Source organism: Nocardiopsis sp. NPDC006938, from assembly GCF_042869555.1.
In the GTDB taxonomy this organism is placed as follows: domain Bacteria; phylum Actinomycetota; class Actinomycetes; order Streptosporangiales; family Streptosporangiaceae; genus Nocardiopsis.
This window is the reverse complement of sequence record NZ_JBIAGA010000010.1, coordinates 1-57671: the sequence shown is the minus strand read 5'-3', so window position 1 is coordinate 57671 and position 57671 is coordinate 1. Positions and strand designations below refer to the sequence as shown.

Genomic DNA, 57671 nt, shown 5'->3' with positions numbered 1-57671 from the left:
CGTTCGCGAGGCCGCCCTGGAGGTCGCCGACGGCAAGTGGAACGACGAGTTCCCGATCGACGTCTTCCAGACCGGTTCGGGCACTTCCAGCAACATGAACACGAACGAGGTCGTGGCGACCGTCGCCAAGGAGCGCACCGGCCTCGACGTCCACCCGAACGACCACGTGAACGCCTCGCAGTCGTCCAACGACGTGTTCCCGTCCTCCATCCACATCGCCGCCACCTCGGCCGTGCAGAACGAGCTCATCCCGGCGCTGCGCCACCTGGAGGGCGAGCTCACCCGCAAGTCGGTCGAGTTCGCCTCGATCGTCAAGAGCGGCCGCACCCACCTGATGGACGCCACCCCCGTCACCCTGGGCCAGGAGTTCGCCGGATTCGCCGCGCAGGTCCGGTACGGCGTGGAGCGCCTGGAGGCCGTCCTGCCGCGCGTGGCCGAGCTGCCCCTGGGCGGCACCGCCGTGGGCACCGGCATCAACACCCCGGAGGGCTTCTCCGCGCGGGTCATCGCCGAGATCGCCGCGAACACCGGACTGCCACTGACCGAGGCCCGCGACCACTTCGAGGCGCAGGGCGCCCGTGACGCCCTGGTCGAGCTCTCCGGCCAGCTGCGGACCATCGCGGTCGGCTACTGCAAGATCGCCAACGACATCCGTTGGATGGGCTCGGGCCCGACCACCGGCCTGGCCGAGATCTTCCTCCCCGACCTCCAGCCCGGTTCGTCGATCATGCCCGGCAAGGTCAACCCGGTCCTGTGCGAGGCCATGCTCCAGGTCTCCTCGCAGGTCGTCGGCAACGACGCGGCGGTGGCCTTCGGCGGCGCCTCCGGCAACTTCGAGCTCAACGTGCAGCTGCCCATGATGGCGCGCAACGTGCTGGAGTCGATCCGCCTGCTGGCCAACGTCTCCACCGTCTTCGCGGACCGCTGCGTGGCGGGGATCACCGCCAACGAGGAGCAGTGCCGCGTGTACGCGGAGTCCTCCCCGTCGATCGTCACCCCGCTCAACCGGTACATCGGCTACGAGGAGGCCGCCAAGGTCGCCAAGCAGTCGCTGGCCGAGAAGAAGACCATCCGCGAGGTCGTGCTGGAGCGCGGCTACGTCCAGGACGGCAAGCTCACCGAGGCGCAGCTCGACGCGGCCCTCGACGTGCTCAAGATGACCAACTCGCAGTAGTAGTCGTCGGCGCGGGTCGGCCGGACCCACGGGGCACCTCGCGGACGCGGGGTGCCCCCTTCGTGCGCCACCGGCCCCCGCGCCGTCGCCGACGCCACCGTTCCGGCGCGCTTCCCAGGGCCCGGCCACCGGAACCTTCCCCCCTCCGGGGGCGTCGGACCCACTGGAACTTCCCGTACAGAGCCCGCTCCGAGAGGGCGACAGATGTCGAGTAACAGCCAGCCGACCATCGCGAACCGCTACGTCCTGCGCCGGGAGCTCGGCCGAGGCGGCATGGGGATCGTCTGGGAGGCCCACGACACGGCCCTGGACCGGGTCGTGGCCATCAAACAGGTCCTGCTCCCCGGCCACTTCACCGACGCCGAACGCGCCGACGCGCACGCGCGGGTCCGCCGCGAGGCGCAGTCCGCCGCGCGGATCAACCACCCCACCGTCATCACCATCCACGACGTGTTCGAGTTCGAGGACGACCCGTGGGTGGTCATGGAACTGGTCGAGGGGGGTTCGCTCCAGGACCTGCTCGGCGAGGCGGGCGCCCTGCCGCCGGAGGAGGTCGCCGACATCGCGGAGTCGCTGCTCCAGGCCGTGCGCGCGGCGGACGCGGCGGGGGTCCTCCACCGGGACATCAAGCCGGGCAACATCATGATGTCGTCCGACGGGCGGGTCATCCTCACCGACTTCGGGATCGCCACCATGGAGGGCGGTCCGAGCATCACGCGGACCGGCGCGCTGATCGGTTCGCCCGAGTACATGCCGCCCGAGCGGCTGGAGGGCGGACCGGCCGAGCACCGGGGCGACCTGTGGAGCATCGGCGTGACCCTGTACGCGGCCGTGGAGGGCTCCTCGCCGTTTCGCCGCGACTCGATCACCGCCGCGATCGCCGCGGTGATCTCCGCCCCGCTCCCGCCGATGACGCGGGCGGCGTGGCTGGAGCCGGTGATCACGGGCCTGCTGGAGCGCGACCCGGACCGGCGGCTCACCGTGGAGCGGGCGCTGGACCTGCTCCGGCGGTGCCGCGGCGGTGACGTGCCGCCCTCCGGTGCGGCCGGAGCTGCCGGGGCTGTGGCTGGCGCGGCCGCGAGCGGCCCGCAGACCCCCTACCCCTCCGGCGAGGGCTACTACGGGAGCTCCCCCTCCGGGCACGACCAGGGGCACCAGACGCACGGTGCCGCGGCGTTCGGGTACGACGGCGGGTACGGACACGACCAGGGCGGCCACGGGCACGACGGCGGGTACCCACACGACAGCGGGTACGGGTACGACCAGGGCGGCCACGGATACGGCGGCCACGGCGGACCCCACGCGTCGGTGGCTCACGGGGGCGGCGCCCCGGCCCCGCGCCGCCGCGGCGGTCTGCGCGCGGCCCTGGCCGTGGGCACGTTCGGTCTGGCCCTGTTGCTGGTCGGCGGGCTCGTGGTGGCGTTGGTGGCGCGATCGGGGACGAGCACCGACCCCGGCGACTCCTCCGTGACCGAGGAACCCGGCCGGTCGGACGGTCGCGAGGAGCACCTGACCGGTCCGGGCGGCGGCGTGCGGGTCGACGGGACTCCCCCCGAGTACGACGAGGACGAGCTCCAGACCTTCGACTCCGAGTGGTTCACGGTGTCCTACCCCGGCGGCTGGTCCCCCGACGACAGCCAGATCGCCGACTCGATCGCCCTGTTCGTGGCCCCCGGTATGGAGCACGAACTCATGGTGGAGGGCTGGGAGGAGACCGAGTTCACCGGTACCGCCGCCGAGTTCCTGGAGCAGTCGGACGGTGGCACCGACATCGAGGACGCCACCAGCGGCTACGAGGTGCGCGACACCGAGGACTTCGACCGGGACGACTTCGAGGGCGGTCTGGCCGGTCTGGACGTCGCGATGGTCGAGGCGGACCTGGTCAACACCAACTGGGGCCAGTCGGAGCGGCGGCTCTGGGCGTACGCGGTGGTCATGGAGCAGGGCGACCACCGGGTCTTCTACCTGGTGAGTGTGAACGTGCCCCGGGAGGAGTCGGGCGACTTCGACAACATCCACGAGGACGTCATCGAGACCTTCACCCCCCACAAGTAGACCCGGAGGGTTCGGACCGGTCTGACGGAGGGTTTCGGACCACGAGAACGGCCCCGCGCGGGATGCGCGGGGCCGTCGTGTGGTTCCGGGGGACGAACCGGTGGTGGGTGCTAGTACCAGCCGACGGACTGGGAGTGGGCCCAGGCCTCACACGGGGTGCCGTAGCGCCCCTTGATGTAGCTGATGCCCCACGAGATCTGGGTGGCGGGGTTGGTCTGCCAGTCCGAGCCGTGGGAGGCCATCTTGTCGCCGGGGAGCGACTGGGGGATGCCGTAGGCGCCGGAACTCGGGTTCTGCGCCTGGTAGTTCCAGTTGCTCTCCTTCTCCCACAGGGGTTCCAGGCAACTGTCGAACTGGTCGGCGCTCCAGCCCTCGGCCGCGACCATCTGACGGGCGATGCCCTTGGGGTCGCCCGAGAACACGGGGGTGTCCTCGGTCTCCTCCTCTTCCTCCTCTTCCACCTCCTCCTCGATGTCACTGCCGCTGGCCTGGGTGGACTGCACCCCTTGGCCCTTGGCTGCGTCTCGTTCGGTCTGCGCCTGGGCGCGGAGCGCGAGGAGTTCGTCCTCGGTGAGTTGCTCCGAGGCCGCGAAGAACTCGTCGCCCTCGGTTCCGGTGTCGGCAGCGGGTTCCTCGGACCGGGGTACGGCGGCGCTGGCCGCGACGTCCGGGTCCACACCGTCGTCCGCGAACGCGGAGACGGCGAAGGTCGCACCGGCGACCAGGGTCGCCGCACCGACCGCCGCGGTACTCCGCAGCGACATTCGGTTGAGTAGCACGATCGCCTTCCCAAAAGGGGGTTAAGGGCAGGGAAAAACCTATTAATACCAGTTGTTGGCCTGGGAGTGGGACCAGGCGCCGCACGGATTGCCGTAACGGTCCTTGATGTAGCTCAGCCCCCACGAGATCTGGGTGGCGGGGTTGGTCTGCCAGTCGGAGCCGTGCGAGGCCATCTTGTTTCCGGGCAGGGACTGCGGGATGCCGTAGGCGCCCGAACTCGGGTTCTGGGCCGTGTGGTTCCAGCCGCTCTCCTTCTGCCACAGCGGTTCGAGGCAGTTGTGGAACTGGTCGGCCTCCCAACCCTGGTCGAGCACCATCTGGAGGGCGATCTCCTTGGCGGAACCCGCCGGGACCGGGGCCGTGGGAGCCGAGCCCCCCGTGGAACCGGAGCCGCCGGAGGAACCGGAGTCGGGGGTCTCCTCCTCGGGCTCCGGCTCGGGCTCGGCGATCTCCGCTCCGGTGCCGCTGGTGGACTGGACGGCCTGGTCGGCCGCGGCCCGCACGTCCTCACGGACGCGTTCCCGCTGGTTCTCCAGCTCGGCGTCGTCCACGGGGGGCGGGCTCGCGAAGAACTCCTCCTGGGGCGCCTGGGGCTGCTTCACGGGGGTCGCCGCCGAGGCGGCCGCGCCGGGGTCGAGGTCGCCGGTCCGCGCGAAGGCCGAGACGGTGAACATGCCGCCCGCCACCAGCGCCGCGGCTCCGACCGCGCTCATCTGGCGCAGTGAGATCCGGTTGACTATCAAGATCGCCCTTTCACGTTGACGCACGCGTGCCCGGGGGCGTCGCGTGGTGTGGGTCGCCGCCTGGGGACCGCGTGGCCCGTCGTCACCGCCGGGGTGGGGACGGACTCGCCGTTCGACCGACCACGGGGCGGGGCTCCCACACGGGAGGGGGGATTCTCTGTGCAGCGCAACTCAGCCTGCACCATCGTCACGATGAAGTAACGCCAGTTTTACTGTGCCCTGACTCACATGACGGAATGTGCCTGCTTCGCGCGCCTGTGACCTGCAAGGGAACACCAAGAGTCAGGGTCGGACACAACGTTCGGGCCTGTGGCCCTCGTCTCCGCACCACCGGGGAGAGACCGGAGTCACCGGAGGAACGGCCCCGGCACGGCACGACTGAGTACGCGTACCGATGTGCGCCGCCGGACCGGCGGACAGCATGGGGGACATGCACGCCCACGGATTCCCCCACCCCTCGCCGGGAGCACCGCGCCGCTGCCCCGACTGCGCGGCACCGCTCGGCGCCTCCGGCCCGGAGTGTCCGAACTGCGGTCTCGGCCTGGTCGGCCCCACGGCGCAGCGCCTGTGGTGGATCGACGCCGAACTGTCGACGCTGCACGGCCGCGAGCGCGTGCTCGTCCAGGAGCGTTCCCAGGTGCTGGGCCGGCTGCGGTGGGAGTCCGACGAGCGCGTCCGCCGGTTGGCCGCCGCTCCCGCCCCTCCCCCGCCGATCCCCGAACGGGCCAGGGCCCAGGCGCCGGTCGTGGTCGAGGTCCCGTCCGCACCGCGTTCCGGCCCTTCTCCGTCCGCGCCGCGCCCCGCCGCAGGGACACCGTCCGGTCCCGCGCCGGGGCCCCGGTCGGCCCCGGAAGCGGAGCGCGGCGCCGAGGTCAGCCGACGTTCGGCCCAGAACGTCATCCTCGGCCTGGGCGGCCTCCTCATCGGTGTCGCCGCCCTGGTCTTCGCCATCTGGACGTGGAGCGACATGGGCACCGGCGCCCGCGCCGCCGTGCTCGGGGCGACCACCCTGTCCTTCGCCGGGCTGGCCCTGCCGCTGCACCGGCGCGGCCTGCGCGCGACCGCCGAGACCTTCGGGTCGGTGGCCGCCGCCCTGCTCTGCGTCGACGCGCTCGCCCTGTGGCTGCTGAGCGACCGGACCGCCAACGGTCCGGGGTACACGGCCGCCGCCCTCGCGGTCATGAGCGCGCTCCTGGTGCTGTACCCGGCCCTGGTGCCGCTGCGCACGCCCCGAGTCCTGGCCGTGCTGTTCGCTCAGCCCGTACCGGTACTGCTGGTCGTCTCACTGCCCGGCGACGGCAACCCCGGCTGGCTGCTGCCGGTCGTCGCCGCCACCGCCCTCGCCGACCTCGTGGCCGCGCGGTTCCTCGGTGCGCCCCGTCCCGGCGTCCCGGTGCGGACACTGCGCGCGGCCGCCGTGGTGCTGTGGGTCCTCGTCCTGGTCGTGACGGTGGTGTCCGTGCTCGTCGTCGCCCCTTCCTCCCCCGGGCGGGACCCCCTGGGCTGGTGGTCGCTGGCGACCACTCTCCTCCTGGCGGGGGTCGCGGGGCTGCTGCTGCACCGGTGGCACCCCGCCGGGTCCACGCGGGCCCGGGACGCGCACTCCGCGTCCTCGGTCGTCGGACTGGCGGCGCTGGCGCTGGCGCCGCTCGTGGCCGGGCCCGCGCACCTGCCGGTCCTGCCCCGTCCCACGACGGCGCCGTGGGGCCTGGAGCCGTCCGCGATGACCCACCCGGCCGTGGAGCTGCTCGGGCTGGAGCGGGCGAGCACCCTGCCGCCGCTCTCCTTCGTGTACCTGGCCGGTGTCCTGGCCGCCTCGGCGCTCGCCCTGGGCGTGGTCCGGCTGCTGCTCCGCAGTTCCCTGCCCGTTCTGCTCTCCCTGGTCGCCCCCGCGGCCCTGCTGGCGCCTCCGCTGCTCCTCGGCCTTCCCCTGGTCGTGACGGTCGTGTGGGCGCTCGTCCTCGGCGGCGCGCTGGTTCTGGGCTCGGCCCTGCACGGCCGGTGGGCCGGCGCGGTCCCCGTGGTCACCGGGACGCTCACCCTGGTCACCGGCCTGATCTGGGCTCTGCCCGAGCGGTACACGACCCTCGCGGCCGTGCTCATGCTGGCCGCCACCGCGCTCGTGTGCACGGTCGGCGCACGTGTGTTCTCGGCCGCCGAGGGCCGCCCCGCCCCGGGCGGCCGGGCCGCGACCCTGTACCTGGGCGGCGCGCTGCTGTGGGCCCTGGCGCTGATCGCGGGCACCGCCTTCCTGCTCTGGAACCGGGGCGCGGAGGGCACGGCGCAGGCCCAGTGGTGGATGCTGACCGCCGCCGCGCTGCTGTGCGCGGCCACCGCCCTGACCCTGGGCCGGGTCCCGGCCCCGGCACCGAGCGCGCACGTGCGCGGTGACGACCGCTCCCCCTCGGACCCGCGCTGGCTGTTCACCCTGGCGGGGCTGGCCCTGCTCCCGGCCGCGCCGCTGCTGGCGCTCCCCGGCGACGGCCCGGGGCTGCCCCTGCTTCCCGGGACCGCACCGTGGTCGGCGCCGACCGGGTCGGTGTGGGGTCCGGCGCACACGCTGCTCGGCGCGCCCGCGCCCGCCGACCTCCTCACCGCGCTGGGCACGGCCCTGGGGGTCCTGTTCGCCGGGGCCCTGGTGCTGGGTCTGGTGGCCGTCGTCGACCGCCGCTGCCTGACGGCGGCGACGGCTCTGGTCGCGCCGACCGCCCTGGTCCCGCTGCCGGTGCTGCTGGGCGCGCCGTTCCTCGTTGCGGTGGTGTGGGCGGCCCTGATCGGCGCCGCCCTGTTCCTGTGGACCCCCCGGGTCGGCGCTGCCGTGGCGTGGCTCCCCGGGACCGCCGGTCCGGCCACCGTGGTGCTCGCACTGGTCTGGTCGCTGCCCGAACGGCACGCCACCCTGACCGTCCTGCTCGTGGCGTCCGTGGCCGTGGCGGTCTCGGCGTGGGGCCACCGGGGCCCGACCTCCACCGACCGGGGAGGCCGGGTGCCCGCCACGGCGCTCGTGCGCGGACTCACGGCCGGCGCCTGGTCCGCTCTCCTCGCGCTGGCGTCGACCGCCCTGGTCGCCGTGGCCGTCGGCGGGGCCTCCGGCACGGCCGCGTGGTGGCTGCTGGGCGCCGTCACGCTCGCCCTCGGCTCGACCGCGCTGGTCCTCGGCCGCGCGGACCGCCGCCCGGACGGCACGGCGTCGGCCCTCGGTGTGACGGGGCTCGTCCTGCTGGCCGCCGTCCCGCCGGTGGCGGGCGCACTGCGTCTGCCGACCCTGCCCGCGCTCGGCCCCGGGGGTGCGGTGTTCGGTGCGCCGTTCGCGGCGGTGGGCGCGCCCGCGAGCACGCTGGTGGGGCTGCCGGTCCCCTCGGACACCCTGACCGCCCTGCTCACGGCGGCCGGACTGCTCGGCTTCGGGGCCCTCTCCCTGGGCTCGGCGCTCCTGTTCGAGCGTCGTTTGGCCGGGCCCCTGACCGCCCTGGCCGCACCGCTCACGCTGGTCCCGCTGCCGGTCCTGCTGGGCGCCCCGTTCCTCGTGGCGGTGGTGTGGACGGTGCTGGTCGGCGCCGCCCTGTTCCTGTGGGCCGCGCGGCCGGGCACCTCCTCCGCACCTCTGGCGGGAGCCACCGGCCTGGCCACGCTCCTGCTCGCGCTGGGCTGGTCGCTCCCCCAGCAGCACACGGCGCTGGCGGTGCTCCTGGCACTCGCCGTCGTCACCCTGGTGTCCGTCCTGCCGCACCGACGCCGCGCGGCCGGGACCGACGGCTCCCCAGGAGCGTTCGCGTACGGGCTGACCACGGCCGCCTGGGCCCTGACCCTCGCCATGGGCCTCGGCCTGCTGGCCGCCTCGGTCTCCGGAGGGGACCCCGGGCCGGTGCCCCGGTGGTTGCTGGGGGCCACGGCCCTCGTCCTGGGGGCGAGCGCGCTGGCTCTGGGCCGCACGGGGCGCCCGCCCGTGCGGGGCGGGGATGGCTCCGTGCGAGGGACCGCCCTCGGCTGGGCGGGGGCGGCCCTGCTGGCGCTGGCCCCCGTGGTGGCGGTCTCCCGCGCGCTCCCGGTCCTGGCCCCGTTCTCCCGGTCTCACGCCCTCGGCGGGGCCCCGCTCTCCGCCCTGACGGAGCCCGCGCACGCGTTCCTGGGCGTGCCCGGCCCCACCGGCGCCGCGGACGCGCTCGCCAGCGCCCTGGGGCTGCTGGCGGCCGGGTCCCTGGCCCTGCTGGCCGCCCTTCTCGTGGACCGGTCACTCCTGGTACGCACCGCCGCCCTGGTGGTCCCGGTGGCGCTGGTCCCCGTCCCCGTGGTGCTGGGACTGCCCTTCCTCGTCGCCCTTCCGTTGACCCTCGCGGTCGGCGCACCGCTGCTGGTCGGAGCGGCCCTGCTCAGGGACGGCCGGGCCGCCCTGCTCCCGTGGTGGTCCGGGGCGGCCGTCCTCGCGCTCGCGTACGGCTGGGCCCTGTCCGAGCGACACGCCACGGTCGCGGTCCTGCTGGCCGCCGCCGCTGTCCTGTCCGTGGTCACCGCGCTGGCCCGGACCCGTTTCGTGGCGGTCGCGTCGACCTCGGTGTCCACGGCGGCCACCGGCGGGTTCGCCCTCACGGTCCCGCTGCTCCTGGGCGCCCCGCTGGAGTACGCGGCGCTGGGCCCGCTCGCCGTGGTCGCCGCCGTGGCCGCCGTCGCCCCCCGCCTGCGCGCACCCCTGGTGACGGCGGCGGAGGTCCCCGCGGCGGGCTGGGCCGCCGTCACGCTGCTGCTCAGCGTGTTCCACGGCGGACGTCTGGAGCTGGTGGCCGCCGCCCTGGCGGTGGTCGGGGTGATCAGCCTGGCCAGCGCGGTCCGGCCCGGCCGCCGGTGGTACGCGGGAGTCGGCGCCGGGCTGATGTTCGCCGCGCTGTGGACCGCGTTGGCGTCGTGGGAGGTCACCGTCCCCGAGGCGTACACCGCCGCGCCCGCGCTGGCGTTCCTGGCGATCGGTGGGGAGTGGTCGCGCCGGTCCGCCGAGCCTCCGTCGAGCTGGCTCGCGTACGCCGGAGGCCTGGCGCTCCTGCTCGGCCCGACCGTGTGGGAGGTACTCACGGAGGACGCCCTGGTCTGGCGGGTCCCGGCCGTGCTGGCGGTCGGTCTGGCGGTCGTGGTGTGGGGGTTGCGCCAGCGGCTCTCCGCCGCCCTGGCCCTCGGCGGCCTCGCCCTGCTGGTGACGTCGCTGCGCGCCTTCGGCCCGCCCCTGTGGGAGCTCGGCCAGATGACGCCCAACTGGCTGCCGTTCGCCGTGGTCGGCGCGCTACTGCTGTTCGTGGGCGCCCGCTACGAGGCCAGCCTGACCCGGCTGCGGCGGGTCCGTCAGTACCTGGCGCGCCTGCGCTAGGCCGACGTCACGAGACGGCCGTGCCCGGTGGACGGAACCGGGTACCGGCGGGCGCGCCCGCCCCACGTCGGTGTGGGGCGGGCGCGCGCACTCCTGCGGCCCCAAGTCCCGGTCCCTAGGCCTCCAGCATCTCGGTGACCAGGGCGGCGATGGGCGAGCGCTCCGAACGGGTCAGCGTGACGTGCGCGAACAGCGGGTGGCCCTTGAGCTTCTCGATCACCGCGACGACCCCGTCGTGACGGCCCACCCGCAGGTTGTCGCGCTGGGCGATGTCGTGGGTGAGCACCACCCGCGAGTTCTCGCCCAGCCTGGACAGCACGGTGAGCAGGACGTTGCGTTCCAGGGACTGCGCCTCGTCGACGATCACGAAGGCGTCGTGCAGGGAGCGACCCCGGATGTGCGTGAGCGGCAGGACCTCCAGCATCCCCCGGTCGACGATCTCCTCGATCACGTCCTCACTGGTCACGGCGGACAGGGTGTCGTGCACCGCCTGGCCCCAGGGCGTCATCTTGTCGTTCTCGGTCCCCGGCAGGTAGCCGAGCTCCTGGCCCCCCACCGCGTACAGCGGACGGAACACCATGACCTTGCGGTGCTGGGCGCGCTCCAGGACGGCCTCCAGGCCGGCGCACAGCGCCAGCGCCGACTTGCCCGTGCCCGCGCGCCCGCCTAGCGAGACGATGCCGACGTCCGGGTCGGTCAGCAGGTCGAGGGCGATCCGCTGTTCGGCACTGCGCCCCTTCAGACCGAACACGTCCCGGTCCCCGCGCACCACCTTCACGGACTTGTCCGCCTGCGTACGCCCCAGCGCCTTGCCCTGTTCGGAGACCAGGACCAGACCGGTGTGGCAGGGCAGGTCCCTGGCCTGCTCGATCTCGCTCTCCCCGGCGGAGAACAGCTCGTCGATGTTGTGGGCGGGCACGTCCAGCTCGGCCATCCCGGTCCACCCGTGCTCGATCGCGAGTTCGGCCCGGTACTCGTCGGCCGGCAGACCGATCGAGGACGCCTTGATCCGCATCGGCAGGTCCTTGCTCACCAGGACCACGGAACTCTCCTCCTCGCGTTCGGCCTGGAGGTTGCGGGCCACCGTGAGGATACGGGTGTCGTTGTCCCCGAGTCGGAAACCCGCGGGCAGGATCGACGGATCGCTGTGGTTGAGCTCCACCCGGAGCGTGCCGCCCTGGTCGTTCACCGGGACGGCCACGTCCAGACGGCCGTGGGCGACCCTGAGGTCGTCCAACCGCCGCAGGGCGTTGCGAGCGAAGTACCCGAGCTCCGGGTGGTGACGCTTGCTCTCCAGCTCGGTGATCACCACCACGGGGATCACGACCTCGTGTTCGGCGAACCGGGCCATGGCCATCGGGTCGGCGAGCAGGACACTGGTGTCGAGCACGTAGACGCGCGTGCCCTCTCCTACCTCCGCTTCGGGGGCGGTGGGGGGCTGGGTGTCGCGGTGATCGGTCGAGGAACTAGCCACTCGTTCTCCCCTTGGGCACCGCACGGGTGCCCTGCTGTCACGGGATCATGGAGGACCGGGACCAGGCCCACGAGGGCCGGGTCCGGCCCTCCTCTTCGATATCCCGCCGGGGCGGAGAAGATCAACGAGACGGGGCCTCCCGAACGGATGGGCGAACGCCATCCGCTGCTGTCGACGCTACGCGCCCTCGAGCCCGTTTTCCAGGTCCCGTGCCCACCATCCGGTGAACTCCGCGTTACGGGCCCGCCGTGGACAGGCACGGCGCGCCCCGCGGAGCGGAGGCGGCAGGGGTCGGAACGGGATTCAGGAGCCGAAGCGCCGGTTGCGCGCGCCGTAGGCACGCAGCGCGCGCAGGAAGTCCACTCTGCGGAACGCGGGCCAGAAGACCTCGCAGAAGTAGAACTCCGAGTGCACGCTCTGCCAGAGCATGAAACCCGACAGACGCTGTTCCCCTGAGGTGCGGATGAGCAGGTCGGGGTCGGGTTGTCCGCGCGTGTAGAGATGCCGGGCGATGTCCTCGATGTCCAGGCGCTCTGCCAGCTCCTGGATACCGGTGCCCTTCGCCGCCTCCTCCTGGAGGAGCGACCGAACCGCATCAGCGATCTCACGTCTACCCCCATACCCGACGGCGACGTTGACAACCAGCCCGGGGTTGCCGGATGTGGCTTCCTCGGCCTCCTTGAGGGCGCGGGCGGTGGAGTCGGGCAGGACGTCGAGGGCTCCGACCGGGCGGGTGTTCCAGCCCTCCCGGCGCAGCCGCGCGATGGTCTCCTCGATGATGCGAACGAGGGGGCCGAGCTCGGCCTCGTCACGGGTGAGGTTGTCGGTGGACAGCATCCACAACGTGACGACCTGCACACCGACCTCGTTGCACCATCCGAGGACGTCGAAGATCTTGTTCGCCCCGGCCTGGTGACCCTGCTCGGCGCCCGGAAGACCACTGCTCTTGGCCCAGCGCCGGTTGCCGTCCATGGCCACACCGACGTGCCTGGGAATCTCCTGGCTGGTCAGACCGCGTTCGAGACGCCGCTCGTACAGCCAGTACAGGGGGTCACGGAGCCCCATTGGCGAAACCTCTCAGAGCTGGATCATGGGACGGCGCACTCCTGTGAACGGATGTGCCGACGGGGATTCCTCCAGAGTAGTTCGCCCGTGGACGTCACGTCACGGCGAGCGATTTGCGCACGTGCTTGCGGCCCTGGTGGATACGGGACTTGACCGTTCCCAGGGCGAGGTTGAGCTCGGAGGCGATCTCGTTGTAGTCCATCTGGCACAGGTCGCGCAGGACCAGCGGGGCCACGAGGTTGGGCCGGTCCTTCTCCAGCTGGTCGAGCGCCTCCAACAGGTCGATGCGCGAACCGGCGATGACGCTCGTGGTGCGGGGGTCGCGCTGGTTCGGCATCCGCTCGGCCTCGGTGGGGAACTCGGCCGACCGGCGCTTCATGGAGCGGTAGGTCTGCCGGGCGGAGTTGGACACCACCGTGTAGAGCCACGTGGTGAAGAGGGAGTCGCCCTTGAAGCTGTCGATCTTGCGGGCGACCCGCAGGAGCGCGTCCTGGCAGGCCTCCTCGGCGTCCTGACGGTAGGGCAGGAACCGGGCGCAGCGGCGCAGTACCTCGGGCTGGATGCGGCGCAGGAGGTCGTCGAGGGCCACCGCGTCACCGTGCTTGGCGCGGCGCGCGAGCTCCTCCAGCTCCTCGTCGACGTTACTGGCCACCCGGCGGCGGGGGGTGGGGGTCTCCTCGTTCTCCGAGTTGTCACTACTGTGCATGGCTCATTCTCTTCCTGGCTTGCGGCAGACGTCCGGTGGTCCGTACGAACGCGTACGCGCCCACTCATGAGAGGGTCACACGTCAATGGGACGCCTATGAGCCCCGCTCGGCTCCCGCCTCGCGAATCCCATGGTCTGCGCCCCCCGGTGCACATGGCGCACGGAACTCGAAGGGAACCTCCAGTCTCCATGCCCCGGAGGCGTCGACGATACCCGGGGGTGGGGATCATATCCACGGAAGTCCACGTGAAGGCGCAGATGGTGTATTAGTGGGCAACGACCGCGTATTCACCCCCGACAGACCGAGGCAAAGATGAGCCAACCGGAGGCCTTCGGACGTTACCGCGTCATCAGGCGTTTGGGTTCCGGTTCCTTCGCCACCGTCTGGCTGGCGCAGGACGATCTGCTGAACTACCCCGTGGCCATCAAGGTACTCGCCGAGAACTGGGCGCACCAGATGGACATCCAGCACCGCTTCCTGGAGGAGGCGCGCATCCTGCGCCAGACCGACTCCACGTGGCTGGTGGCGGTCCACGACGTCGACGTGCTGCCCGACGGGCGCCCGTACATGGTGATGACCTACGCCGACCAGGGCAGCGTCGCCGACCTCGTCCACCGGGGCCAGCTGCCCCTGGACGAGGCGCTGCGGCTGCTCACGGAGATCGGCCAGGGCATCACGGTGCTGCACGGCCACGGCACGATCCACCGGGACATCAAGCCGTCGAACGTGCTGCTCCAGTCCTCCCCCGTGGGTCAGCGCGTGCTGGTGGCGGACCTGGGTTTCGCGAAGGCGATCGACGAGGCCTCGGGGTTCACCGCGGCGGCCGGGACTCCCGGCTACATGTCGCCCGAACAGAGCATCCCCGGTGGCGACCTGGACGTCCGCTCGGACGTGTACTCGTTGGGCGCGGTCGCCTACGAGCTCATTACCGGACGTCCGCCGTCCCGGCCTCCGGTCAGGGTGGCGCCTGGCCGGATTCGGCCAGGTTTGCCTCCTGCGCTGGACGAACTGATCCTCTCGGCGCTGTCGGTGGACCGGGAGAGCCGCCCGGCCGACGCGAAGACGTTCACCGACCGGGTGCGCGCCATCCGTATGGCTCCCAACCTGAGCGAGGACACCGCCTGGTGGCAGCGGTACCGCATGCCCCGGCAGCGGGCCGGGGCCCTGGTCCTGGCGTGCGGCCTCCTGCTCACGGGGGTCAGTTCGTCGATGGGGACACCGGGCATGGTGTTGACGACGGTGCGCAACTCAGCGATGGAGATCCGCGTGGACGTACCGGCGGTGTGGGCCCGCGAGTTCCACACCGACCAGGAGGCGCGCGACTCGGTCGCGGACTCCGGCGCCGGGCCGGGGCTGTTGGCCGCCACCGACGTGGCCGACTGGCACTCCACGGACGTCCCCTCGTACGGGGTGTACGCCACGGTGGTGCCGGGCGCGCCGAACCTGGACACGGTGGCCGACACCAAGCCGTGTCCGGGGCCGCCGGAGGAGCGGGCGATCAGCGAGGGCGACTGGCAGGGCACGGCCTGGGAGTGGCCGGAGTGCAACGGCAACGGCGCCTTCACCTCGGTCGCCGTGCACCCGCCGGACACCCCCAGAACGGTCTACCTGGAGATCCGCCAGCCCGATTACCGTCCCGACCTGGTGGACGAGATCGTGGAGGGAATCGAGTTGTCGTGACCACCCCGAACTCGCGTCGCGGACACATCCCGTAGTTCGGCCATTCACCGCCGACAGTTCGGGATTGTCGACGGGTCAATGCGCCTTCGGGAATGATGTTGATTTTTCAACCACATTCTCAGCCCGAGTTCGCCTCACCCGACAACTGGGCCCGCAGTTCCTCCGGAGTCGTGACGGGCAGTTTGCAGACGAAGCCCTCGCACACGTAGGCGGTGGGCCTGCCCCCGACCCGCACCCGCTGTTCGAGGAGCGCGACCCCGCCGTCGTCGGTCCCGTCCCCTCGCGTGAGGACCGTGCCCAGGGGCGCCCACCGGAGTACGGTGCGCACCAGCTCCTCGGCGGCCGGCTCCCCCGGCTCCCCCACCACCGCGACGGCGCGCGGCCCGCTGAGCCGTGCCTCCCCTGCGGCCAGACCCCACCCGGCGAAGCGCGGGGCCTTCTCGGCCAGGAGCGGCACCACGGACAGCGCGCCCTCGGCGGCCGTCCGGTAGCGCTCCTGACCGGTCAGCGCCGCGTACGTGAGCAGCGCCGAGGCCGCGGCGAACCGGCCCGAGGGGGTGGCGTTGTCCGTGGGGTCCTGGGGGCGGCTGAAGAGCTGTTCGGCGTCGTCGGCGGTGTCGTAGAACCCGCCCTCCCCGTCCCCGAAGCGCTCCAGGACGGTGTCGAGCAGGCCCCCGGCCTCCCGCGCGTAGCGGGCCTCCCCGGTCACGCCGTGCAGGGCCAGCAGGCCCTCCGCGAGGTCGGCGTAGTCCTCCAGGACGGCGGCGCTGGGCCCGGGCCTGCCGTCCCGCGAGGTGCGCACGAGCCGCCCGTAGAGGAGATGGGTCCCGAGGACGAGGTCGGCCGCCTCCCGGGCCGCCCGGACCCAGTCGGGGCGCTCCAGCAGGGCGCCCGCCTCGGCCAGCGCCGCGATCGCCAGCCCGTTCCAGGCGGCCACCACCTTGTCGTCGCGGGCGGGCGGGACCCGCTCGGCGCGGGCGGCGAGCAGGGCGGCGCGGACCCGGTCGAAGCGCTCGGGGTCGTCGGGGTCCCCGCGTAGCTGGAGCACGGAGGAGCCGTGTTCGAAGGTGCCCCGCTCGGTCACGGCGAACAGGTCGGCGGCCCAGGCGCCGTCCTCCTCGCCGAGAACCTCGGTGAGCTGCGCGGGCGTCCACACGTAGTAGGTGCCCTCCTCGCCCTCGCTGTCGGCGTCCAGGGCGGACGCGAACCCGCCCTCCGGGGTGCGCAGGTCGCGCAGCATCCAGTCGGCGGTCTCCTGGGCCACCCTGAGCATGAGGGCCCGGCCCGCGATCGCGGCGGGGTCGTCGCCCGCCGGGCGCCGGGACAGCCGGGTGTAGGCGCGCAGCAGCAGGGCGTTGTCGTAGAGCATCTTCTCGAAGTGCGGCACGACCCACGCGCCGTCCACCGCGTAGCGGGCGAACCCGCCGCCGAGCTGGTCGTAGATGCCGCCCCGGGCCATCGCCACGGCGGTGCCGCCCGCCATGAGGGCGGCGGGAGTGGGCTCGTCGGCGCTCTGGAAGGGGAAGGTGCGCTCGTGCTGCGCGGTCAGGAAGGACAGCAGCATGGACGGCGGGAACTTGGGTTCGTCCCCGTACCCGCCCTCGGCGACGTCGTAGTCGTGGATGAGGGCCTGCACGGCCAGGTCGAGGTCGGCGGCGGTGGGCGGCGGGGAGGCGGCCAGCCGACGCGGGGCCCCGAGGGCCTCCACCACACGGCGCCCCTGGTCGAGGAGGTCCTCGCGCCGGTTACGCCAGGCGTCGGCCACCCCGTTGAGGAGGTTGCGGAAGTGGTCCCGGGGGAAGTAGGTCCCGCAGTAGAACGGGGCGCCGTCAGGCGTGGCGAACACGGTCATGGGCCAACCGCCCTGGCCGGTCATGGCCTGGGTGGCCTCCATGTACACGGCGTCGACGTCGGGGCGCTCCTCGCGGTCGACCTTGACGTTCACGTACAGCTCGTTCATCCGGGAGGCGGTCTCGGGGTCCTCGAAGGACTCGTGCGCCATGACGTGGCACCAGTGGCAGGCCGCGTAGCCCACGGAGATGAGGAGGGGGACGTCGCGGCGGCGTGCCTCGGCGAAGGCCTCCTCCCCCCAGGGCCACCACTCCACGGGGTTGTCGGCGTGCTGCAACAGGTAGGGGCTGGTCGCGTCGCTCAGGCGGTTGGGCATGCCTCCACTGTGCCACCCGACCGCCGCGCCGCGCGGGTCCGGGTCAGGCGGACAGGGTGATCTCGGCGCCCAGGCCACGAGCGCGGGCGGCGTCGAGCAGGAGACGGCCGACGGCGGCGTCCTCCAGGCCGATGCCCACCGAGTTGAACACGGTGATCTGCCGGTCGCAGGTGCGGCCGGGGTGTCGGCCGCCGACCACGGCGGCCAGTTCGAGGGAGCAGTCCTCGGCGGTGATGGCGCCCTCTGCGAGGGCGTGCGCGATGTCACCGGACTCGTGCAGCGCGGCCGGGGTGGAGTCCACCACGAGGAGGCCGGAGTCGCGGGCGGCGGCGAGGACGGCCGCGTCCACCTCCCGGTGGTCGGTCCTGGGGGGCGAGCCCACCGCGTTGAGGTGCTGCCCGGGGCGCAGCCAGGCGCCCTCGACCAGGGGTTCGCGGGAGGGGGTCACGGTGCAGACGACCTCGGACGCCTCGACGACGGCGCGGGGCGAGGCGGCGGCGACCACCTCCAGGCCGGGGACCTCCTCGGCCAGCGTCGCACGGAGCCGCTCGACGGTGGCCGAGGAGCGGGACCACACGAGGACCCGTTCCAGGCCCCGTTCGTCGGCGAGCGCGACCGCGTGCGCGGCGGCCAGGGGCCCGGCTCCGATGACGCCGAGGGTGTCCCAGCCGGGGCGGGCGAGGTGGCGGGTGGCCACACGGGTCGCGGCGGCGGTACGCAGCCGGGTGGGGACGGCTCCGTCGAGGATGGCCAGGGGGGCGCCGTCGTCCGCGTCCGCCAGGACCAGCACGGACTGTTGGGAGGGGAGCCCCCGCTCGCGGTTGCCGGGGATGTCGCTGAGGAGTTTGCCCGCCACCAGGCCACCGCTGCCGAGGAGCCCGACCATCGGAACGAACTGGGCGTCGTGCCCGGTCAGGCGGGCCGGTTCCGCGTGGGGCTGCGCGGCGCGCCCTTCGGCGAGGTCGGCGAAGGCGGCCTCCACCGCCGAGGCCACCTCTCGGGGGGTGACGAGGCCGGTGAGGTCGGATCGGGTGAGGATGGTCGTCATCGGTGTCTTCTCCCTGGGTCCACTGCCGTGCATTAGCGGTATACCACTAACCCGGCCAAGGGAACACCCTGTTAGGGACACACCCGGTCGCGGTGCGGAACCGGGGCCGTGGATCGCAGGTCGGGCGCCTACCTGCGGGTGCGGGTGCGGGTGACGTCCACCGGGTCGAACCGCTCCCACGTGTCGGCCACCGCCAGCGTGGGCTCCAGCCCTGCCGCGATGTGCGCGCGGTACAGGGCCGCCGCGCCGTCGCCGTCACCGGCCTCGACGAGTTCGAGCAGGCGGACGTGCTCCTCGCGCTGCTCCCGGGTGTCGCGGTGCCGGGTGAGATGGAAGAGCCACTGCACGCGGGAGTCCAGCGGCGCCATCATCCGCTGGAGGAGCGGGTTGCCGCACGCGGCGACCACGGCCCGGTGGAAACCCGCGTTCGCGGCGGCGGTGGCGGACTCGTCGTCCGCCTTCAGCGCGTGTTCGGCGTCGTCCAGGAGGGAGCGCATCCGCCGCAGGTCGGCATCGGTGCGCCGGGCGGCGGCCAGGCGCGCGGCCAGGGTCTCCAGCTCCTCGCGCACCTCGAACAGCCGCACGATGTCCTCACGGGACCAGCTCGCCACCATGGCCCCCTGCCGGGGCACCAGCACCACCAGCCCCTCGGCCTCCAACAACCGCAGGGCCTCGCGCAGGGGCACCCGTGAGACGCCGAGCTCGGCCGACGCCTCGCGCTCGGTGATCCGATGGCCGGGAGGCAGCTCCAGGTCCATGATGCGCGACCTGAGCTGGTGGTGGACCCGGTCGGGCAGGGACGGGGCTCGGGAGGGCTCGGGCAGCATCCCCCCATCGTAGGCACTCCCCCTCATGCGGGGGCGTGCCTGCCGGGACCGCCCCCGCGGGTGCGTGGCGGGGGCGGCGCCGGGTCAGGCGTTCGTGGAGGAGTCCCCCGTGGACGCGGTCTCCCCGGCGGCGGCCTCCACCCCGGAGGTCTCCACACGGTCGTCCCGCCCGGCGGCCTCCTCGGCCTCCTGGAGCTCGGCCCGGGCCGAGACCCCGCGGAGCTTGCCGATCAGGCTCCGCATCAGGAAGTAGAGGCACACGCCGATCGCGAAGATGGCGAGGAAGCCCAGGACACCGGGTGTGACGGTGTCCTTGTCCAGTGCGAAGTCCTGGGCGACCGTCGTGGTGGACGCGAGAAGGGTGTTCATGCCACTCATACTCTCATCGACTCGCGCACACCCGCGAAGAGGTCCTTCTCAGGGACCTCGGTGTCCACGAGGGACCGGACCAGGTGGTAGTCCTCGGTCGGCCAGGCCTCGGCCACGACCTCGTTGGGCACGGCGAACCAGAAGCCGTCCGGGTCGATCTGGGTCGCGTGCGCCTTGAGCGCCTCGTGCGCCGTGTCGAAGTACTCACTGCAAGGGACGCGGGTGGTGATGTCCCAGCGCGGGCGCTCCCGGTCCTTGAGGCGCTCCATCCACTCCGCGAAGGGGTTGTCCAGACCGCGATCGGCCAGGATGCGCGCGAGGGCCTCGAACCGCTCGGGCGGGAACGAGACGAAGTAGTAGAGCTTGAGGGGCTGCCACGGGTCGCCGGAGCCCGGGTAGGCGTCCGGCTCGGCGGCGGCGTCGAAGGCGTGCATCGACACCTGGTGCGTCATGATGTGGTCGGGGTGCGGGTAACCACCGTTCTCGTCATAGGTCAGGATGACGTGCGGACGGAACCGGCGGATCGCGGCCACCAGGGGTTCGGCGGCCTCCTCCACGGGAAGGGTCGCGAAGCAGCCCTCGGGAAGCGGGGGGAGGGGGTCGCCCTCGGGCAGGCCGGAGTCGACGAAACCGGCGAACTCCTGCTCGACACCGAGGATCTCGCGGGCCCGGTTCATCTCCTCACGGCGCACCTCGGCGATGTTCTCGCGGACCTCGGGGCGTTCCATCGCCGGGTTGAGGATGTCTCCGCGTTCGCCACCGGTCATGGTGACGACCAGCACGTCGGCACCCTCTCGGGCGTAGCGGGCCATGGTGGCCGCGCCCTTGCTGGACTCGTCATCGGGATGGGCATGGACGGCCATAAGCCGCAGGCGCTCGGACAACGAAGGCTTCTCCTTGGCTCGGTCGACGGCCACTGCACGCGGCTGTCCGACGCCACCCCGGGTCACGGCGTGGACGACTCACGTGCGGGCCGCGTAGGGGGGCTGTCAGGTCGGGGATATCTTAGACAACACCGTCCCCTCGCTCGGAGATTCCCAATGTCAGCGACCCCGGAAGATGATGCCGTGAACAGTGCCGACACCGCGCCAGCGCTACGCAAGCGCCACGGCAACGGGCCCGTCTTCTTCGTCGTCGCGACCATCTTCGCCGTGGCCGTCAGCATCGGCTGGGGCTACTCCGTCATGAACTACACCGGGCTGAGCGGCGGCGTGTACCACCAGGTGATCGCGGTGACCGCGCCGACCGGGAGCGAGGCCCGGATCGACTTCGAGGTCAACAGCAAGAACGGGGCCGAGTGCCTGATCCGCGCCCTGGACGCCCAGATGGTCGAGGTCGGCACGGAGCGGATCGAGGTCGAGGGCGGGAACCGAATGGTCAGCCAGACCGTTGAAACGGTTCGTCAGGCTTCCACGGTAGAAGTGGCCTCGTGCAGGGAACAAGGTTCGCAGGACTGATCAACCGAGCTTTCCCCCTGTTCGGCACAGGTATCCGGAGCGGCTCCCGAGACACGCGTCACCGGTGTGCGATCGCGCACGGTGATATTCTCGTGAGTTCAGCTCTGGCCGCCTGGTGGCCATTGCTACGAGTACACAAGGAGTTCCCGTGACCCAGACCCGCGATGACAACGTCACCTGGCTCACCCAGGAGGCGTATGACCGGCTCAAGGGAGAGCTGGACCACCTGTCGGGGACCGGGCGTATCGAGATCGCGGAGAAGATCGAGGCCGCTCGGGAAGAGGGTGACCTGAAGGAGAACGGCGGCTACCACGCCGCCAAGGAGGAGCAGGGCAAGATGGAGGCCCGCATCCTCCAGCTCACCGAGATCCTGCGCACCGCGCGGGTCGGCGAGGCGCCCCGTACCGAGGGCGTGGTCGGCCCCGGCATGACCGTCACCGTCAGGTTCGACGGCGACGACGAGGAGGTCACCTTCCTGCTCGCCTCGCGTGAGGAGAGCGGCTCCCCCATCGACGTGTACTCCCCCAAGTCCCCGCTCGGCTCCGCCATCAACGGCAAGGGCGTCGGTGAGACGGTCAGCTACAACCTGCCCAACGGCAAGAGCCTCGGCGTGGAGATCATCGAGGCGGTTCCCTACAGCGGTATGTGACACACCGCCGTGGCACCACCGGGCGGACCAGGAACGTAGTACGGCAGGGGCGGCTTCGGCCGCCCCTGCCGTATGCCCGGCCCCCTACTCCGTGACGCACTCGGGGGCGTCGGCACCGCCCACGGCGAAGGCCGCCGGAACGTAGTGGTCCTCGCCGATCCGGTACCAGACGTCGGAGGCTCCGGCGGGTCCGGCGGCCCGGTCACCGGTGGTGCGGCAGGCCACGTCCACGTTGGCCTTGTGGGCGGCCTGGCCCACGGTGTCGTGGTCGGTGCCGGGACCCTCCCGCACGATCACGGGGTCCGCGCCGGTGGCGGTGGTGATCTCGGCGCGGTGACGGTATTCGGCGGTCCACAGGTAGTCGACCCGCACCCACGCGTTGGTGGGGAGCTGGAGGCCCTCGTTGAAGGCCCCGTCGGCGAGGTCGATGCCGGCCGGATTGAGCACCCGGCGGCCGAACCCGTCGAGGCCGCCGTTGTGACTCTCGGTGTAGGCGGCCTGCGCCTGGGGGCGGCCCCGGTCCAGGTCGCGCCAGGACTCGCGGTCGTCGTTCCAGTGGTCGTCGGTGATGTTCCAGGGGCCCACGTCCCACACGGGCAGGTAGGAGCAGCGGGGCTCGTGGTTCTCGGTGTCACCGCTGGCGCCGGGCCCCAGGGCGCCGGTGCTGCACACCCGGACGGTGTACTCGCCGCCGCCCCGGGTGGCCAGGCCCCGGCGGGAGGGCAGGGCCACGAACTGGTCGTCGGGCCGGACGGTGTGCCCGTTGGCGGTCTTGTTGCCGACCAGGCCGATGCGGGTGGCGAACAGGCGGGCCGAGAACGGGCGGGGGACGTCGTCGTCCCGGGCCTCGTCCTGGGTGTCCTCCCCGGCCCCGTCGGTTCCGGTGGCCCCGGCGGGCTCGTCCGTCCCGGTGGACTCCACCGGGCGCACCCGCACCTCGGTGACCGAGGTCGCCTCGTCCCGCTCCTGCGGCCCGTCTCCGCCGACCACCTCGGACTCCACCCCCACTCTCAGCTGCACCTCCGCGACCGGTTCCGGCAGGGTCACCCTGCCTCCGCCGACCCCAGTGGGGTGCCACTCCGTCCACATCCCGTCGGAGCGCACGCCCCGTGCCTCGGTGAGGACCTCCTCGGCGTCGCCCGTGACGCGCACGTCGACGTCGAGGGTGTCGGTGGCCCCGTCCAGCTCCTGACCGGGAAAGGTCGCCAGCCCCGCACGGCGTTGCGCGGGGTCCAGACGCGGCGAGGCGCCGAGGTCGGTGGACCGGCCGGTGTTCAGACGCAGCGCTCCGGAGTCCAGGGACAGGCCGATCCGGTCCGCCGAGGTCAGGTCCTGCTCCATCCAGGCGGACTCGGCGGCCAGCGCTGGGGTGGGTGTCGCCAGCGGAGCCAGGAGGGCGAACGCCCCGAGGGCAACGAGGGACGTGGTCGTGCGCCGGTTGTCGGCCATCGTTCCTTCTCTCACCAAGCACGCAAAGTGATGAAAACGCAGTCACTCTTAGTAATCACCCTGGTGTGCGCACACTCAAGCAGGTTGGTCAGGGTGTTGGTGATCCGAGGGTAAAAGTCCGACTTGACCCGACGCCCGGCGGTCAGGCCCCGAACGCCAGCAGACAGGCCGTGAAGCCGTGCACGTGGTTCACCCCCGCGACCGGGCCGATCTCACCCGCCGCGAACAGGCCCGCCACCGGACCGGCTCCCAGGACGCGCCGCACCGCCAGGACGTCGTGGTCGGCCTGGGAGAACAGCGCCTCCCCCCGCCCTTGGCACGAGAACAGCAGTCCCGCGGCCACCGCGTGCTCGGCGCCGAACTCCGCCAGCTTGCGCGCGAGGTCCTCGTCCGCCGTCCCCGCGTCCCGCACCTGGAAGCGGACGGTCTGGCCCACCTCCACCATCTCGTCGATGGTGAGCGCGCCCAGCTCCGGGTCGGCGCCGTTGAGCGTGCGGATGAGGAAGTCGCCCTGTTCGTGCTGGTCGGCGTACTCGTCCATCGCGATCCCGATGTGCAGGCCCCGCGCGGCCAGCTCGCGGTCCTTCTCGGGCAGCTCCTCCACCAGGGCCTCCAACCGCTCGTAGGCGTTGGTCCCGGCCAGCTCCAGCACGAGGTTGCCCTCGGCCTTGGTGATGGTCATGTTCGGCCCCACCGGGCGGCACCCCTGGCTGACCACCGTTCCCAGCACCCCCTCACCGCCGACGAGCACTCCCACGGCTCCGTTGGGGGCCACCTCGCCCTCGCAGAACAGCCGCACGGAGTCCTCCCCGCGCAGCCCGTCCGCCATCGCCCCGACCAGCGGGAGCCCGCCGAGGGCCTCGGTGGTCTCACGGACGAACGCCTGGGTGGGGAACTCGTAGGGGTTGGTGAGCAGGATGCCGACCCGGTCACGCGGCGACGGTTCGCGCATACCCACCACGGCCAGCTGATCGCCCTCGACCACGGTGTCCAGGTGGAAGGGGGTCAGCTCGACCCCGGGCAGGCGGGCGCACCACACGCTCACCGCGCCCTGGCCCTCGACGCCCCGGCCTGCGCCGAACACGCCGGTGGCGCTGCACCCCAGGGTGAGGGCGTCCCCGGCCAGTTCCATGACCCGTCTCCCGGCCAGGGTGACCTCGTCCGGGTCGGCCCCGCTCACGAAGAAACAGACCAGGTCGGCGGGGCCGTCCACCTGTTCCAGGGCCTGGAGGACGGCTCGCTCGCCCGCGTTCACGAGGTCGGCCCCCGTCGTCAGTGCATCGCCGAACCTAGCCACCAGCCGCCACCCCCGCCTTCACCGGCCACCTGGACCGGGCCTGGGAACCCTGTCGTCCCATTCTTCCATCCGACTCCCAACAGGGGCTATCCACCAGAGGAACCCTCAAACGCCCCCGTCCCGGCGAACGCCCCTTCGGTCCCGGCCCGCCCGAGGCGGCCGAGGGCGGTCGGGCACGCCCTACACTCCCCCTTGTGACCCATGCCGCACCTGTCCCGAGCGGGCTCCCGCGCACGCGCGCCGCGCTGCGCGAGTCCGGCCACGTCCACCGTTCCACCACGGCGGAGGTACGTGAGAACCTGCTGACCCGGATGGCCTCGGGCGGCCCCCGCTTCCCCGGGGTGCACGGGTTCGACGCCACCGTGCTCCCCCAGCTGGAGCGCGCGCTGATCGCCGGACACGACATCGTGCTGCTGGGCGAGCGCGGCCAGGGCAAGACGCGGCTGATCCGTACCGTGGCCGGTCTGCTCGACGAATGGAGCCCCGTGGTGGAGGGCTGCCCGGTCAACGACCACCCCTACGCCCCGGTCTGTCCCGCCTGCCTGCGCCGGAGCGCCACCGAGGGCGACGCCCTCCCGGTGACCTGGCGGCACCGCGACGCCCGGTACGGCGAGAAACTGGCCACCCCCGACACCGGCACCGCCGAGCTGATCGGCGACGTCGACCCGGCCAGGATCGCGGAGGGGCGTTCGCTCGGTGATCCGGAGACCGTCCACTACGGCCTCCTGCCCCGCGCGAACCGGGGCGTGTTCTGCGTCAACGAGCTCCCCGACCTGCCCGCGCGCGCCCAGGTGGCCCTGTTCAACGTCCTGGAGGAGCGCGACCTCCAGGTGCGCGGGTACACGCTGCGCCTGCCCCTGGACCTCCTGCTGGTGGCCAGCGCCAACCCCGAGGACTACACGAGCCGGGGGCGCATCGTCACCCCGCTCAAGGACCGGTTCGGCGCCCAGGTGCGCACCCACTACCCGCCCGGTCTCGACGACGAACTGGCGCTGGTCCGGCAGGAGGCGGACCTGCCCCCGGGCACGACCGTCCCCACGCACCTCCTGGAGGCCGTGGTGCGCTTCGCCCGACTCGTGCGCGCCTCCAACCGGGTGGACCAGCGCTCGGGGGTCTCGGTGCGGTTCACCGTGGCGGCCGCCGAGACCCTGGCGGCGTCGGCGCTGCGCCGGGCCGCGCTGACCGGCGAGGAGGTCCCCGTGGCCCGGGTCTGCGACCTGGTGGGCGTCCCCGAACCCCTGTTGGGCAAGGTGGAGTTCGAGACGGGGTCGGAGGGGCGCGAGGCGGCGGTCCTGGAGACCCTGCTGCGCCGGGCCGTCTCCGAGACCTTCCGGGCCCGGTTGGGCGACGCGGACCTGGAACCGCTCAGTGACCGGTTCGCGGGCGGCGGGACCGTGGAGAGCGGCGACCTGGTGGGGGCGGTCGAGCTGCTGCGCCGGGTGGGAACGGTGCCCGGCCTGGCCGGACTGTTGGAACGGGTCGCCCCCGAGGAGACCGACGGCCCTCCCACCCCGGGGCTGGCCGCGTCGGTGGTGGAGTTCGCGTTGGAGGGCCTGTACCTGGAGCGGCGGCTGTCCAAGGACACCGCCCCGGAGGGTGGTGTCTACCGCTTCTGATGAGGTTCCGGTACCGGGAGTACATGGGTGGCCCCGACCCCCTCGCCGAGCCCGACCCGCCCCCTGAGGAGGCGGTGCGGGCCGCCGAGGGTCTGGTGGGTCTGATCGCCGGGGCCCGGTCACGGGAGGACACCCCCGAAGGGGACGTCCGTGGGGCGGTGCTCGCCGCCGCCGAGGAGGCGCTGTCAGCGTACGCGGAGGGCGACCGCGACGCTCTGGGGGGCCTGGACGCCGACGCCCTGCGCGGTGTGCTGGGCCCGGCCGCCCACGGTCCGCTGGAGCGGTTGGACTCCGCCGACCACGGGCTGACCCCGCGCGAGCTGCGCAGGTTGGGCGAGGTGGCGTTGAGGGACGTCGAGAACGCGCGGCGGACCGCGCCAGGGGGGCGTTCCGGCGGCGACGCCCCGGGCGGCGAACCGACCGGGGCGACCGTCCCCCACGACGGTCTGGACCGGACGCTGGACGCGGTGGCGACCCTGCGCGAGGCGATGCTGCGCCGGGCCTCGCAGGGCGGTTCCGGCGCGGCGCCGTTGCGTGCGGAGGACGTCCGGTACGCGGAGACCGAACCGGCCGGCGCGGCCGCCGTGTGCCTGCTCGTGGACCTGTCCCACTCGATGGTCACGCGCGGCCTGCACGAGGCCGCCGTCCGTACGGCGCTGGCCCTGCACACCCTGGTGCGCACACGACACCCCGAGGACCGGGTGCTCCTGGTCGGGTTCGGCGACCACGCCCGGGAGATGTCCCCCGCCGACCTCGTGGAGCACGACTGGCGCCGGGTGCCCGGCACCAACCTCCAGCACGGGCTGCGCCTGGCCCGGCGGCACCTGCGCCGCCACCGGGGGCTGCTGCCGATGGTGCTGGTCGTCACCGACGGCGAGCCCACCGCCCACCTGGGCGAGGACGGGGACGCGCGGTTCTCCTGGCCGCCCGCGCCGCGCACGGTGGAGGTCACCGCCGCGGAGTTGGACTGCGTACTGGGCGAGGGCGCCGGGGTGACGTTCTTCCTGCTCGCGGACGACCCCCGCCTGCGGGGGTTCCGGGAGCTCCTCGAACGCCGCCGCGGGGTGGGCGTGGTGGACGCGGGCGCCGACGCCCTGGGGCCGCTGGTCGTCGACCGGTACCTGCGGCGGCGGTCCGGGCCCTGAACGCGCGGGGCGGTGCGCGGCCGGTCACCGCGCGGGCGGCACCGGCCTTGCGGCGGTCGGGGCGGTCAGTGGTCGAAGACGCTGACGCCGGAGTCCAGCACCGGTAGCTCGTCGGGGGCGTCGCCGCCCGCGTACAGGAGCTGGTGACGGTTGGCCGGCATGAGCGCCTCCGTGTAGCGCAGCGGACGCTGCCCCTGGTAGGTGACCCGTTCCTGGACCAACAGCGGGATGCCGGGCCCCAGTCCGAAGGCGTCGGCCTCGTCCTGGGAGGGCATGCGCGCCCCCACCACGTCCCAGTTCCATTCCTCGTGGAATCCGAGCTCGCGCAGGACGGCGCCGATCCCGCCCTCCAGGTATTCGGGGGACATCAGCGGGGTGTTGTTGGCGATCCCGAACGGGAAGTACGTGACGTGGGACTGCCAGAGACCGCCGTCCACGAAGTGCTCCGAGGACCGGATGACGACCAGTCCCCCGCTGGCGGCCCGGCCGTCCGCGGCGTCGACCAGTCGCTTGGCCACCTTCGGGCGCATGGTGTCCAGGCTGACCTTGACCTTCTCGTCGATGTCGCCGAATCCGGCCCGCCGCAGGCGATCGTGGGAGCCGAGGTCGAAGCGGGAGGGGTCGTCCGTACCGTCGGGGGTGGCCTTGTGCGTGACCGGGTGGTGGTCGGAGACGAAGGCTCCCCGGCCGACGCGGATGGAGACCCGGCCCTCGTCCTGGAGGATGCGCATCCCCAGGCGCGCGGTGGCCCGGGAGACGTCGAGCTCGTCGGCGAGCTCCTCCTCGCCGGGCAGCCGGTCGCCCGGGCGGTAGTCACCCCTGGCCAGCGCCTCCCGCAGGTAGTCGGCGACCACGGTCTTCTTCGTCGCGCTCATTGGCTTGATCAGTCCCGGTGGTAGGCCTGGAGGTTACCGTGCTCGAACTGGTAGCGGATGCTGTGCCCCGCGTGGACAGTGTGCACCATCCGTAGCGGTCGCTCGTCGGAGTAGTCGGTGCGGTTCACGTTGAGGACCGGGACTCCGGGCGGGAGTTCGAGCTCGGAGGCCTCCTGCGGGGTGGGCATGCGCGTCTCCAGCTCGTCCACGTAGCCGACCTGGCGGTGGCCGTGCTCCAGGAGCACGGCCAGGGCGCTCCCGACGTTCTCGGGGAGCATCAGCGAGGTGCCCTGGACCAGGTCGACCGGGTAGTGGGCGGAGCTGATCGATCCGGACCGCTCGCCGGAGAAGCGGTGCATGCGCCGGACCACCGTCATCTCCCCCTCCGGGACCCGGAGGCGGCTGGCGATGTCGGGGGTGGCGCTGAGCAGTTGGAGCTCCTCCAGGGTCAGGCCGCTCATGTTGAACTCGTTGAGCCCCTCCGGGCCGCCCGTCTTGCGGGTGGCGTAGAAGATCTCGGGGACCACGTCCTGGACGAAGTGTCCGCGCCCGGGCCTGCTGACGATGAGGCCCTGGTTGCGCAGCATGCCCAGGGCGAGGCGGATGGTGTTGCGGGAGGCCTCGAAGCGCTCCTCCAGCTGCTTCTCCGAGGGGAGTTGGCCGCCCAGGGGGAGGCTCCGGTCCTGGATCTCCCGTCGCAGGACACGGGCGATCTGTCGGTATCTGCTCTCTGCCCGCATGAGTCCGCCCTAAGAGGGGTAGAAGACCAACAACACAGCTTGTACCAACAAGCTAAGTACTACACCAGCCAAACAGCTCTGACTGGTTCTCATGAACCATCCTAAAGGAAGGTGACCCTCAGTACAGGCACACCGGCCCCCAGAACCGGAGACCGACAGCATGCGACAGCCCCTCCAGGACCACCCGCCCCATACCGGCAGAGGAACCCGGCACCAATGACCCCCGGCACCACCCTCCCCCTGTACGGCAGGGGGCCCACCAGGAACTGACCACCCGCCTACGCGAAGGACTTCCCCATGAACATCGCGTTCGTCATCCTCATCCTCGCCGCCCTGTTCCTGACCGCCCTCGCGGTCGGCTTCCTCCTCGCCGTCTCCATCGGCATCCGCCGCGCGGACCGCGGCGGCACCTACCGCTCCCTGCGCCGGAGCGACGACGACAACGCCCTCACCCGCTCCAGCCGGGCCGTGGTCGGCCTGCGCTTCCGGAGCCAGGGCCCGGGTGACCTCCCCGACCGCGGCCGTACCCCCACCGCCGTCTGACCCCGGCACGTACGAGGGCACAGCCCTCGAGCACCATCGACGCGGAGGCCGCGACGGGCCCGGCACACGGCCGGGGCACCCGCGCGGTGTGGCGCGGGCACCCCCGCCGGGGGTCGCCCCGCAGGACCCACCCGGAAGGTCAGCCCTCCAGGGCCTGGGTCAGGTCCGCCACGAGGTCGTCACCGAACTCGATGCCCACGGAGATCCGCACCAGGTCGGCCGGGACCTCCAGCGCCGAGCCCGCCGTGGACGCGTGCGTCATCCGGCCCGGGTGCTCGATCAGCGACTCCACACCGCCCAGGGACTCACCCAGGGTGAACACCTTCGTCCGCTCGCACAGGTCCAGCGCGGCCTGCTCACCGCCCCTGAGCGTGAACGAGACCATGCCGCCGAAGGCGCGCATCTGCCGCTCGGCGATCTTGTGCCCCGGGTGGGTGTCCAGGCCCGGGTAGTAGACCCGACCGACCGCCGGGTGGCCCTCCAGCGCGGCCACCACGCGCTCGGCGTTCTCGCTGTGACGGTCCATGCGCACGCCCAGGGTCTTGACCCCGCGCAGCGTCAGCCAGGCGTCGAAGGGGCCCGCGACGGCGCCCATGGTGTTCTGGTGGAAGGCCAGCCGCTCGCCGAGCTCGGCGTCGGCCACGACCAGCGCGCCGCCGACCACGTCGGAGTGGCCGCCGACGTACTTGGTCGTGGAGTGCACGACCACGTCGGCGCCCAGGGTGAGCGGCCGCTGGAGGTAGGGCGAGGCGAAGGTGTTGTCCACCACGTGCAGGGCGTCGGCCTCGTGGGCGATCTGCGCGACCGTCTCGATGTCGGTGATGCCCAGGAGGGGGTTGGTGGGCGTCTCCGTCCACACCACGCGGGTGTTGGGGCGGACGGCGTCGCGGACCGCGTCGACGTCCGTCTGGTCGACGGCGTCCCAGGTGACGCCCCAGCGCTCGACCACCTTGGAGATGAGCCGGAACGTGCCACCGTAGGCGTCGCCGGGGATGATGATGTGGTCGCCCGGGGAGAGGACCGTGCGCAGGAGGGTGTCCTCGGCGGCCATGCCGGAGGCGAAGGCCAGGCCCCGGGCACCGGACTCCAGGGCGGCCAGGCACTCCTCCAGCGCGGTGCGGGTGGGGTTCTTGGTGCGGGAGTACTCGTAGCCCTGCCGCATCCCGCCCACGCCGTCCTGGGCGTAGGTACTCGTCTGGTAGATCGGCACAACCACGGCACCGGTACCGGCGTCCGGCTCCTGCCCCGCGTGGATGGCCAGCGTTTCAAAACCGTCGAACTTCATGGGGCCACCCTAGTGCCCCGGGACCGCCCGGAACCCGTTGTCAACAGGCATATCTCAGGATGTGGTCGTCTTCTCGCGCGCCGCGGCCGCGCGCCCGGCGACCGATGCCGGCACGGGGCCCTCCGAGGCGCCGCGGGCCCCGGGAGCCTCCCGCCCGGACGGTCCGTCAGGCCGGGGGGAAACGGGTCGGCGACCCCGGTTCGGGGGGCTCGGCGGGAACCTCGGGCGGCAACCCCGTCACCGGAGTGGGGACCCGGGTGGGGGTCCCGGTCTCGCGCAGGGGCGGGTCCCAGCCGAGCTCGGTGTCGTGGGTGCGCACGACCTTGCCGGGGACGCCCGCGATGACCGCGTGGTCGGGGTAGGTGCCCGGTCGCACGACCGTACCGGCCGCCACCACAGAGTTCCTGCCCAGGTGCACCCCGGGCAGGATCACGCAGTTGGCGCCGAGCCAGCTACCGTCGCCGATGCTCACCGGATCGTCCACCGGCCACTGGAGGCCCACGGGGATGTCGGTGTTGGCGTAGGCGTGGTTCTGGTCGGTGATGTAGACGTAGGGGCCGGTGTACACGTGGTCGCCGATGTCCACCGAGCGGTGCGCCACGATGTGCGAGCCGCGTCCGATGGCGCACCCGGAGCCGATGCGCACCACCGTGCCCTCGCCGAGGTCGTAGTCGGGGCCCATCCCGGCGGCGAGGGTCATGTCCCCGCCGAGCACGGTGTGGACGCCGATCTCGATCCACGGCTCGCCGTAGACCGTCGCCGTGGGGAAGGCGATCGCCGATCCCGCGCCGAAGCGCGCGAACCTGCGGGCCGCCCGGGAGTCGGCTCGGATCTCTCCGTGACTGCGCGCGTACGACCAGGCGGAGCGGATGATCCAGTTGAGGAGCCGCGACACGGGTGCACCTACTTATTACCGGCCAGTACGTACTGACGCGAACATTAGCAGTGTCCGAGTATGCGGCACCCTGTCCGGTACCGGGACCCCGGGGCCCGAACCGCGCTCGGAACCCCGGGGAGGCCGACTCAGCCCGACAGGTGGGCCAGCAGGTCCTGCCTGGTGAGGATGCCCACGGGCTTGCCGTCGCGCAGCACCACCAGCGCGCCGGAGGTGCGCAGGAGGCGGACGCAGTCGCTGACCGGGGTACCGGTGCCCACCGTGGCCAGCGGCTTGCCCATGTGCGTCTCGACGAGGTCGTCGAGCTCCGCCCGGCCGTCGAACAGCGCGTCAAGGAGGTCGCGCTCGGCGATCGAGCCGACCACCTCAGCCGCCATGACGGGCGGCTCCTCCTTCATCACCGGCAGCTGGGAGACCCCGTACTCGCGCATGATCGCCACGGCGGTGCCGACCGTCTCGTCCGGGTGGCTGTGCACGAAGTCGGGCATACCGCCCTCCTTGTCCGCGAGCACCTGCCCCGCGGTGGCCTCCTCCGTGTCGGCGGACAGGAAGCCGTAGTCGGCCATCCACTCGTCGTTGAAGATCTTGCCGAGGTAACCGCGCCCACCGTCCGGAAGCAGCACGACGATGACGTCGTCGGGACCGGCGTCCTTGGCCACCCGCAGCGCCGCCTCCACCGCCAGGCCGCAGGAACCGCCCACCAGGAGGCCCTCCTCCTTGGCCAGGCGGCGCGTCATCAGGAAGGAGTCCTTGTCGCTGACCGGAACGATCTCGTCGCAGATCGCCGTGTCGTAGGTGCCGGGCCAGATGTCCTCGCCCACTCCCTCGACCAGGTACGGGCGGCCACTGCCGCCCGAGTACACCGAGCCCTCCGGGTCGGCGCCGACCACCTGCACGGCCCCCTTCGAAACCTCCTTGAGGTAGCGACCGGTGCCGCTGATGGTGCCGCCGGTGCCGATGCCCGCCACGAAGTGGGTGATCCGGCCCTCGGTCTGGTCCCACAGCTCGGGGCCCGTGGAGTGGTAGTGCGACTCCGGGTTGTTCTCGTTCTCGTACTGGTTCGGCTTCCACGCCCCGGGGATCTCGGCCGCGAGCCGGTCCGAGACCGAGTAGTAGGAGTCGGGGTGCTCCGGAGCGACGGTGGTCGGGCAGACCACGACCTCCGCTCCGTAGGCGCGCAGCACCGACAGCTTGTCCGGCCCGACCTTGTCGGGGCAGACGAAGACGCAGCGGTACCCCTTCTCCTGCGCCACCAGGGCCAGGCCGATACCGGTGTTGCCCGAGGTGGGCTCGACGATCGTGCCGCCCGGCCCGAGCTCACCGCTCTTCTCGGCCGCCTCCACCATGCGCAGTGCGATGCGGTCCTTGACCGATCCACCGGGGTTGAAGTACTCGACCTTGGCCAGGATCGTCGGGGCCAACCCCTCGGTGACCTTCCGAAGACGGACCAAGGGGGTGTCTCCGACCAGGTCGATCAGTGAATCGTGTACCCGCAACTTCGCTCCTTCGCATCGTGGCGACCGGGTCTTCGGCCCGCCCTGTGTGGTGTCCCCGGTGACGCCCGAGGCAGGTGGGACCGGTCCGGCTCCCACATGCAGACTCTAAGCCGATTTCGCCGTCGGCGCGCCGCTCACCTGGTTCAAGGCCCCGATGAGCGGTGTGGACCGGTCCGTACCGGTCCGCCGATTCGTCGGTACGCCGTACCGGACCGGTCCGACTTCGGTGGCGCCCGCGCCCCGAGGGTGTGTCGTCCGGGTACGTGACCCCGGATCGGCCCGCCGGTACCGTCGGGAAGGAGGTCAGGGGCGGGGCGGACACTGCGGGAGGTACCGATGCTGCGAGCCGCGCGGGCACGGCGCATCGCCGCCGCCACCGCGTTCGGCGGGGGCGGGCTCACTCTGGTGGGCGGTGGCACCGTCGCGCTGCTCTACCTCCAGGCCCGGCTGGCCAAGAACGCGATCGGCCGCACCGCCTGGGACCGTCCCAGGGCCGACGGGACCTACGGCGAGGGACCGGGCCCGGCCCTGCGCCTACTGATGCTCGGCGACTCCACCGCCGCCGGCTTCGCCGTGAGCGAGGCGTGGCAGACCCCGGGCGCGCTGCTCGCGGCGGGCGTCTCCGCCGCCGCCGAGCGCCCGGTGCTCCTGCGCTGCACCGCCACCCCGGGAGCCACCTCCGCGGACCTGGACGCCCAGGTGGAGCGGGCCGGTGCGCGCGAGCCGGGGAGGCGTTACGACGTCGCGGTGGTCTTCGTGGGCGCCAACGACGTCATCCGCCGGGTCCGCCCCAACGACGCCGTGGCCGCCCTGCGCGAGGTCTCCGCCGAACTGGTGGGGCTCGGCACACCCGTGGTGGTCGCGACCTGCCCCGACCTCGGCACCGTCCGGCCCATCGGCTGGCCGCTGCGGTCGGTGGCCCGACGCGCCTCCCGGCAGCTGGCGGCCGCGCAGACCATCGCGGTGACGGAGGCGGGCGGGCGCACCGTCTCCCTGAGCGACGTCCTCGCCGACGACTTCCGGGCCGACCCCGGCTCCATGTTCGGCCCGGACCGGTTCCACCCGTCCGCGCGCGGGTACGCCCAGGCCGCCCTGGTGGTCCTGCCCTCCGCCTGTTCCGCCCTGGGGTTGCTGCCCGAGCTCGACGAGGCCGACCGCACCGAGGGCGTCCTGCCGGTGGACCGCGCGGCCGTGGTCGCCGCGCAGACCCCCGGCACGGAGGTCTCCCCCGCCTCCGACCAGGCACCGACCGGGGCGCACGGACGCTGGGCCGCGCTGGTCCGGGGCCCCTTCCGCACCAGGGGCGGGGCCCGCCCGGCGTCGCCCGCCCCCGCCGGGGACGAGGACGCGCCAACGACGACCCCGGATGGCGCGGAGGGGCACCGGACGGGTTAACTGGTCAGTAACAAGTCTCGCCGTGACCCGAACAAGGACGAAGAACATGCCCGAAGCAGTCATCGTCGCCACCGCGCGCTCCCCGATCGGCCGAGCCTTCAAGGGCTCCCTCAAGGACCTGCGCCCCGACGACCTCACCGCCCAGATCGTCGGCGCCGCCCTGGCCAAGGTGCCCGAGCTCGACCCGAAGAGCATCGACGACCTCATGCTCGGCTGCGGCCTCCCCGGCGGCGAGCAGGGCTTCAACCTGGCCCGCATCGTGGCCGTGCAGCTGGGTCTGGACACCGTCCCGGGCACGACCGTCACCCGCTACTGCTCCTCCTCCCTCCAGACGACCCGGATGGCCTACCACGCCATCAAGGCGGGCGAGGGCGACGTGTTCGTCTCGGCGGGCGTGGAGACCGTCAGCCGCTTCGTCAACGGCAGCAGCGACAACCCGCAGAACGAGAACCCGCTCTTCGCCGACGCCAGGGCCCGCACCGAGAAGCGCAAGGAGGGCGGCCAGGGCACCTGGACCGACCCCCGCGAGGACGGCCTGCTCCCCGACGCCTACATCGAGATGGGCCAGACGGCCGAGAACGTCGCCGAGATCACCGGCGTCTCCCGCCAGCGCCAGGACGAGTTCGCGGTCCGCTCGCAGAACCTCGCCGAGAAGTCCCTCGACAACGGCTTCTGGGAAAGGGAGATCACCCCGGTCACGCTGCCCGACGGCACCGTGGTGAGCACCGACGACGGCATCCGCCGCGGCACCACCTACGAGAAGGTCTCGCAGCTCAAGCCGGTGTTCCGCCCCGACGGCACCATCACCGCGGGCAACGCCTGCCCGCTCAACGACGGCGCCTCCGCGCTGGTCATCATGAGCGACACCAAGGCCAGGCAGCTGGGCATCACCCCGCTGGCCCGCGTCGTCTCCACGGGCGTGACCGGCCTCAGCCCCGAGATCATGGGCCTGGGCCCGGTCGAGGCCTCCAGGCAGGCCCTGGCCCGCGCCAACATGGCCATCGGCGACATCGACCTCGCCGAGATCAACGAGGCCTTCGCCGCCCAGGTGCTGCCCTCCGCCGACCAACTGGGCATCGACATCGACACCCAGCTGAACGTCAACGGCGGCGGTATCGCCGTGGGCCACCCGTTCGGCAGCACCGGTGCCCGCATCACCACCACGCTGATCAACGGGCTCCAGTTCCACGACAGGACGTTCGGCCTGGAGACCATGTGCGTCGGCGGCGGCCAGGGCATGGCGGCCGTCTTCGAGCGCCTCAGCTAGCCCACCGCCGTGTGGAGGGGCCTCGGACCGGCTGGTGTCCGGGGCCCCTCCGCGTTCCCCCTCGGCCGCGCTGTAACACCCGGGGGGCGGCCACGGGTGACGGGAGGGCGAAGGTTCCCCCACCGGCCGGGTAAAAGCTGGCGGCCGGGTCTTGTCCCCGTGGTGATCCTGATGCAGGGTCGCAGTACGTGCCACAGCCCATCGCACTGCGGAGGTGCCTATGACGGTGACCCACTCGCCGGAGATCCACGCCAAGCTCATCGAACGCATCCCGGTGGTGACCGGTCGGGGGCTCCGCGACTGGTTCGACTCGCTCGACCGGGGGCCCGGGCTCGTGCGCCCCGCGGACCGGTCCCGCTGGCTCGCCGACGAGTACGACCTCACCCACGGCTACGCGCAGGCCATCGTCACCGAGTACGACCGCAGGCGGCGCAACCGCTCCATCCCGTCACCCCGTCCGCGGACCGCCTGACCGCACCGACGGCGGAGGGGCCGCCCCCGGGCAGAACCCGGGCGACGGCCCCTCGTCACGCGAAAACCGGCACGACCGGAGGTCGCTAGTCGGCGAACATCGTCTTGATCATCCAGAGCAGGCGCAGGATCTCGATGTACAGCCAGACCACGGAGACGGTCAGGCCGAAGGCGAACTGCCAGGCGAAGTTGTTCGGGATGCCCGCCTCGACGCCCTCCTCGATGCCGCGGAACTCGATGGCGAGGGTGAGCGCGGCCAGGACGACGAACACGATGCCGACGCCCAGACCCAGCCAGGTGGGCTCGCGCAGACCCATGCCGCCCGCGATGAAGAAGCTGAGCACGAAGTTGATCAGCATCAGGGCGGCGGCGCCCATGACGGCGTACGAGACGGCCTTCACGAAGCCGTCGGTCACCTTGATGATGCGGAACTTGTACAGCGCCAGCATCACGCCGAACACCGCGACGGTGCCGATGACCGCCTGGGAGACCAGTGAAGTGCCCGCGGACGGGTCGCCCATCTGCATGGACAGCATGTTGCCGAGCACGGCCGACAGACCGCCGACGAGCAGGCCCTCCAGGGCCGCGTACGACAGGATGGCGATCGGGTTGGTGATCTGCTTGAAGGCGATCACCAGGCCCAGGATGAGCCCGCCGATCATGCCGACGAACATCAGCGCCAGGGCCAGGCCCGGGTTGCCCGAGAAGAAGAGGAAGTAGTTGATGACGCCGAAGAGGGCGACGGCGCCGAGTGTCATACCGGTGCGCACGACGACGTCGTCGATGGTCATCGGCTGCGCGGCCTGGGTCTGCTGGGGGTAGCCCGGCTGCGGGTAGGCCTGCTGGGGGTAGCCCTGCTGGCCGTGAGGCTGCGGGTACGCCTGTCCGTACCCCTGCTGCCCGTAGCCCTGCTGACCGTAACCGGGCTGTCCGTAGCCCTGCTGGGGGCCGGACTGCTGCTGAAGCGCCCGCTTGAGGACGGGGTTGGAACTCCGCATCCGCATGTCTAGTAATGGCCTTTCACGCGTGGATTGCTGCCCACAAAGTAACGTACGGCCCGGCTCCCGGGTTCCGCCGCCAAGGTCACCGTTGCGAAACGGGCCCGCGCCGGTCGTACCGGCGCGGGCCCGTCCACCCGTCGCCCCGGGGGCGCGGTCGCTCTGCTAGTTGCGGGTCACCAGGGACCGCGCGAGGAAGAGCATGTTGGCCGGACGCTCGGCCAGACGGCGCATGTAGTAGCCGTACCACTCGTCGCCGTAGGGGACGTAGACGCGCATCCGCTTGCCCTCGGCGGCCAGGCGGACCTGCTCGCCGTCCCGGATGCCGTAGAGCATCTGGTACTCGTAGTCGTCCGCGCCGCGGTCGTTGAGAGCGGCCAGCTCGCCCGCGATGGCGACCATGCGCGGGTCGTGCGAGGCCACCATCGGGTAGCCGTCGCCCGCCATGAGGACCTTGAGCGCACGCACGTACGCCCTGTCGACCTCGTGCTTGTCGCGGAAGGCGACCGACTCGGGCTCGTCGTAGGCGCCCTTGCACAGGCGCACGCGGGAGCCCGCGCCGCTGAGGTCGCGGCAGTCGGCCTCGGTACGGCGCAGGTAGGCCTGGAGCACCGCGCCCACGAACGGGAAGTCCTCGCGCAGGTCGCGCAGGATGCCCAGCGTGGAGTCGGTGGTGGTGTGGTCCTCCATGTCGAGGGTCACCGTGGTGCCGATCGCCTGGGCGGCCTCGGCGATCAGGCGCGCGTTCTCCAGCGCGATCTTCTCGCCGTCCTCGTTCAGGAACTGACCGACGGCCGACAGTTTGACCGACACCTCGGCACGGTCTCCCAGCCCGGCCTCGCCGAGTGCGGCGAGCAGGTCCTGGTAGGCGGTCACGGTGGCGGTGGCCTGCGACAGGTCGGTGGTGTCCTCACCGAGGAAGTCCAGGGTGACGTACCGGTCCTTGGCCAGCTCGTGGACGGCCGGCAGGGCCTCCTCCTGGGTGGAGCCCGCGACGAAGCGCGAGACCATGGCCCGGGTCATGGGAGTGCGCTCGACGATCGTGCGGCAGGTCGCGGACCTGGCGGCGAGCAGCAGGGGCTTGCGAAGCATGGTGACCTCGAAGAGACGTGCGCGAGCCGGTGGGGCTGGCGCGGACGATACGCGCGGCCGGTGGGCCGGCCGCGCTGTGGGTCTCGGGGGGTCGGGGCCCGCACCCGGCGCCGGACGGCGCGGGAGCGGGCCCCGTGGTGGCGGCGGGCCCTCCGGACGGAGGAGGGGCGCGGCCGCCGGTGACTACCCCTGGTGGGGGTAGGAGGAGACCGTCGGCGCGACGAACGTCTCCTTGATGGCGCGCGGGCTGGCCCAGCGGGACAGGTTCTGGGCGGAACCGGCCTTGTCGTTGGTGCCGGAGGCGCGACCGCCGCCGAAGGGCTGCTGACCGACGATGGAGCCGGTCGGGCGGTCGTTGATGTAGAAGTTGCCCGCCGTGAAGCGCAGGGCCTCGGTCGCCTTGGCCACCGCGGAGCGGTCGTTGGCCAGGATGGCGCCGGTCAGGGCGTACGCGGAGCCCTCGTCGACGATCTTGAGGACGTCCTCGAACTCGTCGTCCTCGTAGACGTGGACGGCGATGATCGGGCCGAAGTACTCCGTGCGGAACACGTCGTTGGTGGGGTCGGTGCCCTCGATGATGGTGGGGCGCACGAAGTAGCCCACCGAGTCGTCGGCGGTGCCGCCCGCGATGATCTCCAGGGTCGGGTCGGACTTGGCGTCCTCCAGGACCTTGGCGAGCTTGTCGAAGGAGCGACGGTCGATGACGGCGCCGACGAAGTTCGACAGGTCGGTGACGTCGCCCATGGTCAGGGCCTCGGTCTCGGCGACCAGGTCGTCGCGCGTCTTCTCCCACACGGAGCGGGCGACGAAGGCGCGCGAGGCGGCGGAGCACTTCTGCCCCTGGTACTCGAAGGCGCCGCGCACGATGGCGGTGCGCAGGATCTCCGGGTCAGCGGAGGAGTGGGCGACGATGAAGTCCTTGCCGCCGGTCTCGCCCACGATGCGCGGGTAGGAGCGGTAGTTGGAGATGTTCTCGCCGACGCTCTTCCACAGGTGCTGGAAGGTCTTGGTGGAACCGGTGAAGTGCACGCCGGCCAGCTCGGGGTCGTTGAGCGCGATGTCCGACACGGCCAGGCCGTCACCGGTGACCATGTTGATGACGCCGGGGGGCATCCCGGCCTCCTCCAGGAGGCGCATGGTGAGCTCGGCGGAGAACTGCTGGGTCGGGGACGGCTTCCACACGACCACGTTGCCCATGAGGGCGGGGGCGGTGGGGAGGTTGCCCGCGATGGCGGTGAAGTTGAAGGGGGTGATCGCGTAGACGAACCCCTCCAGCGGACGCTGCTCCATGCGGTTCCACACGCCGCGCACGCTCAGGGGCTGCTGCTCCATGAGCTGACGGGCGTAGGAGACGTTGAAGCGCCAGAAGTCGATGAGCTCGCAGGCCGAGTCGATCTCCGCCTGCTGGACGGTCTTCGACTGGGCGAGCATGGTGGCGGCGTTGATGGTGGCGCGCCAGGGGCCGGCAAGCAGCTCGGCGGCGCGGAGGATGATCGCGGCGCGGTCGTCGAAGGACATGGCGCGCCAGGCGGGAGCGGCGGCCTTCGCGGCGGCGATGGCGTCGCGGGCGTCCTGGTGGGTGGCGTTGCGCATGGTGCCCAGGACCGACGCGTGGTTGTGCGGCTGGACGGCGTCGATCGGGTCGCCGCCACCCATACGGCTCTCACCGTTGATGCGCATCGGCAGGTCGATGCTCTCCCGGCCGAGCTCTTCGAGCTTGGCGACGAGCTCGGCGCGCTCGGCGCTCCCGGGCGCGTAGGTGAGAACGGGTTCGTTCACCGGCTGCGGGACGTTGGTCACGGCGTCCATGGGCACCTCCCTGGAAGAATGTCCCTGTCTGAGCAGGGTTGACTGATTCAACAGTCCCAGAAGCGGGCTCCGGTGACCTTGTGGGACGGGCCACTCTTTACTGGTCCTCTTTGTTCACCAGAACAAACCCTGGCACACGCGCCGCCGCTCGATCCGTCACCCCGCCTCCGGCGCTCCGCTAGTGTCGGTCCCCGGACCGACCGGTGAGGACGAACATCATGCCAGGTCAATCAGGAGAACACACGGACGAGGGCGCGGGGCTGCCCCTGCGCAGGCTCCTCCTGGCCCTCGGTGACCCGATCGTGGACGTCGCCGCCGCACCGGACGGGCTCGATGTCCAGGTGGACAACGTCGTGATCATCGACCCTGAGGACCGTGTGGAGGCGCGCGAGGGTGACCTGGTGCTGCTCATCGGCGTGCGCGGCGGAGCCGCCCGACGCCTGGTCCGAGCCCTGGCCGCGCAGGGGGCGACCGCGGTCGCGGTCAAGGCCGGGGGCCACGGGCCCGCCGAGGAGACCATCCCGCCGTCCGGCGAGGCGCGGGGGCGTTCCCGGCCCGGCGCGGACGAGCTGCGCACGCTGCGCGCCGAGGCCGAGGACAGCGGGATGGCCCTGCTCGCGGTCCGCCCCGAGGTGCGCTGGGACCAGCTCCAGTCGGTGTGTCAGAGCATCGTGGACGACGCCCGGTTGACCGCCTCGGAGGATCTGGGCGAGGCCACCGGCGACCTGTTCTCCATGGCGCAGACCATCGCGCAGCTCACCGGCGGCCTGGTCAGCATCGAGGACGCGGCCAGCCGCGTGCTGGCCTACTCCAGCGGCGCCGAGGTCGACGAGCTGCGGCGTCTGTCCGTGCTCGGCCGCCAGGGCCCGGAGTCCTATCTGGCTCTGCTACGCGAGTGGGGGGTGTTCACCAAGCTGCGCGCGGGCGAGGAGGTGGTGCGGATCGAGGAGCACCCCGAACTCGGTATCCGCCGCCGCCTGGCCGTCGGCATCCACGCGGGCCGCCAGCCGCTGGGTTCCATCTGGGTGCAGGAGGGTTCCCAACCGCTGTCCGGGCACGCGGAGGAGGCCCTGCTCGGCGCCGCCCGCACGACCGCGCTCCAGATGATCCGCCAGCGCACCCAGACCAGTGCGGGGCTCCGGCTGCGCGAGGACCTGTTGTCGAGCCTGTTGGAGGGGCGCATCGACGCGAGCGCCCTGGCCGACACCGTCCAGGTGCACGCCGAGCGGGCCGCCCTGGTGGCGGCCTTCTCCCTGACCGGCGGCGAGGCGGAGCCGGTGGGCGACGCCGAGCCCGCCGACCGGCCCGTGCGCGAGCTGCGCCGCCGCCAGCTCATCGACCTGGTGTCGGTGCACACCGCCGCCTACCGGCGCAGTTCGCTGGTGACCGAGCTCGACGGCCGCGTGTACGTGCTGCTTCCGGACCTGACCCGGACCCCGAGCGGGGACGGCTGGCGCGGGGTGGAGCAGTCGGTGCTGGCGCTGACCCGCAAGACGGTGGCCGCGGCGCGGGCCGCACTGGGCCTGCGCGTACAGGCGGCGGTGGGGTCGCTGGTGGAGCGGTTGCGCGACGTGCCCGAGTCACGGGCCGAGGCCGACCGGGTGCTCGACGCCATGAGCCGCGACCTGGACGGCGGTACGGACTGGGAGGTGGCCACCATCTCCGACGTGCGCTCGCGGGTGCTGATCAGCGAGACCCTGGCGCACCTGCGCGCCGACCCGTCACTGCGCGACCCCCGGGTGAGCCGGTTGATCGAGTACGACCAGGCGGGCGGCGCCGACCTCGTGCACTCGCTGCTCGCCTACCTGGAGGCCTTCGGCGACGCCCGGGCCGCCGCCGAGCGGTTGCACATCCACCCGAACACGCTCCGGTACCGGGTGCGCCGCGCCGCGTCGGTGAGCGGGATCGACCTGTCCGACCCGGGTGAGCGCCTGTTCACCCAGCTCCAGCTCCTCATGGAACAGGGCTGATCCGCACCCGGGTCCCCGGCCAGCCCGTGAGCCCCACCCGCACCTCAACCCCAACCGTGAGCCCCGACCGCGCGCCTCCGCCGCGGGCCGTGAGCCCCGACCGTGCACCTCCGCCACTGGGGGTGCCCGTTCGGGCGCCGCCAGGGTTCTGCAAGACGAGTCAAGCCGCTAGCGAGGAACGAGCGTCAGGCGTAGACGAGGATGAAGAAGTCCCTGGCTACTCGGGCGCCCGAACACGGGCCGAAGCGAAGCGGAGGCCCAAAGCAAACACGCCCGATCACGCACCGCACCGAAGAGCGGAGGTGCGGGAGAACACTGGTACCCCCGGTCGGACTCGAACCGACACTTGTGACCCTTTTAGGGGGCCTGCCTCTTCCATTGGGCTACGAGGGCGTGCCCATCATACCGGCCGGGCCGATTGCCCACTTTGGTTCGGCTTGGCCAGATGGGGACACGAAAAGACCGGCTTCCCGAGGAAGCCGGTCGTTTCGTTCGGGTTCGGGCCCGGCCGGGTCAGCTGACGCGGCGCAGGCGCCCGTCCTCGACCTGGGGCTGGCTGGCCTCCTCGAAGGCCTGGCGGGGCTCGGACATCTCCGGGAGCGCGGCGAAGTCGCGGCGCAGGAAGAAGGCGAGCGTCCAGTCGGAGAGGACCCGGAGCTTGCGGTTGAAGGTCGGCACCGCGAGCAGGTGGTAGGAGCGGTGCGCGTACCAGGCGAGGCGGCCGTTGAGCTTGATCTTGCCGAACAGCTGGGCGGCACCCTTGTGCAGGCCGAGTCCGGCGACGGCGCCGAGGTTCTTGTGCCGGTAGGCCTTGAGCTGGCCGTTGCGCAGGGTCGCGATGACGTTGTCGGCGAGGACCGGCGCCTGGCGGACCGCGTTCTGGGCGTTGGGCGGGTAGTAGCCGCCGTTGCCGTCGGGGACCTGGGCGTTGTCACCGCCGGCGAAGACGTTGTCCGTGCCGTTGACGGTGAGGTACTCGCTGGTGTCGACGTGGCCCTTGGGACCGAGCGGCAGGTCGCTGGCGGAGACGACGGGGCTGGGCTTGACACCCGCGGTCCACACGAGGGTGCCCGCGTCGAACTCGGTGCCGTCGCTGAGCTTGACGCGCTGGTCGGTGGCCGACTCGAGGAAGGTCTTGAGCCGGACGTCGATACCGCGCCGACGGAGCTGGTTGAGCGCCTTGCCGCCGACCTCGGGCCCGACCTCGGGCAGGATCTTGTCCGCGGCCTCGATGAGGTAGAAGTTCACGTCGCTCTGGTCGATCGACGGGTGGAGGCGGACCGCGTCGCGGACCATGTCCTCCAGCTCGGCGATGGCCTCGGCTCCGGCGAACCCGCCGCCGACGAACACGAAGTTGAGGGCCTTGGCGCGCACGTCCGCGTCGTCGGTGGAGTCGGCGATGGTGAGCTGGTTGAGCACGTGGTTGCGCAGGTAGGCCGCCTCTTCGACGGTCTTGATGCCGATGCCCCACTCGGCGAGGCCGGGGATGGGCAGGGTGCGCGAGACCGCTCCGGCCGCCATCACGAGGTAGTCGTAGTGGAGCGTCTCGGGCTCACCGACGTTGGGCTCGTAGCGGACCGTGTTGTCGGCGTGGTCGATGCGCACGACGCGGCCGCCCAGCACGCGGACGCGGTCGAAGACCTTGCGCAGGGGGACGACGACGTTGCGCGGGGAGATGTTCCCGGCGGCCGTCTCGGGCAGGAAGGGCTGGTAGGTCATGTAGGAGTTCGGGTCGATGACGGTGATGCGGGCTTCACCGGTCCCGAGCTTCTTCTCCAGTCGCCTTGCGGTGTACATCCCGAGGTAACCGCCACCGACGATGAGGATGTGCGGGATCTCCGCCTCGTCCCCGCCGCCGTGCACCAGCCGGTAGTTCCTGCTCTCGGTCATCGCATTTCCGCCCTAACGGTTCATCTTTGGCGCCCTTGCCTCAAGGGCCGCGAAGGCTGTCACGTTCCTCGATCCCCCGACCGGGGCCCGCTGAGCCGTGGTTCTTGCTCCCGACACTGTGGAAGGTTGCTTGTGCATTCTTTCACAAGCCCCTCCCCGCAGAGAAGGTTCACATTCGCCCACCTTCCGACCATCCCCACGTGCGAGGGGAGGGCATTAATGCAGGTCAGACGGGTTGTGAATGCGTTCACAAGGGTCTTCCGAGGTGACACGTCTCACCCGGGGGCCCTGTCGGACCCCCTCGAAAGGCCCCTCCGGAGCACCCGAAGGTCCCTTTCGAGGAGACTATGTCCTGTTCAGTACTAGTTTGCCCGGATTTCTACTCGGGCGCGATGAGACTCCACGCGACACCGTCGAGGATGTCGTGCTCGCTCGCCGTGAAGTGGTCCGCGCCGGTGCGCGCCAGCACGCGGGACAGTACGAGGGCGCCCGCCGCGATCACGTCCACCCGGCCCGGGTGCATGACCCCGATCTCCGACCGCTCCGCGTGCCGCGAGACCAGCAGCTCACCGGTGATCCGCTCCAGGTCCTCCGCGGACACCCGCGTGTGGTGGATGCGCTCGGAGTCGTACTCCGGCAGGTCCAGCGCGATCCCGGCCACCGTCGTGGCGGTCCCGGCCACGCACACCACCGAACCGGCCTCCCGCAGCGGAACGACCTTCTCCACCTCGTCCAGGGCGGCGTCGATGTCGGCCGTGGCCGCCTCCACCTGCTCCTTCGTGGGCGGGTCGTCGCGCAGGTGGCGCTCGCTCATGCGCACGCAGCCGACGTTCACCGACAGGGCCGCCCGCACCAGGTCCTCGTCGTCGTCCAGGCCGCCGAGTACGAACTCCGTGGAGCCCCCGCCGATGTCGACCACCAGGAACGGCGGAGCGAGGTCCTCGCTCGCCTCGCCCTCGGCCGCCAGCGCCTCCAGCTCGGCCGTGGCGCCCACGAAGGACAGCTCGGCCTCGTCCAGACCGGTGACCACCTCGGGCTCCACCCCCAGGATCTCGCGGACGCCGTCCACGAAGACCTGGCGGTTACCGGCGTCGCGGGTCGCGCTGGTGGCCACCATACGCACCGTGTCCGGTCCCAGCTCGATCCCGTGCGCCTCGATGGCCTCGGCGTAGCCGCGCAGCGCCTCGAAGGTGCGCTCCAGGGCCTCGGGCGCGAACGCGCCGGTCTCGTCGACCCCCTGGCCCAGGCGCACGATCTCCATCCGGCGGTCGGCGTCGACCACCTGGACCTCGTCGTCGCCCAGGAAGACCACGTCGGCGATCAGCAACCTGATCGAGTTGGTTCCGCAGTCGATCGCCGCGACACCGCTCATGAGGCGTCCGTCCCTTCAGCGCCCTCGGGGGCGTTCTCGTCGACACACACGCACGGGCCCTTGGCCCACCACTCCGGCAGCTCGGCCAGCGCCTCCGCGCCGAACGGGTTGGTGCCGGGCGCGGCCAGCTCGTGACCGACCAGCGCGTGCAGGCACTTGACCCGGGTCGGCATCCCGCCGGTGCTCTGCATCCCCTCGGGCAGCGGCTCCAACCCGTCGGCGCGGGCCTGCTCGGCGCGCTCCTCCAGGTAGGACTCGTGCGCCCTGGTGTAGGCCTCCTGGAGCTCGGGCTCCTCGCCCAGGCGCTCCTGCATCCGGCGCATACGGCCTTCGTTCTCCAGACGGCCGATCGCCGAGGCGGCGCGCGGGCACGTCAGGTAGTACAACGTCGGGAAGGGGGTGCCGTCTTCCAGACGGGGGGCGGTCTTCACCACGTCGGGGAGACCGCACGGGCAGCGGTGGGCGACCGCGCGGACGCCACGCGGCTGGCGGCCCAACTGGAGTTCGATGGCGGCGAGGTCCCGTTCGGACGCGGGACCGCCGTCGGTGTGCCCCGGAACGGGCTGATCTGCGGAAGTCATGTCCCGCCCAGCATAGATGGCCAGCGGCGGGTTCACAGACCCCGGTCGGGGTCGGGGCCGTCGGCCTCCTCCACCGAACGCCACAGCTCGGTGAACCAGGGCTCGGTGGGCGCGGTCGGACCGGCGTCGGCCTCGTCGTCGGCCCCGGGACGGACGACGATGTAGGCGGTCTCGCCGGGGTACTGGTAGTGGAGCCGCTCGCGGGCCTCGCGTTCCACGTAGTCCTCGTCGGTGAGCGCCTCCTCGCGCTCCTGGAGGTGGGCCACGTTCTCCTCCATGCGGGCCCGGTCCTCCTTGAGCTGCGCGATCTGCGACTGCTGCATCACGTACTCGCGCAGCGGGTAGGCCAGGCTCAGCGCGATCACGCACACCACCAGCGCGAGGATGGCGGCCCGGCTGGTGAGCATGGGCCGCACCCTGGAGGTGCGGCCCACACCGGAGCCCTTCGTGCCCGCCTTCGCGCCCGCCTTCGGGGCACGCTCGGCGCCCTTCCGGGCAGCGGCCCTCCCCGGCCTGTCGGCTTTGGTCGCCTTCTTGGCCTTTGTGGGCGGCTGCTGGGTTTCGCGGGACACTGGGGCAGACTAGCCGCGCTTGGCGAACCTCGGGAAGGCCGACACGCCCGCGTAGACGGCCGCGTCGTCCAGTTCCTCCTCGATGCGCAGCAGCTGGTTGTACTTGGCGACCCGCTCGCTGCGTGCCGGGGCGCCGGTCTTGATCTGCCCGGCGTTGGTGGCCACCGCGATGTCGGCGATGGTGGTGTCCTCGGTCTCGCCGGAGCGGTGGCTGATCATCGCCGTGTAGCCGCTGCGCTGGGCGAGGGCGACCGCGTCCAGCGTCTCGGTGAGGGTGCCGATCTGGTTGACCTTCACCAGCAGCGAGTTGGCGGTGTCGGCGAGGATGCCGCGCTGGAGCCGCTCGGGGTTGGTGACGAACAGGTCGTCGCCGACCAGCTGGACCTTGGCGCCGAGCTGCTCGGTGAGCTTCTTCCAGCCGTCCCAGTCCTCCTCGTCGAGGGGGTCCTCGATGGAGACCAGCGGGTAGGCGTCGACGAGCTCACCGTAGTAGGCGGCCATCTCCTCGGCCGTGCGGGACTTGCCCTCGAAGGTGTACACACCGTCGGAGAACAGCTCGCTGGCGGCCACGTCCAGCGCCAGGGCGATGTCGGTGCCGACCTTGTAGCCGGCCTTCTCGATCGCCTCGACGATCAGGTCGAGGGCGGCGCGGTTGCTCTCGAGGTTGGGGGCGAAGCCGCCCTCGTCGCCGACACCGGTGCCCAGGCCGTGCGACTTCAGGACCGACTTGAGGGAGTGGTAGACCTCGGTGCCCCAGCGCAGGGCCTCGGAGAAGGTCGGGGCGCCGATGGGCGCGACCATGAACTCCTGGATGTCGACGTTGCTGTCGGCGTGCGCGCCACCGTTGAGGATGTTCATCATCGGCACGGGCAGGACGTGCGCGTTGGGACCGCCGATGTAGCGGAACAGCGGCAGACCGGCCTCCTCCGCGGCGGCCTTGGCGACGGCCAGGGAGGTGCCCAGGATGGCGTTGGCGCCGATCCGGGACTTGTCCGGGGTGCCGTCCAGGTCGATCAGCGCGCGGTCGATGATGCGCTGCTCGTCGGGGGTGTGGCCGAGCAGCTCGTCGGCGATCTCGTCGTTGACGGCGGTGACGGCCTTGGTCACGCCCTTGCCGCCGTACCGGTCGCCGCCGTCACGCAGCTCGACCGCCTCGAACTTGCCGGTGGAGGCACCGCTGGGGACACCAGCGCGGGTGATGGTCCCGTCGTCGAGCAGGACCTCGACCTCGACTGTCGGGTTGCCCCGGGAGTCAAGGATCTCCCGCGCCTGGACTGACTCGATGGACGCCACGATCTCTCCGTCTCTTCGGTGTCTGGGCCCACAGTTCCCGGGCCCGGACACGAGACTAGCGACACCCGTGCCGGTCGTGGGTGCCCGCCCACCCGGATTGGTCTAGTCCATACGGGTCTCCCCAGCCCTGAGAGCGGCCTGGGCGATCGCCACCGCGGTCTCACGGTGGGCGGCCGCCTCCTCCGGCGGGAACATGACGGCTACGTCCTGGATGCCCCCGAGGGCTACCATCGCGCCCATGCGGGCGGGGGTTCCCGGGCCTCGCCGACCAGTGCGGCGTCCAACCGGCGCCGCCAGTCCATGATCAGGTCGACCAGGCCGACCTCGTTGAGCGAGCCCAGGTCGTTGAGCAGGGCCCGCATGAGGGTGCCGTGGCACACACAGAGGTCGAAGTAGGCCCCCAGCACCTCACGCGGATCGTCGGCCCCACCACCGAACCTCCGCACCAGGTCCTCCGCGTCGCGGCGCAGTGGTTCCACGAGCGAGCGGAGCGGGCCGCCGAAGGAATCGACCTCGACGTGCCCCGTCTCCAGGTCTCAACCGAACCGCCCGGAAGTGGCCGATCTCCTTGCCAGACCCCGGCCCGTGTCTATAGTTCCTCCTGAGGGCCACCCGTCCCCCCACCCTCGCCCGGAAGCCATGGCCCCGCGTGTGAACGGTAGAGGACGAACATGGCCAACCCGCGGACCGAACCGGCGGACGGGGCACTGCGCCCCGCACGGCAAAGACGCGCCGAACTCGCGCTGCTGCTCGCCTCGATCGGGGCGACCTTCGCGGCCCTGCTCTCCGCGTCGCTCGCGGTCACCGACGGCGTCGACACCCGTGTGCTGGTCTACGGTACGGTGCTCGGCGCCGGGGCCCTGGCACTGCACGTGCTGATGCGGTTCGTGGCGCCCTACGCCGACCCCGTCCTGCTCCCCGTGGCGACCGCGCTGAGCGGGCTCGGCATCACCATGATCTGGGCGCTCCAGATGACCCGCGCCACCGCGCCCGGGTACAGCGAGGCCGACCGGCAGCTGATGTGGACGCTGGTCGGCATGGTCCTGTGCGCCGCCGCCATCGCGTTCGTCCGGCAGCCGCGGCGCCTGACCATGTACACCTACCTGATCGCCCTGGCCGCACTGGTCCTGCTGCTGCTGCCGCTGTCCCCCCTGGGACACGAGGTGCTCGGCGCCCGGCGGTGGATCATGCTCGGCCCGTTCACCATGCAGCCCTCGGAGTTCGCCAAGGTGCTGCTGGTGATCTTCCTGGCCTCCTACCTGGGACGACAGCGCGACGTGATGGCACTGGTCACCCGGACCTTCCGGATCGGCGGCGTGAAGGTGTTCAGCGCGCCGCGCGCCCGCGACCTCGCGCCCATGGCGGTGGGCTGGGGCGTGGCGATCCTGCTGCTCGTGGGCACCAAGGACCTGGGCACCTCCCTGCTGCTGTTCGGCACGTTCCTGGCGGTGCTCTACGCGGCGACCGCCCGCAAGTCCTGGGTGCTGATCGGGCTCGTGGCGTTCTCCGCCGGGGCGTACGTCGCCTACCTCGTATTCGGCCACGTGCAGAACCGTGTGCGGATCTGGCTGAACGCGTTCGACCCGGAGGTCTACCACAGCGAGGGCGGCAGCTTCCAGGTGGTGGAGGGCATGATCGCCCTCGCCTACGGCGGACTGCTCGGCACCGGCTTCCACGACGGGCAGGCACAGAACCTGTTCGCCGCGGACAGCGACCTCATCCTGGTATCGGTCGGCGAGAAGCTCGGCCTGACCGGGCTCCTGGCCGTGCTCACCCTGCTGTTGCTCTTCGCCCAGCGCGCCCTGCGCGTCTCCCTGGGGTGCAGGGACGTGTTCCTCAAGCTCACCGCGCTGGGCTACGGATTCATCACCGCGTTCGACGTGTTCATCGTGCTCGGCGGGGCCACGCTGATCATCCCGCTCACCGGGATGACCACCCCGTTCCTGTCGGCGGGCGGGTCGGCGCTGATGGCCAACTGGCTGATCGTGGGCCTGCTGCTGACCATCAGCGAGACCGCCCGCCGCCCGCAGGAGTCGTTCAGTTCGGGTCTGGCCCCGAGCGACCCCTCCACCGAGGTGATCAATGTGCGGAACCTGCCGCACGGGGTCCGGGACCGCTGAGGCGGGCCGGTCCGGTCAGGTGCGACGAGGGAAAGCCTGGATCGGTCAAGGCGCGACTTCCGGCCCACCCCCAATGGGCGGGTTCTAGTCCTGACTTTGGGCAAGATGTGATCATGCGTGGGGACGATGGAACACGATGCCAGACTTCGACCACCCTCGAAACTACATGCACGCGATCATTGAGAGCCTCGAAAGCGAGGATACGGAGGCGAACACCAGAGTAGGGACAGCTCTCAGCCTCGTGGTTCCCCTGTCACTCCACTTGTCGTCTTCCCACGTCCCCACTGGTGAAGTTGACGAATTTCGGACCCGTCTCACCCGACTCATCTCCGGCGAACCAAACTTCGCGGGCCTCTATCGCTACTTGGGAGATTGCTCTGACTACGCGGAGCTCGGCAGACTTAACGGATACGCACGAGCCTGTCTGATGCGGTCCGTCCTCCAGGTCTTCGACGACGAGTTCGCGGCGTGGAGTCAGGCCGAAAGCGCGGTCGTACTCGAGGGATTCAGCGAAGAGATCGCCGACATCGATCAGACCCTCAGAGAGGTCTCCGACGAGGCCCCACCCGTCCGGGAAGAGGAGATTCCGAACTGGGTCCCGGACAGTCACTGGTGGTGGCGCGCCCCGCGACAACAGGATATGAGCGAAGGCGAACGAGCCTCACGTCTCGAATACGACCACTGGGACGGAGTGTAGAGACGGATGCCACTCGGCCGGTCTCCAGCGACTCATCCTGGCGGAGCGGCACACCACGCTCAACAGGCCTCGTTCTCTCCCTGAAGCCGGTGAGAACGCCGGGTTGCGCGTTCCTGCTGCCCGGTGGCTCTGGTTTCCATGGCCCGGTGAAGCGCCGGTCTCCTGAGCTGACCCACCTGGATTCGGGTCAGGAGATCACCCTCGGGTTGGTTCCGCGCACTCCCACCCTTCCCGTGTGTCGGGATCACCGACCGGACGGGGCCGTCTTCGCCTCACGTCCACTCGCCCGCCTTCGACCAGTAGGTGCGCCACTGCTCCTCGCCCAGCTCACGGGGCTCGTGACCGTCGGCGCGGGCCGCCCCCTCCGCCGCCCGCACGCGGGCGTCGAAGCGTCGGGCGGCGGCGCGCAGGTCCGTCTCCGGGTCCCGGCCCTCACCGCGTTCGAGGGCCACGGCGGCGAACAGCTCCCCGCCCTCGGCCCCGTCGTCGCCCACCAGGTCGGCGGGGAGTCCGTTGCGCACGGCCCGCTTCTGGAGCTCGTAGGCCAACAGCACGGCGGGCTGGGCGAAGGGCACCCCGTCGAGTACCGACGTCTCCCCGGTGCCCCCGGCGGCCCGGGCCCGCTCCGCCCGTTCGGCCGCCTTGATGGCCTCCCAGTTCGACCGCACCTCGTCGGCCCCCGACACGTCCGCCCCGCCGAACACGTGCGGGTGGCGCCGGGTCATCTTGTCGATGATGGCGTCGGCGACGTCGTCCACCGTGAAGCGGGCGGGGTCGCCCTCGGGGCGCTCGGCGCCGATCGCGGCGTGGAAGACCACCTGGAGCAGGACGTCCCCGAGCTCCTCGCTCAGCCGCGGGTAGTCGCCCTCCTCGATGGTCTCCAGGGTCTCGTACGACTCCTGGATCAGGAACCTCGCCAGGGACGCGTGGGTCTGGGCGCTGTCCCACGGGCACTCCCGGCGCAGCGTCTCCATCACCTCGACCAGGCGCAGCACCCGGTGCCCGGGCACCGGAGGGGTCGGGGTGTCGCTCGTCATCGGTCCTCACTCACGTGCTGGTCGGAGTCGGGGAGCCAACCGCCCCCGCGCAAGGCGTCCAGCACCAGGGCCACGGACTCGGCGGGGTCCGCGCCGACGGTGTCGACCACCAGGTCGGCGTCGGTCGGTTCCTCGTAGGGGTCGGAGACACCGGTGAACTCGGGGATCTCCCCCGCCCGGGCCTGCGCGTACAGGCCCTTGCGGTCACGCGCCTCGCACTCCTCCAGGGGTGTGGCGACGTGCACCAGGAAGAAGTCCCCGAACTCCTCCACCATGGCACGGACCTCGGCCCGCCCGGCCGCGTACGGCGCGATCGGCGCGCACACCGCCACCCCGCCGTGCCGGGTGATCTCGGCTGCCACGAAACCGATGCGCCGGATGTTCAGTTCCCGGTCCGCACGGGAGAAGGTCAGGCCCTTCGAAAGCACCCGTCGCACCACGTCGCCGTCGAGCAGGCTCACCGTACGCCCGGAACGCCGGACGCCGTCGCTCACCCCCCGCGCGATGGTCGACTTGCCCGAACCGGACAGGCCGGTGAACAGCAGGGTGAGGCCGCGCCGGGTACGGGCCGGTCGCAGCCGGGCGAGCTCGGCGCCCACCCGGGCCGGGGTGAACCACGAGGGCAGTTCCCGGCCGTGCGCGAGCTCGGCCGCGACCTCCTCGTCTGTGGGCTCCGCGCGGACGGCGCGCGGGTCCACGCGGGTGCGGGGCTTCCACAGGTCCGCGTCCGCGTCGTAGCGCCAGGGCTCGGGGTCCAGGACGGTCAACGGCGGCTTCAGTGCCATGACCCGCTCGGTCTCGGGCGCCCGCCCGCCCGCTTCCAGCAGCATGTGGGTGGCGCCGTACGCGGCGGCCACGTGGGCGGCCAGCGCGGCGTCCCGTTCGCTCCAGGTTCCGCCCAGCGCCCCCGCGGCCCGGGACGCGGAGCGCGGCAGCGTGACCACGACGAACCCGGACCGGGGCGGCAGCAGCGGTTCCGCGGCCAGCACGGCGGTGGCCAGGCCCTCGTCGTGCAGTCCGGCGTCGACGACGACCAGGACCCCGGCCCGTTCGCCGCCGCGTCCCAGCGCGTCGGCCTCGGCACGGATCTGGTGCAGGGCGCGGTGGTGCAACGGCCGGTCGGTGACCACCGCGAGCAGGGGGCGCCCCGAGGAGGGCTCCAGTCCCCGCTGGGCGCGCACCTCGGCTGGGGTGGACCTCAGCTCGCGCAGGACACCGTAGGCGGGCGGCCCCAGCAGGCTCACGTCACCGGCGAGGTGGTGCAGGGTCGCCCCGTCCTCGCCGGTGGACTCCCAGCGCTCACGTACCGCCAGTTCCGCCAGCGGCGCCCCCTCCAGGTCGGTGAGGGTGAGCCGCGCGTTCCCCGCCACCTCCTCGGGCACCTCCAGGGTGACCGGAACCGGCCAGGGGCGGCCGTCGGGCAGGCGTCCGCGCCCGGCCACCGACTCCGCCTGCTCCCGGGTCATGAAGCCGGGCAGCGGGTAGGCCCCGCTCAGGATCAGCTCCAGGTGGGCGAGACCGTCCGGACCTGGAGCGAAGGCCGGCGCGCCCGGCCCTCCGGCGTTCGCCGCCGGACCTCTTCCCTGACTGTGGGCACCCACCACGCGTCTCCTCTTCCCGCGACCTTCCCCGACCCGTACCGGGCCTGGACAGCAGCGTCCAGCGTATGCCCGCCGGGGGCCGCACCCCGGCGCCGAACCCGTCCCTGAGGAATACCAGCAGCTCGGAACGGGTTCTGTGGCATGTGATCACCGCGGTCGTCTCCGGCCGTGGACCGGTTGCGGCCGCACGGCCGCCGAACCGCCCACCTCGCCGCCCGACCCGCGCGCGACGGTGGTACTGGATAAGCTGAGGGAAGCCGGGTGGTCACGCCCATCCACACACACGGCCGCCCACAACCGTCACCGTTCACGTACACGGACCCGTCCCCACTCGCCTCGCGGGACGGCGGCAACCGTGCCCGCCGCACTCGGGTGTCGGCGTCAGGGCAGGACCCGACTCCTGAACCGGACCACTTCCAGTTTTTGGTGCTATGAGCCTCATTGGACTTCTCGCCGACGTCTCCAGGGACCCGGCACTGCACAGCGCGATCGACACCGCCCGCAGCGGTGGCGATCCTCATCTCGACCTCGTCGCCCCGGCGGCGCTGCGCCCCTTCATGGTGGGGGCGCTGGCGGCCGACGCCCCGGTGGGCGCGGGCCGACCGGTGCTCGCCGTCACCGCCACCGAGCGGGAGGCCTCCGACCTCACCGACGCGCTCGGCTCACTGCTGCCCGAGGACGCGGTCGCGCTCTTCCCCGCCTGGGAGACGCTGCCGCACGAACGGCTCTCCCCGCGTTCGGACACCGTGGGCCAGCGGTTGGCGGTCCTGCGCCGACTCGCGCACCCCGACCCCGCCGACCCGCTCACCACGCCCCTGCGCGTGGTGGTCGCCCCGGTCCGCAGCGTCCTGCAACCCCTGGTCGCCGGGCTCGGCGACCTCGAACCGGTGCGCATCCGCCCGGGGGACGACGCCTCCCTGGAGGACGTGGTCGCGGCCCTGACCAACACCGGCTACGCCCGTGTGGACCTGGTGGAGAAGCGCGGCGACATGGCCGTGCGCGGCGGCATCCTGGACGTCTTCCCGCCCACTGAGGAACACCCGCTCCGGTTGGAGTTCTGGGGCGACACCGTCGAGGACATCAGGTACTTCCAGGTCGCCGACCAGCGCTCCATCTCCCCCGGCGAGGACGCCGGGTCGCGGGCCGCCTCCGGCCTGTTCGCCCCGCCCTGCCGCGAACTGCTGCTCACCGACACCGTGCGCGAACGCGCCCGCGCGCTGGCCGCCGAACACCCCTCGCTGGCCGAGGTGCTCTCCAAGATCGCCGACGGCGTGGCCGTGGAGGGCATGGAGGCGTTCGCCCCCGTGCTCGCCGACCGCATGGAACCGTTCCTGGCGTACCTGCCCGAGAACGCCATGGTGGTGGGCTGCGACCCCGAGCGCATCCGCACCCGCGCCGTGGAACTGGAGGCCACGAGCGCCGAGTTCCTCGACGCGTCCTGGATCAACGCGGCCTCGGGCGGCGAGGCCCCCATCGACCTCGGCGAGTCCGCCTACATGTCCATCTCCGAGCTGCGTTCGGTCGCCGCGGACCTCGACCTGCCCTGGTGGGGCCTGACCCCCTTCAGCGCCGGTGAGGGCTCCCCCGCCCAGGACGCCGGAGAGGAGGACGACGCGGTCGTGGTGGGCGCGGTCCCCGCCGACTCCTACCGGGGCGACACCGAGCGCGCCCTGGCCGACGTCAAGGGCTGGCTGCACGACAACTGGAGCGTCGTGCTGGTCACCCAGGGGCACGGGCCCGCCGAGCGGCTGGTGGCGATGCTCCGTGACGCCGGCCTGGGCGCCTCCCTCGCCGCCGACCTGGCCGAGCCACCCAAGGAGGCCGTCGCCACCGTCACGACGGGACTGGTCGACCACGGGTTCCTGCTGCGGTCGGTGCGCACGGTGGTCCTCACCGAGACCGACCTCGTGGGGCAGAAGTCCTCCACCCGCGACATGCGGCGCATGCCCAGCCGCCGCAAGGGCACGGTCGACCCCCTCCAGCTCAAGCCCGGCGACCACGTCGTGCACGAGCAGCACGGCGTGGGCCGGTACCTGGAGATGGTCAGCCGCCAGATCCAGGGCGCCACCCGCGAGTACCTGCTCATCGAGTACGCGCCGTCCAAGCGCGGCCAGCCCGGCGACCGCCTGTTCGTGCCGACCGAACAGCTCGGCGAGGTCACCCGCTACGTGGGCGGCGAGGCGCCGACGCTGTCCAAGATGGGCGGCGCCGAGTGGAGCAAGGCCAAGAGCCGTGCCCGCAAGGTCGTCCGCGAGATCGCCGGGGACCTCATTCGCCTGTACTCGGCGCGACAGGCCTCCCCCGGGCACGCCTTCGGTCCGGACACCCCGTGGCAGAACGAGCTGGAGGACGCCTTCCCCTACGTGGAGACGCCCGACCAGCTGGCCGCCATCGACGAGGTCAAGAAGGACATGTCGAAGTCGGTCCCGATGGACCGGCTGATCTGCGGCGACGTGGGGTACGGCAAGACCGAGGTGGCGGTGCGCGCCGCATTCAAGGCGGTGCAGGACGGCAAGCAGGTGGCGCTGCTGGTACCCACCACACTGCTGGTCCAGCAGCACCTGTCGACGTTCACCGAGCGGTACGCGTCCTTCCCCGTCACGGTCAAGCCGATGTCGAGGTTCCAGACCGACGGCGAGGTGGAGCTGACCCGCGAGGGGCTGCGCTCCGGCGAGGTCGACGTGGTCATCGGCACGCACCGACTGCTGTCGCAAGAGACCCGCTTCAAGGACCTGGGCCTGGTCATCATCGACGAGGAACAGCGCTTCGGCGTGGAGCACAAGGAGGCCCTGAAGCGGCTGCGCACCCAGGTGGACGTACTGGCGATGTCGGCCACGCCCATCCCGCGCACCCTGGAGATGGGTCTGACCGGCATCCGCGAGATGACCACCATCCTCACCCCGCCCGAGGAGCGCCACCCGGTGCTCACCTTCGTGGGTCCCTACGAGGACAAGCAGATCACCGCGGCGATCCGGCGCGAGCTGATGCGCGAGGGACAGGTGTTCTTCGTGCACAACCGCGTGTCGTCCATCGACAAGGTGGCGGCGTCCATCAAGCGGCTGGTCCCCGAGGCCCGGGTGGCCTACGCGCACGGTCAGATGAACGAGCAGCAGCTCGAGAAGGTCATGGTCGACTTCTGGGAGAAGAACTTCGACGTACTGGTCTCCACGACCATCGTCGAGTCCGGCCTGGACGTGCCCAACGCCAACACGCTGATCATCGACCGCGCCGACACCTACGGGCTGTCCCAGCTGCACCAGCTGCGGGGCCGGGTGGGCCGGGGCCGTGAGCGCGCCTACGCGTACTTCCTGTACCCGCCGGAGCGCCCGCTCACCGAGACCGCCTACGAGCGGCTGGCCACCGTCGCCCAGCACACCGAGACCGGGGCGGGCATGTACGTGGCCATGAAGGACCTGGAGATCCGGGGCGCGGGCAACATCCTGGGCGCCGAACAGTCCGGGACCATCGCGGGCGTGGGCTTCGACCTGTACGTGCGCATGGTCGGCGAGGCCGTGGCCGAGCTCAAGGGCGACCCGGAGGCCGCCGCCGAGGTCGAGACCAAGGTGGAGCTGCCCATCAACGCGCACATCCCGCACGACTACGTGCCGGGCGAGCGGCTGCGCCTCCAGTCGTACAAGCGCATCGCCAGCGTCACCAGCGAGGAGGACATCCTCGCCGCGTACGAGGAGCTCACCGACCGCTACGGCGCACCGCCGCAGCCGGTGGACAACCTCATGGCGGTGGCGCGGTTCCGGGTGCTGGCCAAGTCCGCGGGCCTGGCCGACGTGGTCATGCAGGGCAACCAGATCCGGTTCTCCCCGGTGGAGCTGCGCGAGTCGCAGGAGCTGCGGCTGCGGCGCATGTACCCCCGGGCGATCCGGAAGGAGGCCACGAAGACGCTGCTCGTGCCGGTCCCGAAGGCGGGAGGGCTGGGCGGCAAGCCGCTGCGCGACCTCGAACTGCTCAAGTGGTGCACCGACCTGGTCAACTCCATCTTCGAACCGGACCGGCGCAGGCCGAACCGGCCCGAACAGGACTAGGCACTGTTTTTTAGAAGTTGGGAGTGGAGCAGGGTCTGCGCTGGCATCGTGGTCGATGTGTCTGGCCGTCATGAACTCACCGATGCCGAGTGGGCCCTGCTCGCCCCGCTCCTGCCCGCCGACCCTGCCAAGGGCAAGAAGTGGGCCGATCACCGCAAGGTCATCAACGCGATCCTGTTCCGTGCCCGCACTGGCATCCCCTGGCGGGACCTACCAGAGCGCTACGGGCCCTGGGAGACCGCCGCCGGACGCCACCGCCGCTGGTCCATCGACGGCACCTGGCAAAGGATCGCCGACCGGCTGCGCATCGACGCCAACAGCGGCGAAGAGCTCATCGCGAGCATCGACTCGACCACCGTACGCGCCCACCAGCACGCTGCCGGGGCCGCGAAAAAGGGGACGCAGCGCGGGAGGAACCGGACGGGGTCGAAGCGCTCGGACGCTCCCGGGGCGGACTGACCACCAAGATCCACCTGCTCGCGGACCAGCACAGGCGTCCCCTGGTGCTGGCCACCACCCCAGGCCAGCGCGGGGACAGCACCATGTTCGAACCTTTGATGGCATCGCTGCGGCTGCC

46 protein-coding genes and 1 tRNA gene (1 of these 47 running past the window's edge) are annotated in these 57671 nt (G+C 71.9%); 17 read left to right on the top strand and 30 right to left on the bottom strand.

The features are described 5' to 3' along the window. Both ACFYL4_RS16540 and ACFYL4_RS16535 read left to right on the top strand, forming a co-directional pair. Positions 1-1174 carry the 3' portion of a class II fumarate hydratase gene (locus tag ACFYL4_RS16540; RefSeq protein WP_387519073.1) on the top strand. Its footprint begins 215 nt before the window's first position, so only the last 1174 of its 1389 coding nucleotides appear in the window; the start codon falls outside the window, past its left edge; it ends in the stop codon at positions 1172-1174. Between the two features lie 204 nt (positions 1175-1378). Beyond that, positions 1379-3229 carry a serine/threonine-protein kinase gene (locus ACFYL4_RS16535; protein ID WP_387519072.1) on the top strand — a complete coding sequence of 617 codons (1851 nt, stop codon included), beginning with the start codon at positions 1379-1381 and terminating at the stop codon, positions 3227-3229. Between the two features lie 110 nt (positions 3230-3339). On the opposite strand, the gene ACFYL4_RS16530 is transcribed toward ACFYL4_RS16535, so the two are convergent. Together ACFYL4_RS16530 and ACFYL4_RS16525 are read right to left on the bottom strand one after the other, a co-directional pair. Next, positions 3340-4008: a lytic transglycosylase domain-containing protein gene (locus ACFYL4_RS16530; protein WP_387519071.1), complete on the bottom strand. Its 669-nt coding sequence runs from the start codon at positions 4006-4008 to the stop codon at positions 3340-3342. 42 nt (positions 4009-4050) lie between these two features. Then, positions 4051-4752 (bottom strand): transglycosylase SLT domain-containing protein, encoded by a 702-nt coding sequence (locus ACFYL4_RS16525; protein ID WP_387519070.1) that lies wholly within the window; start codon positions 4750-4752, stop codon positions 4051-4053. 430 nt (positions 4753-5182) lie between these two features. Between ACFYL4_RS16525 and ACFYL4_RS16520 the strand changes: the two genes are divergently transcribed. Then, a complete protein-coding gene (locus ACFYL4_RS16520) occupies positions 5183-10105 on the top strand; it encodes an SCO7613 C-terminal domain-containing membrane protein (RefSeq protein WP_387519069.1) in 4923 nt (1640 codons plus the stop codon). 115 nt (positions 10106-10220) lie between these two features. Here ACFYL4_RS16520 and ACFYL4_RS16515 read toward each other — a convergent pair whose 3' ends face one another. From ACFYL4_RS16515 to ACFYL4_RS16505, 3 genes are all read right to left on the bottom strand, one after another. Next, the gene (locus ACFYL4_RS16515) at positions 10221-11579 is read right to left on the bottom strand and encodes a PhoH family protein (RefSeq protein ID WP_357758534.1); all 1359 of its coding nucleotides are present in this window, start codon (positions 11577-11579) and stop codon (positions 10221-10223) included. Between the two features lie 303 nt (positions 11580-11882). Beyond that, positions 11883-12644: an isoprenyl transferase gene (locus ACFYL4_RS16510; RefSeq protein WP_357758531.1), complete on the bottom strand. Its 762-nt coding sequence runs from the start codon at positions 12642-12644 to the stop codon at positions 11883-11885. 94 nt (positions 12645-12738) lie between these two features. Beyond that, a complete protein-coding gene (locus ACFYL4_RS16505; protein ID WP_357758528.1) occupies positions 12739-13350 on the bottom strand; it encodes a sigma-70 family RNA polymerase sigma factor in 612 nt (203 codons plus the stop codon). Positions 13351-13663: 313 nt separating this feature from the next. Here ACFYL4_RS16505 and ACFYL4_RS16500 point away from each other — a divergent pair, with 313 nt between their 5' ends. Further along, positions 13664-15031 carry a serine/threonine-protein kinase gene (locus ACFYL4_RS16500; protein WP_357758525.1) on the top strand — a complete coding sequence of 456 codons (1368 nt, stop codon included), beginning with the start codon at positions 13664-13666 and terminating at the stop codon, positions 15029-15031. A 118-nt stretch (positions 15032-15149) separates the two neighbouring features. Here ACFYL4_RS16500 and ACFYL4_RS16495 read toward each other — a convergent pair whose 3' ends face one another. The 5 genes from ACFYL4_RS16495 to mca form a co-directional block, all read right to left on the bottom strand. Continuing rightward, complete coding sequence (locus ACFYL4_RS16495; protein ID WP_387519068.1) at positions 15150-17198, bottom strand: thioredoxin domain-containing protein; 2049 nt, start codon at positions 17196-17198, stop codon at positions 15150-15152. 43 nt (positions 17199-17241) lie between these two features. Further along, entirely contained in the window at positions 17242-18246 is a 1005-nt protein-coding gene (locus ACFYL4_RS16490) for an ornithine cyclodeaminase family protein (RefSeq protein ID WP_387519067.1), read from the bottom strand. A gap of 128 nt (positions 18247-18374) precedes the next feature. Further along, on the bottom strand, positions 18375-19073 hold the full coding sequence (locus tag ACFYL4_RS16485; protein WP_387519066.1) for a GntR family transcriptional regulator: 699 nt from the start codon (positions 19071-19073) through the stop codon (positions 18375-18377). An 84-nt stretch (positions 19074-19157) separates the two neighbouring features. Continuing rightward, positions 19158-19442: a hypothetical protein gene (locus tag ACFYL4_RS16480; RefSeq protein WP_387519065.1), complete on the bottom strand. Its 285-nt coding sequence runs from the start codon at positions 19440-19442 to the stop codon at positions 19158-19160. Positions 19443-19447: 5 nt separating this feature from the next. Next, positions 19448-20326 (bottom strand): mycothiol conjugate amidase Mca, encoded by an 879-nt coding sequence (gene mca, locus ACFYL4_RS16475; RefSeq protein ID WP_387519064.1) that lies wholly within the window; start codon positions 20324-20326, stop codon positions 19448-19450. A gap of 156 nt (positions 20327-20482) precedes the next feature. Here mca and ACFYL4_RS16470 point away from each other — a divergent pair, with 156 nt between their 5' ends. Then, positions 20483-20899: a DUF4307 domain-containing protein gene (locus ACFYL4_RS16470; protein WP_357758508.1), complete on the top strand. Its 417-nt coding sequence runs from the start codon at positions 20483-20485 to the stop codon at positions 20897-20899. Positions 20900-21047: 148 nt separating this feature from the next. Beyond that, the gene (gene greA, locus ACFYL4_RS16465; protein WP_357758505.1) at positions 21048-21548 is read left to right on the top strand and encodes a transcription elongation factor GreA; all 501 of its coding nucleotides are present in this window, start codon (positions 21048-21050) and stop codon (positions 21546-21548) included. Positions 21549-21632: 84 nt separating this feature from the next. Here the strand turns inward: greA and ACFYL4_RS16460 are convergent, their stop codons facing one another. Then, a complete protein-coding gene (locus ACFYL4_RS16460; RefSeq protein WP_357758502.1) occupies positions 21633-22997 on the bottom strand; it encodes a hypothetical protein in 1365 nt (454 codons plus the stop codon). A 142-nt stretch (positions 22998-23139) separates the two neighbouring features. After that, complete coding sequence (locus ACFYL4_RS16455) at positions 23140-24294, bottom strand: FIST N-terminal domain-containing protein (protein ID WP_357758499.1); 1155 nt, start codon at positions 24292-24294, stop codon at positions 23140-23142. 194 nt (positions 24295-24488) lie between these two features. Between ACFYL4_RS16455 and ACFYL4_RS16450 the strand changes: the two genes are divergently transcribed. Beyond that, a complete protein-coding gene (locus tag ACFYL4_RS16450; RefSeq protein WP_387519063.1) occupies positions 24489-25910 on the top strand; it encodes a sigma 54-interacting transcriptional regulator in 1422 nt (473 codons plus the stop codon). Then, positions 25910-27055: a VWA domain-containing protein gene (locus tag ACFYL4_RS16445; RefSeq protein WP_387519062.1), complete on the top strand. Its 1146-nt coding sequence runs from the start codon at positions 25910-25912 to the stop codon at positions 27053-27055. Before ACFYL4_RS16450 ends, ACFYL4_RS16445 begins: the two co-directional genes overlap by 1 nt. Before the next feature lie 65 nt (positions 27056-27120). Here the strand turns inward: ACFYL4_RS16445 and ACFYL4_RS16440 are convergent, their stop codons facing one another. Next, positions 27121-27930, bottom strand: a complete 810-nt coding sequence (locus ACFYL4_RS16440) for a GntR family transcriptional regulator (protein WP_387519061.1) — start codon at positions 27928-27930, stop codon at positions 27121-27123. 8 nt (positions 27931-27938) lie between these two features. Continuing rightward, positions 27939-28670, bottom strand: coding sequence for a GntR family transcriptional regulator (locus ACFYL4_RS16435; protein ID WP_357758488.1), 732 nt, complete (start codon positions 28668-28670; stop codon positions 27939-27941). Positions 28671-28967: 297 nt separating this feature from the next. Between ACFYL4_RS16435 and ACFYL4_RS16430 the strand changes: the two genes are divergently transcribed. Continuing rightward, positions 28968-29213, top strand: coding sequence for a hypothetical protein (locus ACFYL4_RS16430; protein WP_387519060.1), 246 nt, complete (start codon positions 28968-28970; stop codon positions 29211-29213). 139 nt (positions 29214-29352) lie between these two features. Here ACFYL4_RS16430 and ACFYL4_RS16425 read toward each other — a convergent pair whose 3' ends face one another. The 3 genes from ACFYL4_RS16425 to ACFYL4_RS16415 form a co-directional block, all read right to left on the bottom strand. After that, on the bottom strand, positions 29353-30498 hold the full coding sequence (locus tag ACFYL4_RS16425; protein WP_387519059.1) for a cystathionine gamma-synthase: 1146 nt from the start codon (positions 30496-30498) through the stop codon (positions 29353-29355). A 166-nt stretch (positions 30499-30664) separates the two neighbouring features. Then, complete coding sequence (locus tag ACFYL4_RS16420) at positions 30665-31393, bottom strand: acyltransferase (RefSeq protein WP_357758480.1); 729 nt, start codon at positions 31391-31393, stop codon at positions 30665-30667. 128 nt (positions 31394-31521) lie between these two features. Then, positions 31522-32889, bottom strand: coding sequence for a cystathionine beta-synthase (locus ACFYL4_RS16415; RefSeq protein ID WP_357758477.1), 1368 nt, complete (start codon positions 32887-32889; stop codon positions 31522-31524). A gap of 336 nt (positions 32890-33225) precedes the next feature. Here ACFYL4_RS16415 and ACFYL4_RS16410 point away from each other — a divergent pair, with 336 nt between their 5' ends. The 3 genes from ACFYL4_RS16410 (at position 33226) to ACFYL4_RS16400 (ending at position 36023) form a co-directional block, all read left to right on the top strand. Then, positions 33226-34284 (top strand): SGNH/GDSL hydrolase family protein, encoded by a 1059-nt coding sequence (locus ACFYL4_RS16410; protein ID WP_387519058.1) that lies wholly within the window; start codon positions 33226-33228, stop codon positions 34282-34284. A gap of 46 nt (positions 34285-34330) precedes the next feature. After that, positions 34331-35551, top strand: a complete 1221-nt coding sequence (locus tag ACFYL4_RS16405; protein WP_387519057.1) for an acetyl-CoA C-acetyltransferase — start codon at positions 34331-34333, stop codon at positions 35549-35551. Positions 35552-35771: 220 nt separating this feature from the next. Next, the gene (locus ACFYL4_RS16400; protein WP_357758469.1) at positions 35772-36023 is read left to right on the top strand and encodes a DUF4287 domain-containing protein; all 252 of its coding nucleotides are present in this window, start codon (positions 35772-35774) and stop codon (positions 36021-36023) included. A gap of 85 nt (positions 36024-36108) precedes the next feature. Here ACFYL4_RS16400 and ACFYL4_RS16395 read toward each other — a convergent pair whose 3' ends face one another. From ACFYL4_RS16395 to pruA, 3 genes are all read right to left on the bottom strand, one after another. Then, positions 36109-37026, bottom strand: coding sequence for a Bax inhibitor-1/YccA family protein (locus tag ACFYL4_RS16395; protein WP_387519056.1), 918 nt, complete (start codon positions 37024-37026; stop codon positions 36109-36111). Positions 37027-37185: 159 nt separating this feature from the next. Beyond that, the gene (locus ACFYL4_RS16390) at positions 37186-38112 is read right to left on the bottom strand and encodes a proline dehydrogenase family protein (RefSeq protein WP_357758464.1); all 927 of its coding nucleotides are present in this window, start codon (positions 38110-38112) and stop codon (positions 37186-37188) included. 183 nt (positions 38113-38295) lie between these two features. Beyond that, positions 38296-39921, bottom strand: coding sequence for an L-glutamate gamma-semialdehyde dehydrogenase (gene pruA, locus ACFYL4_RS16385; RefSeq protein WP_387519055.1), 1626 nt, complete (start codon positions 39919-39921; stop codon positions 38296-38298). A gap of 218 nt (positions 39922-40139) precedes the next feature. Here pruA and ACFYL4_RS16380 point away from each other — a divergent pair, with 218 nt between their 5' ends. Continuing rightward, positions 40140-41891 carry a helix-turn-helix domain-containing protein gene (locus ACFYL4_RS16380; protein WP_387519054.1) on the top strand — a complete coding sequence of 584 codons (1752 nt, stop codon included), beginning with the start codon at positions 40140-40142 and terminating at the stop codon, positions 41889-41891. Between the two features lie 316 nt (positions 41892-42207). Here the strand turns inward: ACFYL4_RS16380 and ACFYL4_RS16375 are convergent. The 8 genes from ACFYL4_RS16375 to ACFYL4_RS16340 form a co-directional block, all read right to left on the bottom strand. Further along, positions 42208-42284, bottom strand: a tRNA-Leu gene (locus ACFYL4_RS16375). A gap of 120 nt (positions 42285-42404) precedes the next feature. Further along, on the bottom strand, positions 42405-43781 hold the full coding sequence (locus tag ACFYL4_RS16370; protein WP_357758455.1) for an NAD(P)/FAD-dependent oxidoreductase: 1377 nt from the start codon (positions 43779-43781) through the stop codon (positions 42405-42407). Positions 43782-44160: 379 nt separating this feature from the next. After that, positions 44161-45153, bottom strand: a complete 993-nt coding sequence (locus ACFYL4_RS16365) for an exopolyphosphatase (RefSeq protein WP_387519053.1) — start codon at positions 45151-45153, stop codon at positions 44161-44163. Continuing rightward, a complete protein-coding gene (locus ACFYL4_RS16360; protein WP_357758450.1) occupies positions 45150-45734 on the bottom strand; it encodes a DUF501 domain-containing protein in 585 nt (194 codons plus the stop codon). The genes ACFYL4_RS16365 and ACFYL4_RS16360 overlap by 4 nt, the downstream gene beginning before the upstream one ends. Before the next feature lie 32 nt (positions 45735-45766). Beyond that, entirely contained in the window at positions 45767-46141 is a 375-nt protein-coding gene (locus ACFYL4_RS16355; protein ID WP_387519195.1) for a septum formation initiator family protein, read from the bottom strand. Between the two features lie 174 nt (positions 46142-46315). Then, positions 46316-47599 carry a phosphopyruvate hydratase gene (eno, locus tag ACFYL4_RS16350; protein ID WP_357758447.1) on the bottom strand — a complete coding sequence of 428 codons (1284 nt, stop codon included), beginning with the start codon at positions 47597-47599 and terminating at the stop codon, positions 46316-46318. A 102-nt stretch (positions 47600-47701) separates the two neighbouring features. Beyond that, entirely contained in the window at positions 47702-47839 is a 138-nt protein-coding gene (locus ACFYL4_RS16345) for a hypothetical protein (RefSeq protein WP_387519052.1), read from the bottom strand. Beyond that, complete coding sequence (locus ACFYL4_RS16340; protein WP_387519051.1) at positions 47824-48078, bottom strand: hypothetical protein; 255 nt, start codon at positions 48076-48078, stop codon at positions 47824-47826. Before ACFYL4_RS16340 ends, ACFYL4_RS16345 begins: the two co-directional genes overlap by 16 nt. A gap of 192 nt (positions 48079-48270) precedes the next feature. On the opposite strand from ACFYL4_RS16340, the gene ACFYL4_RS16335 reads away from it, so the two are divergent. Together ACFYL4_RS16335 and ACFYL4_RS16330 are read left to right on the top strand one after the other, a co-directional pair. After that, positions 48271-49719 (top strand): FtsW/RodA/SpoVE family cell cycle protein, encoded by a 1449-nt coding sequence (locus ACFYL4_RS16335; RefSeq protein ID WP_387519050.1) that lies wholly within the window; start codon positions 48271-48273, stop codon positions 49717-49719. 136 nt (positions 49720-49855) lie between these two features. After that, a complete protein-coding gene (locus tag ACFYL4_RS16330; RefSeq protein WP_387519049.1) occupies positions 49856-50416 on the top strand; it encodes a hypothetical protein in 561 nt (186 codons plus the stop codon). 272 nt (positions 50417-50688) lie between these two features. On the opposite strand, the gene ACFYL4_RS16325 is transcribed toward ACFYL4_RS16330, so the two are convergent. Then, positions 50689-51453, bottom strand: a complete 765-nt coding sequence (locus ACFYL4_RS16325) for a MazG nucleotide pyrophosphohydrolase domain-containing protein (RefSeq protein WP_387519048.1) — start codon at positions 51451-51453, stop codon at positions 50689-50691. Beyond that, positions 51450-53057: an adenylyl-sulfate kinase gene (gene cysC, locus ACFYL4_RS16320; RefSeq protein ID WP_387519047.1), complete on the bottom strand. Its 1608-nt coding sequence runs from the start codon at positions 53055-53057 to the stop codon at positions 51450-51452. The genes ACFYL4_RS16325 and cysC overlap by 4 nt, the downstream gene beginning before the upstream one ends. A 428-nt stretch (positions 53058-53485) precedes the next feature. Here cysC and mfd point away from each other — a divergent pair, with 428 nt between their 5' ends. Together mfd and ACFYL4_RS16310 are read left to right on the top strand one after the other, a co-directional pair. Beyond that, positions 53486-57094 carry a transcription-repair coupling factor gene (gene mfd / locus ACFYL4_RS16315; RefSeq protein WP_387519046.1) on the top strand — a complete coding sequence of 1203 codons (3609 nt, stop codon included), beginning with the start codon at positions 53486-53488 and terminating at the stop codon, positions 57092-57094. A 57-nt stretch (positions 57095-57151) separates the two neighbouring features. Next, the gene (locus ACFYL4_RS16310; protein ID WP_387519045.1) at positions 57152-57553 is read left to right on the top strand and encodes an IS5 family transposase; all 402 of its coding nucleotides are present in this window, start codon (positions 57152-57154) and stop codon (positions 57551-57553) included. The last annotated feature ends 118 nt before the right edge of the window (positions 57554-57671 follow it).

What these genes read in the sequence shown, in the direction of transcription:
- ACFYL4_RS16330 (WP_387519049.1), top strand. Translation starts at nt 49,856, where the DNA reads ATGCCAGACTTCGACCACCCTCGAAACTACATGCACGCGATCATTGAG.
- ACFYL4_RS16380 (WP_387519054.1), top strand. Translation starts at nt 40,140, where the DNA reads ATGCCAGGTCAATCAGGAGAACACACGGACGAGGGCGCGGGGCTGCCC.
- ACFYL4_RS16500 (WP_357758525.1), top strand. Translation starts at nt 13,664, where the DNA reads ATGAGCCAACCGGAGGCCTTCGGACGTTACCGCGTCATCAGGCGTTTG.
- ACFYL4_RS16485 (WP_387519066.1), bottom strand. Translation starts at nt 19,073, where the DNA reads ATGCTGCCCGAGCCCTCCCGAGCCCCGTCCCTGCCCGACCGGGTCCAC.
- ACFYL4_RS16495 (WP_387519068.1), bottom strand. Translation starts at nt 17,198, where the DNA reads ATGCCCAACCGCCTGAGCGACGCGACCAGCCCCTACCTGTTGCAGCAC.
- ACFYL4_RS16480 (WP_387519065.1), bottom strand. Translation starts at nt 19,442, where the DNA reads ATGAACACCCTTCTCGCGTCCACCACGACGGTCGCCCAGGACTTCGCA.
- ACFYL4_RS16510 (WP_357758531.1), bottom strand. Translation starts at nt 12,644, where the DNA reads ATGGGGCTCCGTGACCCCCTGTACTGGCTGTACGAGCGGCGTCTCGAA.
- ACFYL4_RS16400 (WP_357758469.1), top strand. Translation starts at nt 35,772, where the DNA reads ATGACGGTGACCCACTCGCCGGAGATCCACGCCAAGCTCATCGAACGC.
- ACFYL4_RS16355 (WP_387519195.1), bottom strand. Translation starts at nt 46,141, where the DNA reads ATGCTCACCAGCCGGGCCGCCATCCTCGCGCTGGTGGTGTGCGTGATC.
- ACFYL4_RS16405 (WP_387519057.1), top strand. Translation starts at nt 34,331, where the DNA reads ATGCCCGAAGCAGTCATCGTCGCCACCGCGCGCTCCCCGATCGGCCGA.
- ACFYL4_RS16425 (WP_387519059.1), bottom strand. Translation starts at nt 30,498, where the DNA reads ATGAAGTTCGACGGTTTTGAAACGCTGGCCATCCACGCGGGGCAGGAG.
- ACFYL4_RS16535 (WP_387519072.1), top strand. Translation starts at nt 1,379, where the DNA reads ATGTCGAGTAACAGCCAGCCGACCATCGCGAACCGCTACGTCCTGCGC.
- ACFYL4_RS16345 (WP_387519052.1), bottom strand. Translation starts at nt 47,839, where the DNA reads ATGGGCGCGATGGTAGCCCTCGGGGGCATCCAGGACGTAGCCGTCATG.
- ACFYL4_RS16365 (WP_387519053.1), bottom strand. Translation starts at nt 45,153, where the DNA reads ATGAGCGGTGTCGCGGCGATCGACTGCGGAACCAACTCGATCAGGTTG.
- ACFYL4_RS16445 (WP_387519062.1), top strand. Translation starts at nt 25,910, where the DNA reads ATGAGGTTCCGGTACCGGGAGTACATGGGTGGCCCCGACCCCCTCGCC.
- ACFYL4_RS16435 (WP_357758488.1), bottom strand. Translation starts at nt 28,670, where the DNA reads ATGCGGGCAGAGAGCAGATACCGACAGATCGCCCGTGTCCTGCGACGG.
- ACFYL4_RS16520 (WP_387519069.1), top strand. Translation starts at nt 5,183, where the DNA reads ATGCACGCCCACGGATTCCCCCACCCCTCGCCGGGAGCACCGCGCCGC.
- ACFYL4_RS16440 (WP_387519061.1), bottom strand. Translation starts at nt 27,930, where the DNA reads ATGAGCGCGACGAAGAAGACCGTGGTCGCCGACTACCTGCGGGAGGCG.
- ACFYL4_RS16360 (WP_357758450.1), bottom strand. Translation starts at nt 45,734, where the DNA reads ATGACTTCCGCAGATCAGCCCGTTCCGGGGCACACCGACGGCGGTCCC.
- ACFYL4_RS16390 (WP_357758464.1), bottom strand. Translation starts at nt 38,112, where the DNA reads ATGCTTCGCAAGCCCCTGCTGCTCGCCGCCAGGTCCGCGACCTGCCGC.
- mfd (WP_387519046.1), top strand. Translation starts at nt 53,486, where the DNA reads ATGAGCCTCATTGGACTTCTCGCCGACGTCTCCAGGGACCCGGCACTG.
- ACFYL4_RS16490 (WP_387519067.1), bottom strand. Translation starts at nt 18,246, where the DNA reads ATGACGACCATCCTCACCCGATCCGACCTCACCGGCCTCGTCACCCCC.
- ACFYL4_RS16370 (WP_357758455.1), bottom strand. Translation starts at nt 43,781, where the DNA reads ATGACCGAGAGCAGGAACTACCGGCTGGTGCACGGCGGCGGGGACGAG.
- ACFYL4_RS16505 (WP_357758528.1), bottom strand. Translation starts at nt 13,350, where the DNA reads ATGCACAGTAGTGACAACTCGGAGAACGAGGAGACCCCCACCCCCCGC.
- ACFYL4_RS16395 (WP_387519056.1), bottom strand. Translation starts at nt 37,026, where the DNA reads ATGCGGATGCGGAGTTCCAACCCCGTCCTCAAGCGGGCGCTTCAGCAG.
- ACFYL4_RS16335 (WP_387519050.1), top strand. Translation starts at nt 48,271, where the DNA reads ATGGCCAACCCGCGGACCGAACCGGCGGACGGGGCACTGCGCCCCGCA.
- ACFYL4_RS16410 (WP_387519058.1), top strand. Translation starts at nt 33,226, where the DNA reads ATGCTGCGAGCCGCGCGGGCACGGCGCATCGCCGCCGCCACCGCGTTC.
- ACFYL4_RS16325 (WP_387519048.1), bottom strand. Translation starts at nt 51,453, where the DNA reads ATGACGAGCGACACCCCGACCCCTCCGGTGCCCGGGCACCGGGTGCTG.
- ACFYL4_RS16470 (WP_357758508.1), top strand. Translation starts at nt 20,483, where the DNA reads ATGTCAGCGACCCCGGAAGATGATGCCGTGAACAGTGCCGACACCGCG.
- ACFYL4_RS16460 (WP_357758502.1), bottom strand. Translation starts at nt 22,997, where the DNA reads ATGGCCGACAACCGGCGCACGACCACGTCCCTCGTTGCCCTCGGGGCG.
- pruA (WP_387519055.1), bottom strand. Translation starts at nt 39,921, where the DNA reads ATGGACGCCGTGACCAACGTCCCGCAGCCGGTGAACGAACCCGTTCTC.
- ACFYL4_RS16430 (WP_387519060.1), top strand. Translation starts at nt 28,968, where the DNA reads ATGAACATCGCGTTCGTCATCCTCATCCTCGCCGCCCTGTTCCTGACC.